Raw genomic sequence first — 55,647 nt, forward strand, 5'->3', positions numbered from 1 at the left:
TCGAACAGCATGGCGAGCGTCTGGTTCGGCAGGAGCGCGTGGGGTTCGCCCTCTCGGTGGGCCGCCTTGAGGTCCGCGGCGGTCGAGAACACGTCGGCGAGGTCGTCGTCCGCGAGGTCGTCTACGTCGAGGACGTGGCTGACTGGCGATTCGGCGGTCGGGGTCGTCGTGGATTCGGTCGCGTAGTTGCTCATGGTTCGGCGAGGTCCTCGGAGACGGCGTTCAGGACCGCGATGGAGCGGTCGAACTCTCCGAGGTCGAGGTGTTCGTTCGGCGCGTGGTCGAGGTCTGAGTCGCCGGGACCGTAGGTCGCCATCGGGCAGTCCCACGCTCCGGCGTAGAGGTTCATGTCGCTGGTTCCGGTTTTGCGGAGGAGTCGAGGGTCGCCCCCGACTCGTCGAATCGCGGCCCGGAACGCTCGCGCCACCTCGCTTCGGGGCGTCTCCATCACGGGCGGAATCGGCTCCCGCCAGTCGATGGCCCCCTCGTCCAGTTCGGCTTCGACCGTCTCCCGAATCTGCGCCGCCGTCGCGCCCGGCGGAATCCGGAACTGCACCTCGGCGCTGGCTTCCACCGAGAGACCGTCGGCCGCAGTGCCGCCAGCGAACTCGACCGGCTTGGCGGTGACCTGCTCGAAGACGGGAGTCTCGTCTTCCCCGTCCTCGGCGTCCCCGCGTTCTTCACCGTCTACGGTCTCGCCGCTTCCCTCGGCGAACGCGTCCTCGACCGACCGCCACCAGTCCATCGCCGCCTGTATCGCGTTGGGGTCGGGCCGGGAGGTGTGGGCCGAGTCCGTCTCGACCGCGTACTCCCCGGCCAGAAACCCCCGGTAGCCGAGCGTCACGCCGTCCCAACCCGAGGGTTCGCCGTTGACCACGGCGTCGGGGGAGTCGCGGTCCTCGACGAGGTGGCGCGCGCCCCGCGAGTCGGTCTCCTCGCCGACCACGCCGACGAAACTGACGCCCGTCTCGACCGCCGCCGCGGCCATCGCCGCGAGGGGACCCGTGGCGTCCACGCTCCCGCGGCCCCACAGCGTCTCCGTGCCGTCGCCGGATTCGGTGCGGACCGGAATATCGCCGGGCACCGTGTCGATGTGCGAAGTCAGCAGGACCGAGTCGTCGGCGGGCGCGCGGACGTTGCCGACCTCGTCCAGCCAGACCTCCCGGCCGCGCTCCTCGAAGAACGCCGCGAGGCGCTCGGCGCACTCCCGTTCCTCGCCCGAGGGTGAGGGGATGGACACGAGGTCCGCGAGGAGTTCGCGGGCCGCCTCGTCGCTCACGCCCGCGTCGGCGCTCGCGCTCACGGCGACACCTCCGCGAGGACGCTCTCCAGCGCCGCGACCACTTCGTCGGCGTGGCTCTCGTCGACGGTTAGTGGCGGGAGCAGGCGCACCACGGTCCGGCCCGCGGGGAGCGCCAGAATCCCGTGGTCCATCGCCAGATGCTTCAGCAGGCGGTTCGCGCCGCGCTTCACCTCCGCGCCGAGGAGGAGTCCCTCGCCGCGGACCGTGCGAATCGGTAGCTCGGAACCCCCCAGTTTCGACTGGAGATGGTTTCCGACCTCTGCGGCGTTCGCTGCGAGGTCCTCCTCGGCGACGACCGAGAGGGTGGCCTCCGCGGCCGCGCTGACCACTGGACCGCCCGAGAACGTCGAACCGTGCGGTCCGGCGTTCTCGGCTATCCAGTCGGCGCAGAGCGTCGCGCCGACCGGGAGACCGCCGCCGAGTCCCTTCGCCGAGGTGAGCACGTCGGGCACGACGCCGCGCTTTTCGCAGGCCCAGAGCGCGCCGGTCCGGCCCAGTCCGGTCTGAATCTCGTCCAGAATCAGGGCCGACCCGGTCTCCTCGGTCACCTCGCGGGCGGCCTGCAGGTAGCCCTCGGGCGCGGGGTTCACGCCGCCCTCGCCCTGAATCGGTTCCAGCAGGACCGCGGCCGTCTCCTCGTCCACGGCCTCCGCGAGGGCTTCCTCGTCGCCGTAGGGGACGAACTCGAAGTCCCCGGCGAGCGGTTCGAATGGCGTCTTGTACTTGGGTTTCCACGTCGCCGCGAGCGACCCCATCGTCCGGCCGTGGAAGCCGCGCTGGGCCGCGACGATTTTGGAGTCGCCGGTGGCGCTGCGGGCGAACTTGATGGCGGCCTCGTTTGCCTCGGTACCGGAGTTACAGAGCCAGACGTTCTCCAAGTCGCCGGGCGCGACCGCCGCCAGTTTGTCGTAGAGGCCGTCGCGGGCCGAGTTGGGATAGCTGGCCTGCACGAACGTCAGTTTCTCGACCTGCTCCTGCACCGCCGAGACGACCTCGGGGTGGCAGTGGCCGACCGCGGCGACGCCGTAACTCGCGCCGAAGTCGAGGTACTCGTTCCCCGACTCGTCGTAGAGGTGGACGCCGTCGCCCGACTCGATGCGAATCGGCTTCTCGGAGTAGACGAATCCGCCAGTCATCTGACCGCCTCCGATTCGAGTTCCACCATCATCTGACCGCCTCCGGTTGGAAATCGGTCCCGTGGCCGGTCCGGGCCGCGGTGATGGGGTCGCGGTTGTTCGCGTCCGCGACCGTCACCGAGGCCGCGCCGCCTTCGAGGGCTTCGACCGCCGCCATGACCTTCTTCGTCATGAACCCCTCCGCGGCGTCCTTGGCCGCGTCGAGTTCCGCGGGCGTCCCGACCGACTCGACCAGCGAGTCGGGGTCGTCGGGGTCCTCGTAGACCCCGGCCACGTCGGTCAGCACGACCAACTCGCCGCCTAGCGCGCCCGCAATCGCGGCGGCCGCGCGGTCGGCGTCGGCGTTGACCGGTGTGAACTCGGCGGCGCTCGTACCGCTCCCGCCGCCATGTGACTCCTCTGCGAGCATCGGTACCGTGACGACCGGGACGTAGCGTCCGGCCAGCAGGGTCGAGAGCAGGTCGTCGTTGACCGCCTCGATTTTGCCGGAGTGGTCACCGCGCTTTATCTTCTTGCGGCCGTCTTCGAGGACCTTGACCGCCGACTTGCGCGGGCCGGTCAGCAATTTTCCGTCCGCGCCCGAGAGACCGACCGCGTTCACGCCCTCGTTCTGGAGCGCCGCCACGAGGTCGGTGTTGAGTTTGCCCGGAAGCACCATCTCGAAGACCTCCATGGTCTTCTCGTCGGTGAAGCGACCGACGACCCCGCCGGGCGTCTCGACGTACTCCGGTTCCTCGCCCATCTGCTCCAGCGTGTCGTCTACCGCCGTGGAACCGCCGTGGACGACTACCACGTCCTCGCCGTTGGCGACGAGGTGCGCGACGTCCGCCAGCGCGCCTTCGGGGTCCACGGCGCGCGCGCCGCCGATTTTGACGACGACGGGCGGATTCTGCTCGTCCCCGCCGACCGTCCCGCCGTCGGTCCGCAGTCCGTCGTCGCCGAGGTCGTTGTCGATTAGCTCCTCGTGTGCCGCTTCGAGGTCCGATTCCGTGTAGTCGTCCGTCATGGGCTTCCCACCGGGTGGAGTCCCTGAAAGTCGAGTCCCGCGGTCTCTTCGAGACCGAGCGCGAGGTTGGCGGCGTGGACCGCCTGCCCGGCCGTGCCTTTCACCAGATTGTCGATGGCGCTGAACACGACGACGCGCTCGTTGGCGGGGTCCAACTCGAAGCCGACTTCGGCGTAGTTGGTCCCCGCGACGGCCTTGGGTTCGGGGTAGCGATAGACGCCCGACCCGCCGGACTGGAGGCGGACGAACGGTTCCTCGTCGTAGGCCTCGCGGAAGGCCGACCAGAGGTCGCCTTTCGAGACGGGCTGGTCCGGAAAGACGTGGCAGGTCGCGGCCGCGCCGCGGACCATGTCCACGGCGTGGGCCGAGAAGGACATGTCGGTGCCCAGTTCCTGCTCGATTTCGGCCTCGTGGCGGTGGCCGGTCGGCGCGTAGGGCCGGACGACACCCGAGCGCTCGGCGTGACTTCCGGCCTCGCTCGACGTCGCGCCGCCCTCTGAGGACCCGACCTTTACGTCGGCGACTATCTGCTCGTCCGCGCCACCGTCGAGAATCCCGGCCTCGAACAGCGGATAGAGGCCGAGAATCGTCGCGGTGGCGTTACAGCCGCCAGCGGCGATTAGGTCCGCGCCGGGCAACTCCTCGCGGTGGAGTTCCGGCAGGGCGTACACCGCCTCCTCCAGATACTCGGGCGCGTCGTGGCCGTCGTACCACTCGTCGTACTGCTCGGCGGTGTTCAGCCTGAAGTCGGCGCTCAGGTCCACCACGGTGTCGGCCGCGTCGTAGAACACGTCTATCTGGGCCATCGAGACGCCGTGGGGCGTCGCGGCGAACAGCACGTCCACCGAGTCGAGGTCGGCGGGGTCGGAGAACCGGAGGTCGGTCCCCCGGAGGTTCGGGTGGACCGACCCGACCGACTTGCCCGCGTACTCGCGGCTGGTCGCGCCCGCGAGGTCGAAGTTCGGGTGACCCGAGAGGATGCGGAGGAGTTCGCCGCCCGCGAACCCGCTCGCGCCGACGACGGTGGCGGTGAGACTCTCGCCGGTCGTGTCCTCCTCGCCTATCGCGGTCGTCGCTTCGTCGTCTGCCGCGGTACTCTCCTCGTCGTCGCCCGCCGTGGCCGTCCCGTTCGTGATGGGCATCAGGCGACCACCTCGTGTTTCGCGGCGGCCTTCGCTTCCAGCCAATCGACCACTTCGGCGGGCACGTCCACGTCGGCGGTGTCGTTCAGCGACTTGAACTCGACGGTGTGGTTGACCTCGTGGACGGTGTAGTTGGTCCCGTCGCCACCGACTTCCATCAGGTCCACGCCCAGCAAACCGCCGCCGACCGCGTCGCTGGCCTGCTGGACCAGCTTCTTCGCTTCGGCGTCGAGTTCGAACGCCTCGGTCTCGGCACCCTTCGCGGCGTTCGTGAGCCAGTGGTCCGACGAGCGCACCATCGCGGCGACGGGTTCGCCGTCCGTCGCGAGGACGCGAACGTCGCGGCCGGGCTTGTCCACGAACTCCTGCACGTAGAACACCTTGTGTTCGTAGTGGCCGAGCGTGGCCTTGTGTTCGAGAATCGCCTCCGCGGCGCTCCGGGAGTCGATTTTGGCCATCAGGCGACCCCACGACCCGACGACGGGCTTGAGGACGCAGGGGTAGCCGAACTCCTCGATGCTCTCCATCGCCGACTCCTTGGTGAACGCCACGTCGGTCGCGGGCGTGGGGACGCCGGCGCCGGCGAGCGCGAGGCTGTTCTGCACCTTGTCGGCGCAGGTGCGGGCGGTCTCCGCGGAGTTGACCACGGGCACGCCGTACGCCTCGCAGAACTTCGTGGCGTAGAGGCTCCTGCTCGTGGCGAGACACCGGTCCACCACGACGTCGAGGTCCGCGAAGATTTCGGGGGCCTCGTCCAGTCCGAACTGGAGGTCGCGCACGTCTATCTTGACCACGTCGTGGCCGCGCTCGCGGAGTTCCGACAGCAGCAGCTTCTCGTCTTTCCGAATCCGGGAGTAGAGTAGTCCAACCTGCAACTTACTCCCCCCAGTCCTCTTCGAGCTCCGGGGCTCGGTCGAGGACTGGCGGGTTTCGCTCGACGACTTCCAGTTCGGCACCGCAGGTCGTGCAATCGACTATCTCTCCCACTTCGGCGTCGTCGTGCAGGGTCACGTCGGCCCCGCACTGTACGCATTCGGTCATAGCAGTTCTTCCTAAATCGCTATTCCACTTAAAACCATCGAACGTGTCAAAAAATTATCGTAGAACAGACGGGGCTCTAAGGGCGTAATGAGGCAATTTCCGCGTCAAACCGAAGTCGTCGCCGAGCTTCGAGAGTATATAAATGCGGTCCCGGAAGGGACCGGCGGTCGGTCAGACATATCGACTCACCTCCGTCCGGAGTTTCTCGTCGGCGTCGGCCAGCGCCGCGCGCTCGTCGGCGAGCGCCGCCTCGTCCGCGGCGATGGTCTCCTCGGCCGCGGTCAGGCCCGCGGCGACCGCCTCGGGGGCGGGGCCGCCGGGCGAATCGCGGGACGCCGCGCTCGCTGCGGGGTCCAGCGCGGCCTCGACCGCCTCGCGCTCGACGTAGGCGTCGAGCGACTCGCCCAGCACGTCCTCGGCCGCCGCGTCGAGCGCGGCGTAGTCGGCCCCCTCTTCGGAAGCCTCGGCGACCATCTCGTGGGCCTTCCGGAAGGGGACCCCGGCCATCGCCAGCAGGTCGGCGACGCCGGTCGCGGTCGAGAATCCTTCCCCGGCCGCCTCGGCGAGCGCCGCCTCGTCCCACGCCGCGGTCGCCGCGGCCCCGGCCGCCACCGCGACCGCCTCGGTCACGGCGTCCGTGGCCTCCCACGCGTGGGGCGTGGCGTTCTGGAGGTCGCGGTTGTACGCGCGGGGCAGGCCCTTCAGGGTCGTGAGAAGCCCGTTCAGGCCCGCCGCGGCGTCGCCCGCGGTCGCCCGCACGAGTTCGAGCGTGTCGGGGTTCTTCTTCTGGGGCATGATGGAGGACGTCGAGGAGTAGTCGTCCGAGAGTTCGACGAGGCCCTTGTTCGAGAACACGACGAGGTCCTCGGCGAGTCCCGAGACGGTCGTCGCGAGGTTCGAGAGCGCGGCGACGACCTCCACGAGGAAGTCGCGGGTCGAGACCGCGTCCATCGAGTTGGCGACGAGACCGTCGAAGCCGAGCAACTCGGCGGTGCGCTCGCGGTCCACGTCGAACGGCGTGCCCGCGAACGCCGCCGCGCCGAGGGGCGACCGGTTCACCCGAGCGTATGCGTCGAACAGTCTCGCGGTGTCGCGCGCGACCGCCTGCTCGTAGGAGAGCAGGTAGTGGCCGACGGTGGTCGGCTGTGCGGGCTGGAGGTGGGTGTAACCGGGCATCACGGTCTCGGCGTGTTCCTCGGCGACCTCCGCCAGCGACTTCTGGAGGCCGAGGGTCGCCTCGACGGCGTCCAGTACGTCCTCGCGCAGGCGGTAGCGGATGCAGGTCGCCACCTCGTCGTTGCGCGACCGGGCGGTGTGCATCTTCCCGCCCACGTCGCCCGCGCGCCCGACGACGGCCGTCTCGATGGCGGCGTGAACGTCCTCGCCGTCGGGCAGGGCGTCGAAGCCCGCCGACTCCACCTCGTCCAGCGCCGAGAGGATGGCGGCGGCCTCGCCGTCGTCCACGACGCCCTGCTCGGCGAGCATCACGACGTGGGCGCGGTCCACCGCGAGGTCGGCCGCGAAGATGCGCTCGTCGTCGTCCATCGAGGAGAGGAACCCGCGGGCGGGGCCGCCGCTGAAGCGGTCGCGGCGCACCACGTCGCTCGCGGCTTCGCCGCTCGCGTATTCCGAGGCGCGTTGCGCCTCGCGTTCGCTCTCCTCGGTCATTCTACTGCTCCTCCGTCTCCTCGGTCTCGTCGCCTGAGCCGTCGGTCAGCAGTTCCGCCTTCTTGGCCTCGGCGTCCTTCGCCACCGCGTTGGCCAGTCTCGACTGGAAGCCGTGGTACTTCGCCACGCCGGTCGCGTCGGCCTGCGCGATGCCGTCCACCGACTCGGTGTTGAACGAGGCGGCCGACTCGGAGTAGACCGCGTAGTCGCTCTCGCGGGCCACCGGACGGGCCTGTCCGCCCTCGAACTTGACGGTGACGGTGCCCGTGACCTTCTCCTGCGTCGTGTCCACGAAGCCGTCGAGGGCGTCCACGAGCGGCGCGGATAGGAGACCTTCGTAGGCCTTCTCGGCCCACTGCTGGTCCACCTGCTTCTTGAAGGCGCGCTCCTCCTCCGTGAGGACGAGTCCTTCGAGCGCCTCGTGGGCGTTGAGCAGGGTCGTCGCGGCGGGATGCTCGTAGTTCTCGCGGACCTTCAGGCCGAGCATGCGGTCTTCCATCATGTCGGTGCGGCCGACGCCGTAACTCCCGGCGAGGTCGTTGAGGTACTCGATTAGCTGGACGGCGGGCATCTCTTCCCCGTCTTCAACCGGCGGTTGAAGGCTCGTCGAGGTTCCCTCGACGGTGTCGATGGCGACCGGGTAGCCGTCCTCGAAGGCGATTTCGATGGTCTCGAACTCGCCGTCCTCGGTCGTCTGCTGGCCGGGCGCGTCGGTCCACTCGTAGATGTCCTCCGGCGGGACGTAGCCGGGGTCTTCGAGGTCCGCGCCCTCGACCGAGCGACTCCAGAGGTTGGTGTCGATGGACCAGTCGCCCTCGTTACCGCCCTCGACGGGGAGGCCCTTCTCGTCGGCGTACTCCATCTCCCACTCGCGTGTCAGGCCGAGTTCGCGGACGGGCGCGATGACCTCCAAGTCCGAGTCGCGCCAGACCGCCTCGAAGCGCAGTTGGTCGTTTCCTTTGCCGGTACAGCCGTGGGCGACGGCGTCGCAGTCGTTCTCCACGGCCACGTCGAGGATGGCCTCGGCGATGACGGGGCGCGCCAGCGCGGTGCCGAGCGGGTAGCCCTGATACGTCGCGTTGGCCTTCACTGCGTCGAGGCACTGGTCGGCGAACGCGTCTTTCGCGTCCACGACGTAGTGGTCGAGGTCGAGCGCGTCGGCGGTCTCCTCGGCCTCGTCGAACTCCTCGGCGGGTTGGCCGACGTCTACCGTGACGCCGATTACTTCGTCGTAGTCGTACTCCTCTTCGAGCAGCGGGACGCATACTGTGGTGTCGAGTCCGCCCGAGAAGGCGAGCGCGACGGTGTTGTTATCTGTCATGTTGGGTGTAGTGTGTTGTCGTGTGTCTTATTCGGAACGTGGTTCGCTGACGATACGGGTGACGTCGGCGGCAAACTCGGAACAATCGTGGGATGAGGATAAGGTGGGGTCTAAAGGGACCCCGGTCGTCGTCGCGGCGCGAGAACGAGGGTGGACACGCGGCTCTGGGCGGGTGCGAACGAACCCGAGCCGTGAGTCCCTGTCATCGTCATCTCCTTCGGGTCCGAGGGGTTTAAACTCTATCGGCGCGGCAAGGATTACAGTCAATGGGGCGACACCTACTCGCCGAACGGAACCAGTCGCGAGTCCGTCAGAACCGGACTTCGAATCGCGCACCGCCGGAGTCGCTCTCGGCGACCGAGACGGTCCACCCGTGGGCCTCCGCGATACGCCGAACGATTGCGAGTCCCAGTCCGGTCCCGCCGTCGTCGGTCGAGAAGCCGTGTTCGAACACCGACTCGCACTGGTCTTCGGGGATGCCCGACCCGTCGTCGGCGACGTAGAACCCGTCTTCACCGTCGAGCGGACCGACCCGAACGGTCACTGTTCGGCCGCCGTGTTCTATCGAGTTGCGGAAGAAGTTCTCGAGCAACTGCTGGAGGCGGTCGCGGTCGGACTCGACCACTACGTCGTCTTCCACCCGGCAGGTGGCGTCGTCGGTATCGACGTTCTTCCACGCGTCGGCCGCCACTGCCGACAGGTCGTGGTCGGTCACGTCGTCCAGCGCGTCACCCTGCTCGGCCAACGTCAGCAGGTTCTGAATCAACTGCTCCATCCGTTCGAGAGCGCTCTCGACCTGCTCGAAGTCCTCCTCGGCACCGGTCTCCTCGGCCATGTTGAGGTAGATTCTGGCAACGTTCAGCGGGTTGCGAAGGTCGTGGCTGACCACGCTGGCGAACTCTTCGAGTCGGTCGTTCTGCTCGCGGAGCGCGCGCTCGTCGGCCATCTGCTCGTACTCGTAGCGCAACCACTGGGAGATGAGTTCGACGTATATCTTCTCGTTCTCGGAGAACGACCGGTCTCTGGGGTTTCGGTCGGCGAAACAGAGCGTTCCGTAGAAGTCGTCGCTTACGAACATCTTCGCGCCGACGTAACAGCCCAGACCGTAGGTCTCGTACGTCGGGTCGTCGAGCCATTCCTCCGACTCGGCGTCCTCCACGCTCAGCAGTCCCTCGTCGTCGATGGTCCTCCGGCAGTAGGTCTCGGCCAGCGGCGCGGTCTCGTCGGATTGGAGCAGTTCGTGAGACCCCACCGCATCGACGATTTCGAAGGTGTCGTCCTCGATGCGCGAGACGAACCCCACGTCCACGTCGAGGCGCTCTCGGCCGAGTTCCAGTAGCCGTCGTCGCTTCTGTTCGTAGGAGAGTTCCGTGTTCGACGCGGTTCGGTAGAGTTTCCGTAGGTACGTCTCGTTCTCCCTGAGTTCGGTCGCGATGCGGGCGTAGTCGTCGTCGGTCGTCTCCTGTGTGACGAGCGTCCCGACGAGTCCGCCAGAGGTCCGGCGCACCACGGCGTTCTCGACGCGGGTGACCAGCAGCGCCGACTGGTCGCGGTCGGACCGTCGTTCGAGGTAGTCGGTCGCGCCGCGCGCGAGCGCCTCCTCGGCGCTGTCGTCTCCCTCTCCCGCGACGAACACGTACGGGAGGTCGGGCCAGCGGTCTCGGACGGCGTCGAGTAGTTCGAATCCGGCGGCCACGTCGCCCACGACGCAGTCGAACTCATCGGTCTCCAGACAATCGAGTGCGCTCTCTCGGTCCGCGGCGACAGTCACGGTGAACGCTTCCTCGCGGCGGACGCTTCGCGCGAACGCCTCGGTCCCCGGTCTGTCGCCGACGAAGAGAACCCGAATCGCTTCTCCGGAGAACTCCATTCGTCGCAACGATGGGTCCCGAGTTCAATAAGTGTAGGCCCTCGAAAATTCCTCGCCGAACGACCACCGAGGGCGGTCCGCTCGCGCTGGAACGTCCGCCGTCCCCGAGTCGCTCTCGCGGCCGTTCGGACTCGGCGCGTCGTAACTACGCGGGTTCGACTCGACGACGAACAGTGAGCGTACTGTACGCTGCGGCGGCGAACACGACGACTGCGAGTACGGCGGCGATTGCTCGGTGTTCCGAAGCCGTCAGGACCGTCAGCGCGGGCAGTCCGCCGACGAACAGGAGGAGGGCGTACGGGACGTATCTCCGGTCGAGAGACGTCGAGAGCAGGACCAGCGACCCGATAATCCACAGCTGCGGTCCCAGAGCGAATCCGACGAGTCAGGCCGGGAAGAGCAAGAGACCGATGGCCGTGGCGATACCTTCTCGCCCCGTACCGATGCTCGCGGCCGAGACGATAGTCGCTCCGACGAGGACGCCGACGAGTGTCACCGTAGAGAGTTGCCGTGACCCGACCGGGGAGCCAACCACGTAGACTCCCAGCGCGATTGCGACGGCGACTGCCGAAAGCACAGGGAGCAGTCGAAGAAGTTCCCGATTACCAGATGTGGACACGATTAATGTTTCGTAGTGACAAGTTAACGCGTTGGCGTGGTCCAGACCGCGTACCACGTACCGCTCTGTGCGGTCCCGAAGCGAAGATGGTCGTTCCTCGGTGCCACAACGTACAATCGCTCACGCGTTCGTGCAACGCGCGTCTCTCGGAACGCCGACCGTCGCTGGCGGCCCACCTTCCATGGCACGCCCACCGAACCGTCATCCTCTTGGCTCGCGCGAACCGACGCTCCGACAGTGTACAGCCTCAACGTCGCGGTTCCCGGCGAAGTCGAGCGACTCGTCGAGGACCTCCGGCCCGCGCTCCTCGACTTCGACGCGATTCGAGAGCGCCACACCCTCCTCTGCAAGCGCCTCGGCGACTCGCCGCCGGGAGGAGTCGCACGTCTGCGCGAGCAGGTCCGCACGGCGCTCGGGGACGCGCCGGCTTTCGAGGTCCGCGTCACCGGTCTCGACTACTTCGCCTACCCGCCCCTCGGCGAGGGACCGGTCGTCTACCTCGCGGTCGAGAGTCCCGGTCTCCGGCGGATTCACCGCAGACTGCTCGACGAGTTCTCCGCGATAGCGGAGTTCGAGGGCGACGACTACGTGCCCCACGTCACGCTAGCCCGCGGCGGCGACGTGGAGACCGCGCGTCGATTCGTGGAGCGCGACATCGAACCCGTGACGTGGACTGTGAATCGACTCGCCCTCTGGGACGCGACCTACGAGGAGGAGGTCGCCACGTTCTCGCTGCCCGCCTGAGTCAACAGTCGTCGCCCGCCGGGTCGTCGCGCCCGGCGTCGTTCGGCTGTCGCTTCGTCGTCGCCGTTCGGTTTCCGGGTCATTTTCGCGAGTTTCACGGCGTCGGCGGGTCGCCGGTCCACGCCTGTTTGTCACTGTAGAAGTTCAGCATCGCGAATTTCAGCTTCTCGGCCTGCACGTCCAGCATCTCGCCGCGCTCCTCGGGCGGGAACGTATCGCGGACACTGTACTTGCCCATCTCGCGCTGTCCCGCTTCGGTGTAACGCTTGTCCACCAGCACGCGGACGCCGAAGTCGTCGGGCGACCGGATGACTCGCCCCAGCGCTTGGCGCGTCTTGCGAATCGTCGGAATCTCGACGGCGTACTCCCACCCGGAGTCCCGGCCCGAGCGGTCCGCGAACGTCCGGTCGTACGCCTCTTGGACCGCCTCCATCCGGTCGTTCAGGTGCGGGTAGGGCACGCCGACCACGACCACGGTCCGGGCCTCGTCGCCGTCGAAACTCACCCCTTCCGCGAGGGTGCCCCAGAGCGACGTGAACAGCGCGGCGTCGTCGTCGGCGACGAACCGCTGGCGCAGGTCCTCCACCGACGTCCCGGGTTCGTCCATGTAGAGGGTCGCGTCGCCGCCGAACTCCCGTCCGAGTCGGTCGTAGTACCGCTCGGCCTCGGCGTAACTCGGGAAGAACAGTAGGGTGTTGCCCGCAGTGAACTCCACCGCGTCCCGGAGGACGCCAGCGATGGCCTCTTGGGTGTCTAGGTCGTCTCGCTCGCTGGAGAAGAGCGCGGGCGTCTCGACCGCGAACGTCCGGCGGTTCTCCTCGGGGAACTGGAGACCGTAGGCGATTTCGGCGGGGTCCTCCAGCCCCAAAACGTCCGAAATCACGTCGAACGGCCGGAGCGTCGCGCTCATCAGCACCGTGGCGTACACCTCGTCGAAGAGTTCCTCGGTGACTTCCCGCGGGATGCAGGTGTAGAGTTCCGCGCGGCCGTACACCTCCTCGGTCGCCTCGTCGCGCCGGACCGACACCACGGGGTACTGGCCCAGTTCCGCGCTCTCGTCCATGAACGACTGGACGAACCTCGCGGCCTGCAGGGTCTGGCACTCCTGTCGTGTGGTGGACTCGCCGTTCTTGTACGCCTCCTCGTACTCCTCGTCCAACTCCTTGCCGAGGTGAACGGCGAGTTCGAGTTCCGTGTCGATTCCCTTGCCGGTGTACTGCTGGAGGAAGTTGAGTGTCAGGTCGTCGCGCTTGCCCTCGTTCGCGATGGAGAGGTCCTCCCAGTTGTCGCCGACCTGCTCGCGGTCGCCGAATCCCAAGTTGTCCTCGTAGGTCTCTTCGAGCGCCGCCCGGAACGCCGAGATGACGTTGTAGGCGGGTTCGGCCCGGGCGTCGTCGGAGTCCTGCAGTTCGTCGAGCGCGGAGTCGAGGGTGTTCTCGGTCAGCGTCCGAGTGGCGTGCTCGCGGGCGGTGTCCTCGACGTTGTGAGCCTCGTCGAAGATTGTGATGACGTCCTCGGGGTCCCGGTCTAACCACCGGAAGAACTGCTCGCGTATCATGGGGTCGAGCAGGTGGTGGTAGTTGCAGACCACCAAATCCACGCCCTCCATCCCGTCCTTCAGGAGTTCGTAGCCGCAGAGTTGCTGCTCCTCGGCGTAGTCGTAGATGTCGTCGGGCGTGCGCACGTCGTCGTAGAGCCACGAGTAGAACTCGTCGTTGTCGCCGACGAGGTTGTTGTAGTAGTACTCGCAGGTGTTGTTCTCCTCGAGACTCTCGACGCGCTCTTGGACCTGTTCCAACTCGTCCATGACCGCGCTCCGGGCCTCGGCGGCGCGCTCGTCGCCCTCCTGACTCGCTTCCAGCAACTCCTCTTGGCGGTCCTCCAGTTCCGCGAGGTCGCTCTCGGCGTCCACGACCTCGTAGGTGTTGTCCCGCAGGACCTGACACTCCTCGAACCCCACGTCGATGTGACACATCGACCCCTTCCCCCGGAAGACCACCGCACGGATGGGTTCCTCTCGGGTGATGGCTCGCGCGTCGGCGACGAACTGGCGCATCTGCTGGTGGACGTTGGTCGTGATGACGACCGTCTTGTCCTCCTCGCGGGCGTACTCCAGCGCGGGGACGAGCGACGACAGCGTCTTGCCCGTCCCGCAGGCCCCCTCAAACAGCACGTCCTGCCCGCGGGTGAAGGTGTTGTAGATGCGGTCCATCGCCTCCCGCTGGTTCTCGTACGGCTCTTCGTAGGGGAAAAAGCGCATGTACCCGTTCGTCTCTGCCACGGGAGTGGGTTTGCTCGGCTTGAGGTTTAAACTCTCGCTTGCGAGTGGAAGTGTCGGATTAGCGGAACGCACTCGGCGTCTTCAAGTTATCACTCGCCGGCCCGGGACCTGATGAACTGAACGAACAGGTAGACGGGCATCCCGTAAAGTACCAGTATCGACGTGCCTGCCGCGAGTGTTCGGAATGCGCCAGAGGTCGTCGGGGAGGTGAGTTCGAGGGTAATCAGAGCGAGGAAGTACACGACGAGGGCGAGTAACCTATCCGTCCGGTTCATACGGCGACATCTAAGTGAAACTAGGTGAACCTGTCGCGTTCTGCCGACAGAATCGTTGCTAGCCGAGTAGAAGCCGTTCGATATCCCTTCGGAATTGCCAGTGCGGAACTACCCCGCTTCCTCCTTCCTGCTCCGCCACCGCGTTTCCGGTTCGATGTACACCTTCGAGACGCTCCCGTTCTGCTCCATCAGCGCGTCCTCCAAGTCGGTAATCTTCTGGTCCATCTCGGCCGTGGCGATGCCCTTGTCGAAGGCGATGTCGGCGGTGAGAATCGCGTCCTCCGGGCCGAAGACCACGGTCCGGAAGTCAACGATGTTTACCACGCCGTCCCATCCCTCGATGATATCCCGCAGTTCCCGCTCCTCGGACTTCGGCAGACTCTCGCCGAGCAGGAGGCGTTTGTTCTCCCACGCGAGCGCCACCGCGAACCCCATCAGGAGGAGACCGATGAGCAGCGCCGCCACCGCGTCGTAAATCGGGTTCCCGGTGATTCTAGAGAGGTAGATTCCGAAGAGTGCGATGGCCGCACCGGACAGCGCGATGGTGTCCTCGGTGAACGCGGTCAGCGTCGTCACGTTGGTGGTCTTCTTGAACGCCTCGGTCAGTCCGCTCCAGTTGTGCTGCTCGATGTCCTTCTTCATGCCGGCCCACGCCTTCTTCAGCGCCCAGCCTTCGAACAGAATCGCGGCGATAAGCACACCGTAGTTGACCCAGACGCCAGGGAACGTGTATCCGAGCAGTGTGGCCGCGCCCTGCTCGGGCACGTGGGGGTGCATGATGGCGTCGTACCCGTGCTTGGCCGACTCCCACCCGGCGATGCCGAACAGCAGGACACTCACCAGAAAGCTGTAGAAGAACTGCGCCTTCCCGTAGCCGAACGGGTGTTCGCGACTCGCCTCCTTGTTGCTGTATCGGATGCCGATAAGCAGGAACACCTGATTGCCGGTGTCCGAGATGGAGTGGTACGTCTCCGAGAGCATCGCCGCGCTCCCGGTCAACAGGAATCCGAGGAACTTCAGCACGGCTATCGCCCCGTTGGCGATGAGCGCGGCGATGACGACAGACTTGCTTTCCGCCATTGGCGTAGCCTTCTCGCTCGGCGGACAAGAAAGTGATTGCAAGCAGAGACGGAAACGCTCACGAGTGGGGCGCTCCTACGACGAGCCATGATAACCGTCGTCTCGGACACCCACAGTCGGTCCGGCCACGAACTGGCGGGGCGCACGGAGGAAGCGGTCGAGGAAGCAGACGTCGTCGTCCACGCCGGGGACTTTCTGAACGGGGCGGCACTCGACGCGTTCGAAGCAGTCAGCGACCGCCTCTACGGCGTGTACGGCAACAACGCCACGCCCGACGTACGCGACCGTCTCCCGCCCGAACGCACCTTCGAGGTCGAGGGCGTCCGGTTCGTCCTGACGCACGGCGACGACCGCGGCGCGACCGGACTCTCGCTGCTGGGTCGCCAGCAGGCCGCCGACGTGGTCGTGTTCGGCCACTCCCACCGCCACGCGGTCAGCGAGGGCGAGGACGTGTTACTTCTCAACCCCGGCAGTCACGCTCGACCTCGCGGCGGCGTCCCGACCCACGCGGAACTCCGGCCGACGGACGGCGACGCGGAGACCGACGCCAGACTCTCGGGCGAGATTCGCCACCGCGACGGGTCGGTCGTCGAGTCGTTCGAGATAGAGTGAGGTGCGCTATCCCCTCCATCTCCGACGTCGCGCTGGTCCTGGGTCTGTTCGCACTCGTCTGCGGCGGAACGTTCGGTACGTACGGATGGCGGCGCTGAGGACGCGGCGCGTACGGGTGGCGTCGGCGCTGACGCTGGCAGGCACTCGAACTCTGAAATCGATGACCGCCCCGCAGTGAGAGGCACAGGAGGGAGGGCGGCGGCGTATGGACACAGGGTGCGGGGAGTTCGGCGATGGTGGAGGGCCGAAGCGGGGCGGTACACTACTGCCTACGGTCCCGTATATCAAATACTTCCCGTAAGCTCAAAAAGCCGTTTTAGTTATCCCCGACAGTGCGTATTCATCGCTGTTGGCGACTCACTCGCTGCGATTCGTGTAGTACCACCACGCGAACCCCAGCGCGATGACGAGCGCACCGCCGGCGAAGAAGACGAGACCCGGCGGCACGGCGTTGGCCGCGGCGTCGGCGGTCTGTTGGGCCGCGTCGGTCGATTGGACCGTCATCCCGCCGCCGGTTTCCGTGGCGGTGTCCCCGCCGGAGACACCGAAGAGCGTCCCGACCCCGTCGCCGAACGCCTGTTGGACCGCGACGCTCAGGAGACCGAGCGCGCCGAACGCGCCGAGCAGGCGCGAGAGGGCGGCTTTCAGTCCGGTCGTCTTCTCCTCGTTCCCGGCGAACACGACGAGCGGTTGGTCGGCGGGCGCGTACACCTTCATCTCGCGTCCCTTCTCGGAGTACACCGTGTCTACGACCTGTATCACGTCGGCGTCCTCCAGTTTGCCGAGGTGGTACTGGGTGTTCTGGAGCGACGTGTCGATGGTGTCGGCGAGCGCGGAAGGCGTCGCGGGGTCGTCGTGGAGGGCCGCCAGCAGTTCGCGGGCCGTCTCCGAGGAGAGCGCCCCGAGAAGGTCGTCGGCGTCGTCGCTATCGACGCCGATGACCCTCGGTTCGGCGGACTGCGGGGCGGTCGCGTCAGAGGTGGAGGGCAGGAGGTCAGCCATAGGTCCCCGTTGCCACCCCTATCCCATCAACTTTGCCACCGTTCGGAGCGGCGAGCGTCGAAACGAATTTGGTTAGTCAACCGAATTGAACGCACATGGACTTCGTCTACAACAACCCCATGGTGGTCGGCTTCGTGGTGCTGCTGCTCGGGTTCGTCTTCTTCATGTACCTGTTCATCCGCCGAACCGTCACTGGGTTCCAAGAAGGCGTCCAAAACGGCCGACGGTAGTCGGACCGCGTTCCGCCGACCTTACCCTTCGACTACGTCGCCGATGCGGTCAGCGGCATCCGCGATATCGTCGCGGTCCACGTCCCAGTGAGTGCAGAAGCGCGCGACGTGCGTGTCGAACTGCGTCCCGAGGACGCCCGCGTCCTCGCAGGCGTCGAGGAACTCGTCGGCGGTCAGGCCGGCTGCCTCGGTGTTCACGAGGACGATGTTCGTCTCCGGGTCCTGCACCGACAGGCCCTCGACTCCGGCGAGTCGCTCGGCCAGCAGTCGGGCGTTATCGTGGTCCTCCGAGAGGCGCTCGACGTTTTCGAGCGCAAGTAGCCCCGGCGCGGCCACGATTCCGGCCTGACGCATCCCGCCGCCGAACAGTTTCCGGTTGCGCCGCGCGCGTTCGACGAACTCCTCGCTCCCGGCCAGCATCGACCCGACCGGTGCGCCGAGTCCCTTCGAGAGACAGAACATCACCGAATCGACGTTCTCGGTCACGCGCTCGACAGGCACGTCGTGAGCCACGGCCGCGTTGCAGACCCGCGCGCCGTCGAGGTGGACCGGGACGCCGAGTTCGCGAGCGGTCTCCGCCGCGGCGTCGATTTTCTCCGGCGTGACGGCGACGCCGCCCTTGCTGTTGTGCGTATTTTCGAGTGTGAGCAGTCCGGTTCCCGGTCGGTGGAGGTCCTCCTCGACGTACTCCTCGCGGACCTGCTCGGGGGTCGGAACGCCGCGTTCGCCGCCGTCGAGCGTCCGAACCTGCAGGGTCGATAGCTGGGCCATCCCGCCGAGTTCCCACTTGACGACGTGGCTCTCGCGCTCGGTCAGCACCTCCTGTCCGCGCTCGGTGTGGGTCCGGACCGCGACCTGATTGCCCATCGTGCCGGTCGGGACGTAGAGGGCGTCCTCCATGCCCACGAGGTCGGCGGCTTCCGCCTCCAACTGGTTGACGGTCGGGTCCTCGCCGTACACGTCGTCGCCCACGTCGGCGTCTCGGGCGGCGTCGCGCATCGCCTCGTCCGGTGTCGTCACGGTGTCGCTCCGCAGGTCTATCATGCCCGTCCCTTGCTCGCGGCGGGTCAAATACCTCGCGGTGGCGTGTCAGTTCTGCCGCTGGTGTGACAGTGGAGGTGCAGTGTGATTGCGTGTCAGTCGCGGGTGCAGTGCGGCGATTCAGACCGTGGACCGAAAGCGGTTTCCCGGTCTCGTCAACATTTGCCTTTATGGACCCCCGAGTCAGAGAGCACGCCGAAATCGTCGTGGACCATTCTACCGAAATCGAGACCGGTGACAACGTCGTCGTCAGCGCTTCCTCGGCAGCGGAAGACCTGACGCTCGCGCTCTGTGAGACCATCGGCGAACGGGGTGGACTTCCGTTCCACGTCTCGTTCCGCAACGACCGGACGCGCGCGGCGTTCCTCGGAGGCGTCTCGCCCGAGGACGTCGATACGCCCGACCACGAACTCGCGCTGGCGGAGGCCGCCGACGTGTGGATTCACGTCCGCGCCCACGACAACGTCGCCGAGATGAGCGCGGTGGAGAGCGACACCATGGCGGCCTACCGGAAGGCCCAACTCCCCGTCCGCGAGGAGATTCTCGACACGACGTGGGTCCTCACCCAGTACCCCGCGCCCGCCGACGCCCAGAACGCCGAGATGAGTACCGAGGAGTACGAGGAGTTCGTCTGGTCGGCCATCGGCAAGGACTGGGCGGCCCAGAAGGCCCATCAGGAGGAGATGGTGGAAATCCTCGACGCGGGCGAGGAGGTCCGCATCGTCTCGGGCGACACCACCGACCTCACCATGAGCATCGAGGGGATGACCACCATCAACGACCACGCGAAGAACAACCTCCCCGGCGGCGAGGTGTTCACCGCGCCGGTCGCCGACTCCGTGGAAGGCGAAGTGCTGTTCGACAAGCCGCTCATCCACGAGGGTCACGAGGTCGAGGACGGCTACCTCCGATTCGAGGGCGGCGAGGTCGTCGAGTACAGCGCCAGCAAGAACGAGGACGTGCTGGGGCAGGTCCTCGACACCGACGAGGGTGCCCGCAGACTCGGGGAACTCGGCATCGGGATGAACCGCGACATCGACCGGTTCACCTACAACATGCTGTTCGACGAGAAGATGGGCGACACCATCCACCTCGCGGTCGGCCGCGCGTACGACGAGTGCCTGCCCGAGGGCGAGACGGGCAACGAGAGCGCGGTCCACGTGGACATGATTGTGGACATGAGCGAGGACTCCTACATCGAAGTAGACGGCGAAGTCGTCCAGCGAAACGGCACGTTCCGATTCGAGGACGGGTTCGAGGAGAGCGAGGCCTGAGCGGAGCGAAGGCCTCGAACCGAAGCGGGGAGCGAAGCGACCCGCGGAGGAGTAGGGTGGTCTTTTTTCATCGACGTTTTTCCAGGAGAGTCGCCGGAGGCGACTCGACGAGGAAAAAGGTCGGACGCGGACGTTCCGATTCGAGGACGGGTTCGAGGGCTGAGCGTTCACCTTCTTCGCGAACGAGTCCGCTGTCACCGGAGGCATCTCTTAAAAGCACGAACGACGCCGCGAGCGTAGCGAGGATTACCGAAGGGATGTAGTCGCCTCGAACGCCACCGTGACGACGGAGAATCTCCGTACGGCTTCGTGAATATATGCCATATATGATGACATTATTTCAATTTACTCTGACCATTATCCCAACTGTGACTCGGTTTTCGTGCGTCTCGGCCGTAAGATTTCTCTACTTAGCTTACATTGCAATTTAAGTGTTTGGGCCATAGACTCACACCTCGTGACAAAGGTATCGTGTCCCGACTGTGGTCGCAGTATCGCTATGCACGAACTCGAAACCCGAACCGTTGCCCAGCGCAACGACTTCCAGACCAACTACAGATGCCCGTTCTGCCGGTCTGACATAAACGACGTAGGCGACTTATTCTGAATAGCGGGCTAGTTCGTTCCTCCTTCGACTCGACGCGGTCTCTCGTTGAAGTTGGCTCACTCACGGTCGAGAGACGAGAGTACCGCGAGTGTGCTCTGCCAACCTGTTCCTTCGAGAGCGAGGCCGCGACGAGTAGTCCGTCCGGTCGCCGCCGCTGGGTAACGAACGACGTAGTCACTCCGTCGATACAGCGGTGTCAGTCTGCGTGTTCCGTCCGGCCGGTGCCGATTCCTATCGCACTCCGAGCGTTCGAGACGCTTCGCTGGAGGAGTTCGCGGACACTTTCGCGACGTTTGACGAACAACCCGACGCCGAAGACGATGTAGACCGCGGTATAGACGTAGAGGATAGCGATACTAATCGTCGATGCAGTTGCTTCAGCGTAGGTCTGAATCACGTAGAACTCCGCGAGAACCTGCGTAGCGAACAGGACGAGCAACACGATGGCCTCGCGAGTGCTAATCTCGAGGTTCGTCAGGATAGCGATGGCGAAGAGGCTCTGGGCGGCGGTAATCCAGATTTCCGCCGCCTGCTTCGAGTCGAACGAGAGCGTCCCGATAGCCCCCGCGGAGATGGAGTAGACGATGGCGAGTGTCCCGATGAGCAACGTCCACTGATTGAGCTTCGAAGAGATGAGCGCGTTGAATCCGGCGGTCGAACGCGCCTTGTTCACCAGATAGGCGACGACGATGAGTTCGGGACTCTCCGAGGCGAGCGGTGCGAGCCACTGAATCATGAAGAACTCGGGGATGCCGTACTGGAGACCCAACTGCTCCAGTCCCTCGGCGAACGGGTGGACGGCAGTGAAGATTATCGCCCCCGAGAACGCGAACCCGAAGAGGATGAACGCAATCCGCGGTACCTTCGAGTACTTCTGGAAGTAGGCGGGGACGCCGATGTGTTCTTCGGACGGTTCGACGTCACCGCGGATGACGACGAGGATATACAGCACGAACAGTCCGACGAGAAAGAGCGTATCGAGCGGCCCGATACCGCCGCTGAGCGGGATGAAAAACGCGTACGCCGTCGCGACGAGCAGGAACGCGATTTCGGTCGCGATTTTCGGGTCGAGCGTGACCGCGTCCGTGAGGAATCCCGACCGGTACTCGACCGCCGGGTCGTCGGTGCGCTTCGCGCGGTAAATCGTGAACAGTGCGATGCCCGACCACCCGAGACCGATGAGAATCCGGTTCGCGCCGGTCATGTTGGCCACCGCGAGGTTGGCGGCTTCACTGGAGCCAGCACCGGCCTCCCACGCGTAGAGCGCGTCGACGGCGTACTCGGGGGCCACGGCCAGCACCGCCAGCACCGCGATGGCGAACGCCTGTGGGACGTCCTTCTCGGCGGTTTCGGCCGCCCACGCGAGCAGGAACGCCGCGCCCACGATTGCGAGACCACCGACGAGGACGGCCATTCCGGGCGTGATGTTCTCGCCCGGGTGCACGGTTCCGTACCCACCGGACGAGACGAACGTCGCTATCCACGGTACTGTCAAAGCTAAGGCGACGGCGACTGCGACGAGTGGGTGGCGAAACCGGTCCAGCACTAGTTCTTCAATGGTGAGTCGGACACCTACCTCTTATGCCCGTCGTCTCTCCGGGGGCGAGTGTCGTCCGTAGATGCTTCTCCTGAAGCCGTCCAGTAGTCTCCGCACCCGGCGGTATCCCAACTATCCTCGTTCGGAGAAAGGGGCACGATGGGATTTGAACCGGAGCCAGACGTGCTCACTTCGTTGTGCGCGACTGGCAGGGTTCAAATCCCCTTTCGCGCCGGTTCACTCGTCATTTCGCTCCTCGTTGCACGGGCACGATGGGATTTGAACCCACGACCGTCGGATGTCTTCTCCGACCGGAGTGACCGACCGGAATAGAAGTCCGACGCTCTTTCCAGACTGAGCTACGTGCCCTCGTCGCTTTGTTCAGGCGGCCTCGGCAAAAGACCTTAGGATTTTACTCCCTGAATCGTTTCGGCTCCCGCGGCCGCTGAGAGAACTGCGTCGTAACTCCGTCTTCGGGTGAGCACTGAGGACGTGCGGTCCTCCGCTGAACATAGCGTTTATACCCAACTCCGCACTATCGATACCCAATGAGAGTAATCGGAACCGTCGGCTTGCCGGGGAGCGGCAAGGGCGAGGCCGCCACCGTCGCCGAGGAACTCGCCATTCCCGTCGTGACGATGGGCGACGTGATTCGCCGGGAGTGCCGCGACCGGGGACTCGACCCGGCCGAACACCACGGCGAAATCGCCAGCGCGCTCCGGGAAGAGAACGGTCCCGACGCCATCGCCCAGCGGTCGCTCCCCGTCGTCGAGGAGGCGCTCGAAGAGAGCGACACCGTCCTCGTGGACGGCATCCGAGCGGGCGTGGAAGTCAAGCGCTTCGAGGAGGCGTTCGGCGACGCGTTCACGCTGGTCAGCATCGAAGCGCCGTTCGAGGTCCGGGCGGAACGCGTCCAATCGAGAGGTCGAGACGCCACCGACGCCGAAACCCTGCGGGAGCGCGACGAGCGCGAGCGCGGATTCGGCATGGACGAGGCCATCGCCCGCGCCGACGCCGCGATAGACAACACAGCGACGCTGGAGGCGTTCCACGAGAAGATTCGCGTCCTGATGACCGAGGGCGTCGAGGGACTCGAACGCGAACGCGCACAGGAGGCCTGATTCTACCAATGATATACAGCATCGACGTGCAGATTACCGCACCCGTCGCCGACACCGAAATCGCGGACCGAGTCGCCACGGCCATCACCAACATCTTCCCCGGTGCCGAAACCGAGGAGCGCCACGGCGAAATCACGGCAGAGACCCACTCGCTCGACCACTTCTCGGAACTGCTCCACCGTCAGGAGATACTCGACACCGCTCGCGGCGAGTTCTTCGGGAGTCGCCGGGGGAACACCCTCGCGTTCGACCTGAAGAAACAGGCCGCCTTCGAGGGCGTCGTCAACTTCGCGGTCGGTAACCCCGACGAACTCGGCGACATCCACGTTCGAGTTCGCGTCGAGGAACCGAGCGTCGAGGAGTTCGTTGACCACGTAGCTCCGCCGACGGAGGAGGGGAAACCTGTCACGCAGGACGACTTCGAGTAGAACAATCTACTAGGTGACGTTCTTCGGGTTTTACTTTTCGAAGCTATCGCAGGACGCAGCGCTTCTGTGACCGCCTCGTCGGTGGCTACTCGATTGGTGCGGCGAGAACCATACCGAGACTATTTCGACTATTACTGTTTGGTTCAAAATACTTATTCCATACAAGTTTTAACTTCTGTCAATGACTAAATCCAAACACATCATAAAAGATACCTCTGTAGATGGGGCGGTTCAGTTCGGGAACCCGATAATCGACGACTCCCCGGAGGTCCCCGTATGAGCCGAGACCGTTTCTCTGCAGTCTTCCTCACGATTCTGCTGGTCGTCTCGGCGACGACTGCGGCCGTTCCGGCGTCGGCGTTCGCCCCGAACGACGTGCGAACGCCGCGTCGGACGCGGCCGGAAACGCCGCAGGCAACGACGAGACGACGACACTGCCGACAACCACGACACGGAAAACGACGACTGCGACCGCCGGAAACGACGAAACGACGACGCTCGCGACGACGAAACGGTCCGAGCGGTCGTCTCGGAAGTCGGACCCCAATATCTCCTCGTCGCTACTCGAACGCGTGGACTCGTCGGAGAACGGTCCGAGTGCCGACAGCGTCGGCGACACCGAGTTCGTGCAGGTCGTCGTTCGGGCCGCGTCTGGACGGAGTGACGAGGCCGCCCGACTGGTGGGAACCCACGGCGGCGACGTGCGGACTCGTCACGAGAATCTCGTGCAGGCACGCGTACCCGCGAGCGCGGTGGAGGCGCTCGGGGTTTCACCAGCAGTCGAGTTCGTTCGCCGACCGCGCGAGGCGGTCGCCACCGACGTCACGAGCGAGGGCCTGAGCAACATGGACGTCGGGACCGTCCACGGGACGAACTACACCGGCGAGAACACCACTGTCGCGGTAGTGGACCTCGGTTTCGACGTGACCAACCCCGAAATCGCGGACCAAGTCGTCGATTGGCGAAATTTCAGTTCGCCGGAGAGTCCCCGAACCATGGCGAACGAGAGCGGTCTCCACGGGACCGGCACCGCCGAACTCGTGGCCGAAACCGCACCGAACGCCTCGATAATCGCGGTGAAGGTGAACTACCCTCTCGAACTCTACGACGCCATCGACTGGATAAAGAACAACACTTCGGCCGACGTGGTCTCGATGTCCGTCGGGTGGTACAACGTCGGTCCGCTCGACGGGTCCGCGGAGATGAACCGCGAAATCAGGACCTCCGTCGAGTCCGGCACTCCGTGGGTCGTCTCCGCCGGAAACGAGGCCGACGGCAATCACTGGAACGGAACGTGGTCGAACCCCGACGGCGACCAGTGGATGAACTTCCGCGACTCGGACGAGCGGATGAACGTCACCCCCGCAGGCGGTTCCGGAACGCTCAGAACGGCGATTAGCTGGAACGACTGGCCCGTCAGCCACGAAGACTACGACGCGATTCTGGTCAACGAGAGCGGGGACGTGGTCGATTTCTCGGTTACCGTCCAGAACGGCACGCAGCAACCCACGGAGTACATCTACCACTACGCGACCCAGAACGTCTATCTGAAACTTCGGAACGACGACGCCAACGAATCGGCCGACTTCGACGTCTTCTTCCGGGGGAGCGCCGACCCCGAGTACGACACGGCCGCGAGAAGTGTCACCATCCCGGCGACCGGTCCGAGGGTCATCACGGTCGGGGCCGCGTACTACGGAACGAACGAACTCGAGGACTTCTCCTCGCGCGGTCCGACCATCGACGGCCGCCGAAAGCCCGACGTGGTCGCGCCGGACGGCGTGAGTTCCACGGCGTATCCCGACGGGTTCTACGGTACCTCCGCGGCCACGCCCCACACCGCGGGCGTTGCGGCGCTGATGCTCGACGCGGACCCGACTCTCACGCCGGCCGAGGTCAAGGAGCGCCTGCGGTCGTCGGCGGTCCCCCTCCGCGGGACCGAACCGAACAACCGGACCGGCTACGGTCTGGTGGACGCCGACGGCGCGATTCGGTCGGTCGAGGAGCGGTACCCCGACCGCGTGACCTACTCGGGGTCCGTCTCCGAGACCGACGGCGACCCCGCGGTCAACGACCCCGTCCGTGCCTACGCGCTGGATTCGTCTCGGAGCCACAGTAACGCCACCGACGCCGCAGGGAACTTCTCCATCGACGCCTCGGGTGGCAACGACAGCTACGTTCTCGGCTACTATCAGGGCGACTCCGGGTCGCTGCTCGACGACGGGTCGCCGGACCTGCAGGCGCTCGACCTCGTGAACGGGTCGAGTTCGACCGACCTCGGCGACGTGACGCTTCCGCAGGCACACGTCCTGAACGTGACGGTCGTGGACGAGACCGGGACTCCCGTCCCGAACGCCGACGTGGAAGTCGCGGACTTCGTCCACGAAGGCGGCGACCACGCCTACGTCTCGCACTCGGCCGAGACCGACGCCGACGGGAAACTCGTCGTCGGCGCGGCGGCGGGCATCGAACTCTCCGGCGACGTGCGGGTGATGGCCGCCCCGCCGGACGGCAGTTCGCGGTTCGCCGGAGCGAACTACTCGGACGTCATCGACGTGCAGAGCGACACTAACGTCACGCTCACGCTGAACGGGAAGGGTGCCACGGTCTCCGGACGAGTGACCGACGCCGACGAAAACCCCTCCGCGGACGACGGTATCCTCGTCGCCAGCGACGCGACGGGGTACCTCGAGGTGGTCACGACCGACAAGACGGGGCGCTTCACCGCCACCGGCGTCGAAGAGGGCGACCCCTACTCTGTCGGCTACTTCCAGAACTGGAGTTCGGATACGGCCTTCCCCGAGGACGGAATCGCCGACATCTACACGCTAGCACGGGTGAACGTCACCGGTGACGTGGACGTTGGCACTCGTACCGTCCCGAACGCCTCGCTCCTGAACGTTCGCATCGTGGACGAGAGCGGCGACCCGGTGACCGACGCACCGTCGAGGTGGACCACAACCGTCTGGGACTGACCAGCGGTCTCGGCAACGTCTCCATCGACTCTCAGGGGTACCTAGCTCCCGGCGACGGCCGCGGCATCGAGATGACGGGTAACGTCGATATCACGGTCACGCCGCCCGACACCCCGCGCTACCTGAACCGGACGTACACGCGGAATCTGACGATGGACCGCGACCGGAACCTCACCGTGCAGTTAGAGAAGCAGGCCGTCGGGTCACCCGACATCTCGGCGTTCGACGTGTCTGCGACCGGCCAAGACGTGGACCTCAGGTTCGAGTCCAACGAGCAGTTGTCGAACGTCACGGTCGAACTCGGCGGCGACGCCGCCGGAACCCTGACGCTCGCGGACTTCTCGGAGACGAACAATTCGGGCACGTACGTCTACAGCGCCGACGTCTCGTCGGGCCGCGACGGCACCTTCCGCGCCACGCTGATTCGCGCCGAGGACGCCGACGGGGACGACGGCGCGAGCGGTCGGTCCGAATCCGTGACCGTGGACACCGAAGCACCGTCGGTGAACGTCACGGTCCGCGACGCCACCGACGGGAACGGCGTCGTGAACGACGGCGACGAGGTCCGCATCGAGGCCACGGTGGTCGAGAACGTGACGAGCGTGGCGAACGTGACCGCGGACGCGACCGGTCTCGGTGCCGGAGTCGTCGAACTCACGCGCCGCAGTCCGACGCCTACGCCGCGACGGTGACAGTCACCGGTGCGGACGACGGCACGGCGACTGTCACGGCGAACGCGACCGACGAAACCGGCAACGAGAACGCCGCCGACGGGTCGATAGAAGTGGACAACGCGGCTCCTAATATAAGTTACTTGGAAGTTAAGTCCGTATCGAACGAAGAGAACCAACTCCTCGTTCGTTTCAAACCTAATGAAGAATTGACGACTCATCGGGTGAATTTGACCGACGCTGACGGGAACGTAGTCGATACGCTCACCGAGTTCAACCTGATAAAGGAGCCAGACAATAATATCTATCGCACCAGTACTATAGTAGACAGCGATGGTACGTACCGCGCTAACCTCGTTACCGCTACCGACGCGGCAGGCAACGCCTTCGTCGGCGAGGCAACCGACAACACCACGGTGGACACGACCCCACCGGCGATTACGGACCTCGACCTGACGACCAACTCCGGGTCGCTCGACGTGTCGGTGTCCGCCGACGAACCGCTCGACGCGTCCTCCGTAGTCGCCGAAGTCACGGACGAAAGCGGCACCACGGTCGCCACGCTGAACTCATTCAACGAGAGCGACGCAACGAACGAGTACGCGGACAGCTACGACCTCCCCGACGGTGCCAACGAGACGTGGACCGTGAACGTCACGCGGGCCGAGGACGACCACGGTCTCGACGGCGCGTCGGGCCAGAACGCGTCGGTGTTCGTGGACACGGTCGCGCCGGCCGTCTCGAACTTCACCGCCACGTTCGACAACGGCACGGTCACGGTCACGTTCGACGCCGACGAGTCGCTCTCGACCGACGCGGGCGACACGGTGGTCGAGTTCTCCGACCCGGACGGTGACCCCGTAACGGAGAAGACGGTCACCGCACTCGGCGGCCGGTCCTACGAGGTCACGTACAACGTCGAGGCGGGCGTCGAAGGGAACTACACTGCGAACCTGACTTCGGTCAGGGATACGGCGGGTAACGTCGGTGCGAGCGGAGCAGCCGACACGGCGTTCGTGGACACCGGCCCTCCCGCCGTCTCGAACTTCACGGCGACTAATCCCACAGACCAGACGATTCGAGTCTCGTTCGGCGCGGACGAATCGTTGACCGACATCTCGGTCGGCGTCTCCGGCCCCGAGAACGCGACGCTGACGGAGACCGATTTCACCGCCGCCGGCGGGACGTACACCGTGACGTACGCCGTCAGCGATGACGGCGAGTACGAGGTGACGCTGGAGACCGCCGCCGATACTCACGACAACGACGGGGCCGACGGCCAGCGCAAAAACGTGACCGTCGATTCGACCGCGCCGACCGTCACGGACTACGAAGTGACCAACGCCGACGGCGACGGCGCGGTCTCGGACGGCGAACGCGTGTCGGTAGTCCTGACCGCGTCGGACGAGTTCAGTACCGTCGAGAACGTTACCGCCAACGTCTCCGAACTCGGCGCTGGCACGGTCGAACTCGCTGGTTCGGGCGCCGACGGCGTCTACCGCGGCAACTTCACGGTGGACGCGTCGAACGTTCCGGACGGAAACGCCGCGCTCTCGGTGAACCTGACGGACGTGCGGGGAAACGCCCACGAAGTATTCGTCCGGTATCTCCTGCTCGACGCCCACAACCCGAACACGACCCACACGTTCGGCGGAACGCCGAACGAAAACGGCTGGTACAACTCCTCGGTCGAGATTAACCTCACCGCCAGCGACGGAATGTCCGGCACGGCCACGACCGAGTACCGCCTCACGAGCGACGGGACGACCGACGACAACTGGACGACCTACGACGGGAACGTCACGGTCTCGGCGGACGGGTCGCACACCATCACGTACCGGAGTGTAGACCATACAGGAAACGCCGAGGAGAACCGGACCGCCGAGTTCGACGTGGACACGACGACTCCGATGACCACGTCCGGAACGAACGCCACGCCCAACGAGAACGGCTGGTACACCTCCGACGTGAACGTGACGCTCACGCCCATCGACGTGTCCAGCGGCGTGAACGCGACCTACTATCGCGTGGACGGCGACTGGAAGCAGTACGACGCCAGTACGGGCGTCCACCTGACGACCGACGGGAATCACACCGTCGAGTTCTACAGCGTGGACGAGGCAGGCAACGAGGAAGCCCACCGGACTCGGACGGTCAAAATCGACACGAAGAAGCCGACTCTCTCGGACCCGCCGGGGCTGAATCGGACCGAGGGAATCCTGCCCGAACAAGCCGTTCGAGTCGTCGTGAACGCCACCGACGGTAACGGCGTCGCCGACGTTATCGTGGACGGCAAGCGGGTCGGAAAGAACGGCGAGGGCTTCGTTCCGGTCGCACCTGCGCTCGGCGACCACACCTTCGAGGTAGTCGTCCGCGACGTCGCGGGCAACGAACTGACGGTCAGCAACGAATCGACTGCCTACAGCGTCGGCCGGACGGTCGAGATGCGCCAGACCGCCAACGACACGTTCTCGGCCGAGACGAACGACACGAACGTCGGCGCGGTGTCCATCCGGGCCGACGCGACGAACGAGACCACCGCGAGCGTCGCGGTCGGAACCGCGAAGTCGAACCCCGAACCGAACCGGACCGACCCGAAGGGGACCTCGCTGTACTTCCCGCAGATAGACACGTCGGTCTCGAACGACGACATCACGAACGCGACGGTCACGGTGACGGTAGACCGGTCGCGGGTCCGTCAGAAGTACGTCCGGCCAGACTCGGTGGCGTTCTGGGTCGAGGAGGAGAACCGAGCGACGGGTTGGGAGACGGTGGACGCCCGACGAACCGACGCCAACGAGTCCGACGGTACTTACACCTACGAAGTCGAGGCCCCGCACTTCTCGACCTACGCCGTCACGGGCGAGACTGAGTCGGCTGCTCCGAACGCGTCGCTCGGCGTCGCTACCGACTCGCCGACGCCCGGCAACGTCACCCTCACGGCGTCGTACGGCGACGGCTACTCTGGCGTCGACCCGGCGAACGTCACGTTCCGGTTCGAGGGGACCGACCGGACCGCCGAGGCGACGGTGGGCGAGTCCGCTCTCACCTACACGCGAAATCTCAGTGCAGGCACCTACAACGCCACGCTGTTCGTGACCGACAACGCGGGCAACCCGCTCGCGGAACCCGAGACGGTCTCGTTCTCGGTCGAGAAGTCCGCCGGTGGCGGTAGCGGAGGCGGTGGTGGTGGCGGAGGCGGTGGAAACGTCCCCGACCCGTCGGTGCAGGTGCGGGTGACCGACCTGACGGCGAGTAGCCTCCGGGCGAAGGTCGTCAGCGCGCGCTCGGACTCACCGGGCGACGTCTCGCCCGATGGCGGCATCTCGGCGGGCGACGTGACCGTCCGGGAACTCCGCGTCACGCCCGCGAGCGGCGACCCCGAACCCCGGTTCTTCGTGGACGCCAGCGTCACCGAGACGCCGCCGGGCGGCGCGGACGCGCCCGACGTCCCCGCGCTGGGTTACCTCCGCGTCGGCACGACGTTCATCTCCACGTCGGCGTTGGCCGAGGTCGGCGTCGAGTTCGCGGTGCCCGCCGACGTCGCGGCCGCGCCCGAGAACGTCGTGGTCTATCGTCTCGACGGCGACTCGTGGCGCGCGGTCGAAACCGAGGTCGTCGAAACCGGCGGCGGACGGTACGTCCTCCGCGCGGCCGCCTCGGACACCGGCACCTTCGCGGTCGGCGTCCGGAGCGGCGCGGTCTCGGTGACGGACGCCTCGGTCGGCGCGAGCAGCGTCGCGCCCGGCGAAACCGTGCCAGTCACCGCGACGGTGGAGAACACCGGCGACGGCGTCAGCGCCACGACTGCGAGAGTCTCGGTGGACGGCGACGTCGTCGCTCGGGAACCGGTCGAACTCTCGGCCGGTGAGTCGAAAACCGTCACCGTCGATGTGACGCTCGACTCGCCCGGGACCCACGAAATCGCGGTGAACGGCGCGTCGGCCGGGTCGGTCTCGGTCGGCGGCGAGACGACGAGTTCGGACGGCAACGACCCCGACGAGACGACCGGCGGACCCACGGACGACGGTAGCAGTGGCGACATCCCCGGATTCGGCGTCTCGACGGCACTGGTCGCGCTGGTGGCCGCGCTACTGGTCGCCCGGTACCGCCGATAGAACCGTTCGCGCGAACCATCCCTTCATCCCGGCGCACTGGTCTTCCTCCCGGAGTACTGGTCTTCATCTCGGCGCAGTGATGTCGTCACGCTTCGAGTGCGATTGCTCTGTAGGCGCGACGAGTTCGACTCACAGCGACCGGAGTTCCTCGCCGATGTCGTCCAGCGCCTCGTCGGCCGCGCTCACCGACTCGCTCGTGCTGAGGAAGCCGTGAGGTTGGTCGGGATAGTGGTCGTGGCGGACCGCGACGCCCGCGGCGTCGAGACGCTCCGCGTACGCCACGCCCTCGTCGCGGAGCGGGTCGAACCCGCAAGTGACCACCGTCGCGGGCGGGAGTCCCGACAGGTCCGGCGCGCGAAGCGGCGAGGCGTAGGGGTTCGCGCCGTCCACTTCGCTCCGGAGGTAGCGGTCCCAGAACCAGCGCATGTCGGTCTCGGTCAGGAGCGGCCCGTCGCCGTTCTCCGCGTAGGAGTCGGTGTCGAAGGCGTAGTCGGTGATTGGGTAGAGCAGGAACTGCGGGGCGACTTCCGGCAGGTCGCGCCCGGCGTCGCTCGCCGCCGACCCTCGCAGGGCCGTGACAGCGGCCAAATTCCCGCCCGCGCTCGTCCCGCCGACTGCGAGTCGTTCGGAATCGCCGCCGAAGGCGTCGGCGTTCTCGGCGACCCACCGGAGCGAGGCGACTGCGTCGTCTACCGCGGCGGGGAAGGGGTGTTCCGGTGCGAGTCGGTAATCGACAGAGACGACCACACACTCCCCACGCCGGGCGAGTCGGCGACAGACGCCGTCGATGGAGTCCAGCGTGCCGAGTACCCACCCGCCACCGTGGTAGTAGACGAGCACCGGCGCGGGGTCGCCGGTCGCGGGATTCGAACCCCGGTAGACTCGAATCGGAATCGCCGTCTCCGGACCCGGAATCTCCAAATCGCGGACGAACTCGACCTCCGGCGGGTCGCCGCCCGAGAACACCTCGTCTTCGATTCGGCGGGCGGACTCGACCGACATGGCCGACCACTCCGGGACGCCCGCGGCTTCGATTTCGTCGATTACGTCTTCGACTTCCGGGTCCAGTTCGGTTCGTAGGGGGGTGGGCATGTTCCGGAGGTTGGTCGGCGAACGGGAAAGTACTGGCCCCGTTTCGTCCGAATCAGACACTCCTCTCCGGCACCCTCCGCGTCTCTTCGTTGCCGCAACTCCAATCCCGGACAGTGGAGCGGGTCCGGCGTTATCGTGTCACGTCGAACGAGCGGTCGTGCGTCGTCGGTTCGTCGCCGAACGTCGCTCCGTCCCCGGACGCCTCCTCCGCGTCGATTTCACCCGGCGCGGAGACGAGTTGTTCGAGTCGATGCTCGAACTCCTCCTCGGCAATCTCACCTTCCGCGTAGCGCCGCTTCAGAACCGCGACCGGGTCGTCTTCCGCCGTAGAATCCCGTGAGCCCGTCGTGGAGCGTCTCGGAGCGAACAGCACTGTCGGAACTGCCGCCGCCGACAGTAGCGTGAGCACTGCACCGACACCGACCAGCAGGTTCGGTAGCGTGCCAGTCCACTTGCTCGAAATCAGCAACACGGTGTAGTAGAACAGGACGACCGAGGCGACCGCCGCTCCGCCGGACAGCAGTAGCCGCCACCGGCGGCTATCGGGAGTCAACGCGGCGAGGACCTCGGAGGGACGCGTCGCGTCTCGGGACTCGACCATACGACCGTCGTTGTCCGAGAAGTGTAAAAATACTTTCCGTTACCTGCCGTCTGGGTCTCCGTCGCGCCGTTTCCGCGTCTCGCGTCTTCCTCGGTCTTCGGCGTCCTCGCCCGTCCCGCGTACCGGGATACCAAACTACTAACTCGGCTCCACGACTCGAGTCGGTCATGGACGCCGACTTCGAACTCGGGGCGGAGTACGCCGCTCGGCGGGACGAGACCGACCCGCTGGCCCACCTCGCCGACCGATTCTACGACCCCGAGGACGAGTGGTACGTGGACGGCAACTCGCTGGGGCTGCTTTCCGAGGACGCCGAGGACGCGCTCGACCGGGCCGTCTCGGAGTGGCGCGACCTCGCCATCCGCGGGTGGACCGACGCCGACCCGCCGTGGTTCCACTACGGCGAGCGATTGGGCGACCGACTCGCGCCCCTCGTCGGCGCGAACCCCGAGGAGGTCGTCGTCGCCAACTCCACGACGGTCAACATCCACACGCTAATCGGCACCTTCTACGACCGCGCCGAGGGGTCGAACATCGTCGTGGACGAACTCGACTTCCCGACCGACCACTACGCCGTCCGCGCCCAACTCCGCCAGCGCGGGACCGACCCCGACGAGGCCCTGACCGTGGTCGAGAGCCGCGACGGTCGGACCATCGAGACCGAGGACGTCGTCGCCGCGATGGACGACGACACCGCCATCGTCTTCCTCCCGTCCGTCCTCTACCGGAGCGGCCAGTTGCTCGACGTGGAGCGAATCACGGCGGCGGCCCACGAACGGGACATCCTCGCCGGGTTCGACCTCGCCCACTCGGTCGGCGCGGTCCCTCACGACCTCTCGCAAATCGGCGTGGACTTCGCGGTGTGGTGCAGCTACAAGTACCTCAACGCCGGACCGGGCGCTATTGCGGGTCTCTACGTCAACGAGCGCCACTTCGGCGAGACGCCCGCGCTGGCCGGGTGGTGGGGCCACGAGAAGGAGACCCAGTTCGAGATGAACCCCACCTACACCCCGGCCGAGAACGCCGGAGCGTACCAAATCGGGACGGTTCCGGTTCTGTCGGCCGCCCCGCTCGCGGGGTCGCTCGACGTCTTCGCGGACGCTGGCGAGGCGGTCGAAGGCGCGACCGACGACGCGGACGCACTCCTCGGAACCGGTATCGAGGCGGTCCGCGAGAAGTCTCTGCGACTCACCGAGTACCTAATCTACCTCGTGGACGAGCGCCTGCCCGACTGCGAGGTGGGGACGCCCCGCGACCCCGAGCGCCGGGGCGGCCACGTCGCGATAGAACACCCGGAGGGCTACCGCGTCAGCGAGGCGCTGAAGGAGCGCGGCGTGGTCGTGGACTTCCGACCGCCGAACGTGGTCCGAATCTGCCCCTCGCCGCTGTACACCGGCTACGAAGACGTCTGGCAAGTCGTCGAGCAGTTGCGGCAGGTCGTCGAGGACGAGGAGTACGAGCGGTTCGAGGAGCGCGGCGGCGGCGTGACGTGAACGCTACTCGGTGACCTCGAACTCGACGCAGAGCGCGTCGAACTCGTCGCCGACGCCCCAGTAGAGGAATCGGTAGGTGCCCGCTCGGAGCGGTTCGCAGGCGGCGTGCCTGTCGCCCTCGACGGAGAGTCCGCTTTGCGAAAGTCGTCGCCGCCAAACGAACCCCGTGCCCGGTGGGTGATTTATCCCGAGGTCTTCGTACGCCGCCGACGCCGCGAACAGCACGGACCGCCACCCGTCGGGGGTCCGGCGCTGGATACTGTACTTCTCCTCGATGCCGGTCATCTGCTCCTCTTCGCTCCGATTGGTGAGTCGGACGGTCAGGCAGTCCCCGAGAGCGACCGTCGCCGGTTCGGCGGTCAACTCGAACCCCGCACCGGTCCCGAGTCGAACGTCGCCTTCGGTGTACGCTCCGACGCGCTCGAAATCGCCGCCGCAGGTCGGGGCGGGGGCGTCCTTCGGCGGACAGTCGGTCGTGGTCGTGAGCGTCCGGTCGGGACTCCCCTGCTCGCCTCCGAGACATCCGGCTGTCGGGAGACCGATTGAGGCGCTGGCGACGACTCGAAGGGCGGTTCGACGGCGCATGGTCGGGGCTGTTCTCCGTTGGGATAAACCTCTTGTGTCGGCGACACGACCACGGCCGCTCGCGGCGGTCCGGCTACGCGGGCACCCACGTGGTGACCGTCGCGTTCGGGCGAGTCGTCCCCTGCGGACAGACGAAGGTCGCCTCGCTGCGCCCGCCTGCGGGGACGTACGACAGCGATGTCGACGGCTGAGGCTGGTCGCACCCCACCTCGACCGTGGCCGAAATCAGTCCCGTGTCGCCCCGGTTCACCAGTTTCGCCCGCACCAGAACGCTCCCGTTCGAGAGCGTCTCCGTCTCCACGACGTGCGCCTCCGGGGGGACGTGGCTCGGCGGTTGCACGGCGTGCCACGCGACGTAGCCGAACACCAACACCGTGACCAAGACGCTGACTCCGGTCAGTACCTTCTCCGCGGTCGAGGGGGCCGGTCGCTGCTCGTCGCCGCCCTGCTCTCCGCCACTCTGCTCGTCGCCGTCCTGTTTTCCGCCACTCTGCTCTCCGCCACTCTGCTCGTCGTCGCTGTCCGTGCCCCCCTCGCTCATTGTATCACTACCTCCGCGGCGCTCGCCCCGATGGACGAAACGAACGAGATGATAACTATCAACTGGACCATCACGGACGGCGGTGCGTCCCTGAAGTGGCCGAACGCGGCGAGCAGGCCGGTGCCGACCACCATCGAGACGGCGTAGACGACGAACGCCTGCCCGACCTGCCAGACCTTCGCGCGTTGCTGGAGGCGACTCCCCTCACCTTGGAATCCGAGTTCGTAGAGCATGAGGTACGAGACGAGAAGCGACAGCAGGACCAGCACCGCGGTGTGTTCCCACTCCATGTACGCGGCGATTAGCTCCATCTCCTGAGTCGGCGAGATGCCGCCGGCGATGAACACCGCGCCGACGCTGTAAATCGCGACCGTCGTGGTCACCGACCGCCTCGTCGCCTGTTTGTCGCCCTGCAGTACCTCGTTGGCGAGTGCGGCCCCGAATCCCAGCGGAACGACCTCGATGAGTCCGAGGCGAGCGATTACAATCAAAGAGTCGCCGAGTTCGATGACACCGAAGACGAACAAAACGATGTACGTGGCGGTGAAACTCTGGAGGACTAGCTCGGCGAAGTCGGTCACGGTCGTCCGAATCGCGTTCTTCGTTCCCCCGTCTCCTTGAGCGTCCCTCCGGAAACTGACTCTCCGCGTGATGGCGAGAATGACTCCCAGTCCGACGACCGCGTAGACGAGCAGGTGGGGCGTCGGGAGAACTCTTCCCCACCACCACGTTTCCATCGTGTACAGGAACGTGGTGCCGACGACCAACAGCGCCCCGACGATGGCCCGACCCTGCTCGCGCAGTTCGTCCGCGGGACTCTGCGTCCCTCTCTGACTCATCGTTACCTACTGTCACTGTGAAGGGGGTTCAACGCTCCGGCCGACTCGCCGCCTCAGACCAACACCTGCACGACGACGAACAGCACCACCACGCCGAGCACGTCACAGACGTTGGTCACGACCGGAATCACCACGTCGTCGGGGTCGAGCTTGAACCGGTAGGCGGCGTAGGTGGCGACCAGCGTGACGACGACGGCGAGGACGGCCAGCGAGAGTCCCGAAACCAGCGAGACGGCGACCACGGTCCCGACGAACAACTGCGCGCCGCCGGTGACGAACGCCAGCGCCCACCCGCCCACGCCGACCACCGGGAAGACGGTCGCCGCGAGCGCGACGGTCGCCACCGCGTTACCTGCGAGTTCGTCGTCACCGGGGTCGAACGACAGCGTCCCGAGGTGGAACGCCGTCGAGAGGCGCGCCGCGAGGATGCTCCCGAGGTTGCCCGCGGTGCCTATCATCGCCGGAACGAGGACGAGCAGCGAGGGGTACCGCAGGAGTTGGGCCTCGAACGTGTCGAGGACGAGTCCGCTCCCCACTTCGACGACCGCCAGCACCACGAGCAGCGGGAGCATCGCGCGGGTGATGCCGCGGACCGACCACGTCGCCCGCATCTACCCCCCTCCGAGCGCGAGTACCAGTCGGACCGCCGCCAGCAGCGCGGCCATCCCGAACACGTCGCCGGTCGTCGTGACCACCGGTCCCACGAGGGTGTCGGGGTTGAGACCGCGTCGGTACCCGGCGAACACGGCCGCGACGACGACGATAGTCAGCGCGATACCGGACAGCACGCCCGCGACCAGCGCCACGCCCGCGAGCGTGGCGAGCGACGCGCTCGGCCGGGCTAACGAGACGAGGACGGCGTATGTGACCACCGCCGCGAACACGCTGATGACGACGCCGTTCAGCATCGCGGCCGACACCGCGGTGTACACCCGGCGGTCGTCGGGCACGGGGTTCGCGTCGATGAGTCCCTGATGGAGTGCGGTCGAGAGCTTCGCGCCCATCGCGCCGTACACGTTACCTCGGGTCGCCAACAGCGCGGGCACCAGAACGAGGAGTCCCGACACTTCCCGGAGGTCGCCCCGCATCCCACCTAGCACGAGTCCCGCGAACAGGCCGCCGACCGCACTGACCGCCAGTACGGGGAGGGCTTCGCGGTACGCCCGTTCGGCCACGTCGCGGACTGCCATCTACCGGTACCTCACGTCCCCCGGTCAAAAAAGCGGCGTGTCGGTCGTTCTCAGTCGAGTTCGACGCGGCGCTTCACGAGGTATGGCACCGCAGCGAAGAGACCGAACACGATTACCGCGATAGCCCACAGTTCCTCGTTGGGGTCCCAGTCGGTCGTCTCCTCGACGTACTCGGCGTCGAAGTAGACCGCGAAGGGGAGGAACGTCCATCCGACGAACAGCACCATCCCGGCAGTCGCCTCCGAGAGACCGCTGAGGGCGACCGCGACCGGAATCGCGGCGAGACTGGCGAAGATGCCCTTGTACCACCGCTCGGACCCCTCGCCGGACGTCGGTCCCGAGAGCGTGACGCGCCGGTCCAGCAGATACGCGATGGCGACCGAGTAGTTGAGGAGCGGCACGGCACCGCCGACGGTCCACAGCGCGGTCTTGACCGACCGCCCCGTGGCGTCTTCGAGTCGCTTCCCGTCGAGGTAGATTCCGGCCGGGATTCCGACCAACGAGACCATCAACAGCAGTCCGGCGAACATCTCGCTGAGTACCCCGACGGGTATCGCCAGCAGACCGGCCCCGAGCGCTCCGGCGAGCAGGTTGCGCGACCGGTCCAGCGACTCGTCGCCCGCGGCCAACTTCGCGCCCCGCATCGCCGCGGTCCGCTCGGCGTCGATTCCGTGCCAGCCGTTCTCGGAGTCGAGCGCGACCCGGTCGCCGTAGACGTTGGCGAACTCGTCGCGTTCCCGGCCGAGCGCGCCGAGTAACCTCCCGACGTGGTCGCTCTCCTCGTCCTCGCCCGGCCACTCCAGATACGTCGCGACCGTCTCTCCGTCGGGCGTCTCCACGTTCAGTTGGAGCGCCTGTCGGGTCCGAATCGCCACGGGGTAGTCGTCGGGGACCTCGCTCGCCGGAATCTTCGCCGCCTCGGAGATGTTGCCCTCCTCGTAGGTCTCCGAGGCCCGTCGCCCGGCGCTGAGTTCCCGTTCGAGTTCGAGGAACTCGTCCACCTGCGCGTCCGGGTCGCCGTGTTGGCTCATACCTCACGTCTTACAAGTCATCGAAGTTAACGGTGCGGGTTCCCGGACACGACCGCGGTCGCGGCGAACGATTCGGTCCGCGGAGAATAGCCGTGCGACCGAGGGGCAGTCTGGCGGTTCAGTCGCCGAACGGCCCCATTCCGCCCATACCGCCGCCACCGCCGCCGCCACCGCCCTGCATCTTCTTCATCATGCGCTCCATGTTCCCTTGGCCCATTCCTTGGAACTGCTTGAGGGTCTGGGACATCATCTTGTGCTGTTCGAGGAGTTCGCGCACGCGCTCCTCGTCCTTCCCGCTCCCCTTCGCGATGCGCTCGACCTGACTCGCGCCGATGGCGCGGGGGTTCTCCAGTTCCGCCTCGGTCATCGAGTCCATGATGACCTCGAACGACCGCATCCGGTCTTGGGTCACGTCCATAGCGTCGTCCGGGAGTTCGTCCATCAGACCGCCGCCACCGCCCATACCGGGAATCATGTCCATCACTTGGTCGAGCGGTCCCATGTTGTTCATCGCCTGCATCTGGCGGCGCATGTCCTTCAGGGTGAACTCGCCCTTCAGCATGTCCTCGGGGTCCCAGTCCTCTTCCTCCTCCTGCGTCTCCTGCATCGCGCGCTCGACGCGCTCGGTGAGTTGCTTCAGGTCGCCCATCCCGAGCAGGCGCGAGATGAACCCGGAGGGTTCGAACCGCTCGATGTTCTTGACCTCCTCGCCGGTACCGAGGAACGCGATGGACGAGTCGGTCTCGTTGACGGCGGTCAGCGCACCGCCACCCTTCGCGGTCCCGTCGAGTTTCGTGACGATGACGCCCTCGATACCGATGGAGTCGTCGAACTGGCTGGCTTGGTCCTTCGCGCCCTGTCCGATGGCGGCGTCGAGGACGAGTAGGTTCCGGTCGGGGTCCACCGCGCGCTCGATATCCTCTATCTCGTCGATGAGGTCGTCTTCGAGCGCGTGGCGACCCGCGGTGTCCACGATGTGGACGTCGGCGTCGCTCGTGGCTTCGAGACCGTCGCGGGCGATTTTCACCGGGTCCTCCTCGTCAGGGTCGCCGTAGAAGTCCACTTCCGCGCGCCCGGCCATCTCCTTGGCTTGGTCGTACGCGCCGGGGCGGAAGGTGTCGGTCTGGACGATAGCGGGCCGAAGCCCCTTCTTCGAGAACCACCACGCCATCTTGGCCGCGGTGGTCGTCTTCCCCGACCCCTGTAGACCGGCGAGCAGGATGGTCTGCTCTTCGAGCGGAATCTCGGTGCTGTCGCCCACGAGAGACACCATCTCCTCGTAGACGATGCTGAGGACGTGGTCGCGCGCCGAGGTTCCGGCCGGCGACTCCTCCTCCAGCGCGCGCTCCTTGATGGAGTCCGAGAGGTCCATCACGAGGCTGACTTCGACGTCGGCCTGCAGGAGCGACCGCTGAATCTCCTTGACGATTTCCTCCACGTCCTCCTCGGTCACGCGGGACTGCCCGCTGAGTTTACCGAGAGAGTCGCGGAGGGAGTTTCCGAGGTCGTCGAGTACCATTGTTACCGTAGATAGACCGCGTGGGCGTTAAAGGCTTTTTCTACCGCTATAGGTTAGGTGGCAGCTATCGAGTTGAGGACGCCCTCGTCGAGAATCCGACCAAGGCAGAGACCCCTCCCCTATTCGGGGTTATCGGGGTCGCTGTCTGCCGACACAGTCAGGCCCCATGGCCTGACCTTCAGGTCTACGCTTTCCCAACGCTTCGGTACGAGCCGAAGACTGAGAATACCGACGATAATCAGCACGACCAGAAGTAGAGATATCCACATCATGTTTTCTCACGCGCGGTGCTAGGACACCGCGCGAAAAGCACTTACTACGCTCTCATCTTAAATATTACAAAATAATTCGGTGACGGTTCCGGTGGCGTTCTTACCAAAACGCATAAGTCACATACCGAGTAAGAATAGAATGTAGCCGAAGACTGAGACGGATTCAGTCGTCGCAACCAGAAGACTATCCACATCACGGTTGCGCGGTGCTAGGACACCGCGCAGGATTCTCTCTGCATAATTACGGCCAGTTGTTACTTTTTCAACGCCTTACGCTCTCTCTGTTCATACTGACGTGAATTCACCTTCGACAGCAGTTTCTGTCTCATCTAGCCGATACGCTTATAATGTCTCCTCAAAAAGCTCACTTGCATAACTTCAATGCATGGCACGCGATTTAAACAAGGCACGCGATAACTCGGTGGGAACGACCCGCGAACGCACCGACGTGGCAGGCGAAACGAGCGGCGGCACGGCCGGTCTGGCGAGCGAACTGGCGGCCGACGCGTACAACATCGTCGCCGCGCTCGGCCTTCTGTTGACGGCCTACTGGCTCCTCTTTCGGAATCTCCCGGTCGAACTGTTCACGCTCGGTCTCGTGACGACCGCGCTCATCGCGGCGAACGTCGTGGTCGCGTTGCGATACCGCGACTAAACGGGTCGATTTCGAACTTGGCGCGAAAAATGAGGTCCCCGAACTACTCGTCTTCGCCGAGGAGTCGCCCGACGAGTTCCTCGGGGTCGAACTGCTCGATGTCGTCGTACCCCTGTCCCGTACCGAGGAAGAGGATGGGTTTGCCCGTGACGTGGGCGATGGAGATGGCCGCGCCGCCCTGCGAGTCGGCGTCGGCTTTGGTCAGTATCGCGCCGTCGATTTCGGCGGCGTCGTTGAACTGCTTGGCGCGTTGGACCGCGTCCTGTCCGGCCACGGCCTCGTCCACGAAGAGGGTCATGTCCGGACCGACCACGCGTCCGATTTTCTCCAATTGGTCCATCAGTCCCTCGTCGGTGTGGAGGCGACCCGCGGTGTCGCCCAGCACGACGTCGATGTCGTTCGAGTTGGCGTACTCGACCGCGTCGTAGATGACCGCCGCGGGGTCGCCGCCCTGCTCGTGGGTGATTATCTTCTTGTCGAGGTTCTCGGCGTGTTCCTCTATCTGCTCGTTGGCCCCGGCGCGGTACGTGTCGCCGTTGGCGATGACCGTAGAGAGACCGCGGTCCTCGAAGTACTTCGAGAGTTTGGCGATGGTCGTGGTCTTGCCGACGCCGTTGACGCCCGTGAAGATGATGGTGACGGGCTTGTCGGCCTCGGCGATTCGCTGGTCGAAGTCGAACTGCCCGACCGAGATGACCTTCAGCAGCGAGTCGTGGAGCGCTTCCTCGACCACGTCGGCGGTCTCGCTGTTGAACGACCGCGTCGCGCCCACGAGGTCTTCCCGGATGTTCTCCAGAATCTCGTTGGCGACGCTCAGTTCCACGTCGCTCTCCAGCAGCGCCATCTCCAACTCCCAGAGGGGGTCCTCGACGTCCTGTTCCTCGATGACGATTTCGCCCTTGGCGAACGACTTGGCCTTCTGTGCGAACCCGCGACCGGAACCGGAGTCCTCGGACTCGGTCTCCGCGGTCGCGTCCGAGGAGTCCGACTCCGTTTGCGTTCCGGCGTCCGCCTCGGCCGCGGCCTCCGCTTTCGCCTCGGCCTCGGCTTCTGCCTCAGCTTCCGCTTCGGCTTCTTCGGCCTTCTCCTCGGTCGTCTCCTCGACGTCCTTCCGGAAACTCCCGAGTTTGTCCTTCAGGCTATCGAACATCGCCGATTACTCGTCCTCGTCTTCCTGCTGGCCCTGCATCTGCTGCATCTGCTGCTGCATCTGCTGTTGCTGGAGTTGCTGGGCCTTCTGCTCCAGTTCCGAACTCTCCTCCTCGATTCGGCTGACCTCGTCCTCGAACTCCGAGATGCGCTCGTCGAGGACGTCCTGCTTGTTCTCGAGGGTCTCGACCGCGTCTTCTTCCTCGCGCTCGGCCGCGAAGCCGCCGCCCAGTTCCACGACGATTTCGTCGAGGTCCTGCACTTCCGCGTGGACGTGTGCGCCGCCGCCGATGGGGACCTGCACGACCGACCCGGTGTCGAGCGCGTCGATGGTCTCGATGGCCTCGTCGATGTCGCTCTTCTCCTCGCGGAGGTCCTCGATTTCGGCCTCGATTTCCTCTTGCTGCTCTTCGAGTTCCTGCAGCTGCTGGGAGAGTTCCTGCAGTTCGGGGTTGCCGCCGCCGCCCATCATTGTGCCTCGACCTCCTCGACCTCGACCTGCGTCCGCTTCAGACCGTGGCGACCGCCGAAGTTGGCGTAGGTGTGCTCCTCGGCGACGTCCTCGTTCGTAGCGTCGACGCTCGTTTCGAACTCCTGCCAGCCGTCTCTGGCTTGGAACTTACCGCGAACAGTAAACTCACTCATGGACGTATCTGGGATACGCGGAGGGAAGAATCTTCCTACTCGGGGACAGCCGACCCGAACCCGGTCCGGGAGTTTCGCGACACTCTGGCGGGCGCGGTGGGCGACGCGGCACTCACCGTTCGGACTCGCCCTCGACCGGCCGGTCGCTCTCCGGTTCGCTCTGCCGTTCGGTGGCTCACTCGCGTTGGAGTTCGTCGAACAGGTCCGCGACGCGCTCCTCGATTTCGTCGCGAATCGCCCGCACCGCGTCGAGGTCCCGTCCGTCTGGGTCGTCGAGTCCCCAGTCGCGGTTCTCGCCCGACCACGTCGCGGGACACACATCGTTCGCCGAACAGCCCATCGTGACGACGTAATCGCACTCCTGCAACTCCTCGTGAGTCACTTCCCGCGGCGTCCAGTCGGAGAGGTCCATTCCGCGCTCGCGCATGACCTCGACCACTTCCTCGTGGACGTGGTCGGCGGGGTCGGTGCCGCCCGTGACGATTGCCACGTCCTCGGCCCCGCGCTCCTCGCGTTCCCGCTCGGCGAACGCCGTCGCCATCTGGCTCCGCCCGGCGTTCTGGACGCAGACGAAGGCGACTCGGGTCTCGTCGCTCATCGCCCTACCTCCGCGGTCGCCATCTGACTCCGTCCGGCGTCCCCGCGAGCGAATCGAGCGGGGGCTCGAAGCGGCTCTGCCGCTTCGGTGTTCTGGACGCAGACGAAGGCGAGTCGGGTCTCGTCGTTCATCGCTCCGCCTCCGCGGTCGCCGTCTGCAATCGAGCGTTCACGTCGCTCTGACGGTTGTCCTCACTCTCTTCGGAAACGCGTCGCCGGAGACGGTCGGCTTCGGGCATCGTTCGACCGATTGAGCGAGCATTCAGATAACTGTTCCGCGTCCGCGCTCGGTCCGTTTCACCGTCGGCACTCACACGTTCGGTGAACTCGCGTCCTCGCCGAACTCACACCGATGGCGAACTCGCTATCGATTCGGAAACCGGCGATTCGTCTCGAAAACGTAGCGTCTTCCCAGAAATACGGAACCATTCCCGTCCGCGAGACCGCTGACCAGACCGACCGAAACGATTAGGCCTCGAACGCTCGGAGCGCGTCGAGGCGGCCCTCGGCGCTCCCGTCGGCGAGCGCGTCGCGGGCCAGTTCGACGCCCGCTCCGACCGAATCGGCGTCGCCGCCCGCGTAGATGCGGAAGCCGGCGTTGAGCGCGACGGCGTCGGCGACCGGACCGTCGCGTTCGCCCGACAGCACGCGCTCGGTGATGCGGGCGGAGTCGGCCGGGAGGTCGTCCACTTCGAGGTCGTCGCGCTCGAACTCGACGCCGAGCGCGGCCGTCTCGACCGTGTCGTCCCGAATTTCGCCGTCGCTTCGCTCGGCATCCCACACGGCGAACCGGGTCGTCCCCGGGCGCACGTCGTCGTACCCTTCCATTCCCTGCGCCATCACGACTCGCTCGTTGGGGAGTTCGCGGCTCTCGCGGACGGTCCCGGCGATTCGCTCGGCGTACGAGAGGTGGTAGAAACTCCCGAAGTGGACGCTCGCGTTCGCGGGGTTCGCCAGCGTCTCGACCGTGTTGATGGAGGTCCGAACGCCGATGGACTTCCGGGCTGGCCGACGCTCGTGGACGAGCGGATTGAACCGCGACTGGGCGTAGAAGCCGAACCCGACGTCGTCCACCATCGCGGCGCTCCGTTCGGGGTCGAGGTCGGTGGGGACGCCCAACTCGTCCAGAACGTCGCCGTAGGTCGTGCCGTACTTGGCGGGGAGCGAGGGACCGCTGTGGGCGACCACGGGCGTTCCCGCCGCGGCCGCGACCAGTCCCGAGGCGACGCCCAGCACGGCCGTCTTCTGCTTGCCGTCGTAGTTGCCACCGCAGTCCACCGGGTCGGCGTCGGGTTCCGCCACTACGACCGACCGCTCGCGCATGGCGTCCACGAACCCGGCCAGTTCCTCGGGCGTGCTCTCCTTCCAGCGGTTCGCCAGCAGGAACGCCCCGAGCGTCTCCGGGTCGGCGTCCCCGACGAGGACGCGGGCGAACGCCTCTCTGGCCTGCTCGTAGGTCATGTCGTCGGCGGTCTTCGGGCCGGAGCCACAGACCTCGGTCAGGAGTCGGAGGAGCGTCCACTCGCCCTCGACTTCCGCGCCGCCGCCGGTCGATGCTCGGTCGCTGCTCACTGCTGGTTCACCTCGATTTCGTCCTCGACTCGACCGACGCCGACCGCCGGTCCGAGTTCGCTCGCGCTCCCGCCCAGACAGTTCTCGACCGTCTCGCGGACGTTCACCACGTCGCCGACGACGGTGACCGCGGGCGGTTCGATATCGGCGTTCCGTGCGCGCTCGACGATGGTGTCGAGCGACCCCGTCACGGTCCGCTCGGACGGGAGCGTCGCGCGCTCGACCATCGCGACCGGCGTGTCCGCGCCGACCCCGTGCGATTCGAGCGCCGCGACGTTGTCCGGCAGTCGCCCCACGCCCATCAGGACGACGAGCGTGCCGCCCGCCGAGACGATGTTTGCGAGCGCCTCCCAGTCTATCGCGCTGTCGGGTTTCGTGGGGTCCTCGTGGCCCGTGACGACGGCGAGCGCGGAGGCGTGGTCGCGGTGGGTCGCCGGGATGCCTCCGGCGCTCGGTCCCGCGATGGCGCTGGTCACGCCGGGCACGAACTCGAAGGGGACGCCGTGGCGCGCGAGGTATTCGGCCTCCTCGCCGCCGCGGCCGAACAGGGTCGGGTCGCCGCCCTTGAGTCGCACCACGTCGCGGCCCGCCCGCGCCTCGCGGACCAGCATGTCGTTGATTTCGGCCTGCGGCGTCCGGTCGCCGCCGGGTCGCTTCCCGACGTTCTCGACGGTCGTGCAGTCTGGAATCGATTCGACGAGGTCGTCGCCCACGAGGTTGTCGTGGAAGACGACGTCGGCCTCGTCGAGCAGTCGCCGGGCCTTCACGGTCAGCAGTTCGGGGTCGCCCGGTCCCGCTCCGACGAGGGAGACGGTGCCGGTGGTCGCGTTTCTGTTCGGGTGGCTCATGGTTGTGGTCTGGTCTGGTCGGCGTCTCGCGCCCGCCGGTAGCGAACTCGGTAGACGTTCGCGGGGTCGGTCATGTCGCCCCGCGGGACGGACGCGTCGCTCTCGGTCGGGTGTTCTGCTGTCGATTCGGACTCGTGGTGGTGGAACTCGCGGGCCGCGGCGACGAAGAACGAACACGGCTCCCGGCAGGGAATCGCGTCGCCCTCGGAACCGACGTCACCGCAGGACGATTCGTCGGCGTCCGGCGCGTCGCCCTCGGCGTCGCCCGCGTCCCACTCCCGGCGCTTCTCGCAGTTCTCGCAGCACGCCGCGACCGTGCCCGCCACTTCCTCCGGCGAGCAGTCCGCGACGGACTCGTAGATGCCGGTCTGTCGGTCGGCGACGGCGCGGAACGGGACCGGGTCGAGGTCGCCCGCGCGCTCGGCGGCCCAGTGTTCGACGCTCGCCGGGTAGACGGTCGAGACCGCACGCAGCAGTCCCTCGCGGTCGAGACCGGTGAGGACCCACCCCGCGGGGAGCGTCGATTCGCCCGCGAACGGGCGATACCGGCCGTCGTCGGCGTACCGGACCAGTTCCGGCAGTTCGCCGACGGACTGCTCGTCGAGGTCGGCGGTGGCCGCCTCGCGGTCGCTGCGGTGGCGCAGGTCGTACTCGCCCGCGCCGGTCGCGGTGACGGCGAGTTCGCCCCAGACGCGGGTCCCGTCGCCGGACGCGTCGGACGCGCTCTCGACCCACGAGACGAACTCGTTCCCGGCCGCCTCGCGGACCGGGCGCTCCGGACCCGCGGCGGCGGAGTCGAGGTCCGCGCCCGCCTCCGCGGCGCGCTCCAGCACCACGTCCAAGACGAGGGGGTCGGTACCCACCGCCGAGGCGTACCAGATGCGCCGACCCTCGACGGTTCCCGGGACGGGGTAGCCCGACCTCGGGTCGTCGGTGAGGCCCAGTAGCTCGGGAATCTCGTCCTGCGTGTGGAATCCGTCGGCGACGAACAGCGGGACGACGGCCACCTCGTCGGCCGAGAACTCGTCCAGAACGTCTTCGACGTAGGGGGCCTCGTCCATGAACAGCGCGTCGACTTCGGCGAACTCGCTGCGCTCGCGGAGCGCCTCGACGTGGTCGTAGACGGCGTCCGCGCTGTTCGGGTTGCGCTCGGTGCCGTGACCGATGACGGCGAGCGCGGCGTCTTCGGGGTCCGCACTCCCGTGGGCGTCGCCCTCGCCCTCCAGCATCCGCCGGGCGCGGGCCGCGATGACGTCGGTCATGTCGGGGTGGGTGCCGACCGGGTCGGCGTACCGGACGGTCGGCCCGTCGTCGCCCCTGTCGTCCTCGCCGAGACCGAACTCCCGGGGGAGGACCTGCTCCACGAAGTAGCCCTCGCTGACGAACAGCGGAACGACGATGGCCTCGTCGGCGTCGATGGTGTGCAGGACGTCCCGGAACGACGGGGCCTCCTTCCAGTACGCCGGGCGGACCTCGGCGAAGTTCCCGCGCTCGCGTGCGGCCTCGACCGCGACGCGAACCGGGGTCGCGGAGTCCGGATTGCGGTGAGAGCCGTGGCCCGCGACGACGAGCGCCTGTTCAGTCATCGGTGTTCTCGGTCGGTTCTGACTCCTCGGTCTGGTCGTCGGCCTGTGCCTCTTCGACTCTCTCGGCGTACTTTTCGAGGTCCGCGGCCAGCGCCCGGGCCTGCTCCGGCGAGAGGTCCGCGCGGTCCGCGTGGGTCGGCAGCGCGTCGAGACTCGTGTTGTCGAGTTCGAACTGGAGTTCGCGCGGTCGGGGTCGTTGCGCGGCGCGGTCACGTTCAGCGTGGCGTACGCCGACTCCTCGAAGTCGTGGCCCTCGGCGCGGGCCTCCACGAGGTCCAGCGTCGTGTACGCGTTGACTTTCAGTACGCGGTCTGCCATTGTCAGTCGTCGCTCGTGATGGGGTTCCCCCGCGCGTCGGTCGGCGCGGGCGAGTCGTCCATCGCGTCGTCCTCGGCGTAGGGGTACCACGTCATCTTCGTGTTGTGCATGTAGGGGTCCTCGTAGTCGGTCTCCTCGGGGTCGGCGAGCGCCTGCACCTCGTCCTCGTCGCGCTGCCGGATGAAGTCCCGGAAGCTCTCGCCGTCCTCGCGCTCGGCCTCGTAGACCTCCAGCAGGTTCCGGATGTAGCCCGGAATCTCGTCGGCGGGCACGCGCATCTCGACCCAGTCGGCGAACTCGGGGTTCTCGCCGAGACCGCCGCCGAGACCAACGTCGAACGCTTCGACGGGTTCGCCGTCCTTGCGGGCCTTCATCCCGCGGAGCGAGATGTCGGCAATCTGGGGCTGGGCGCAGGAGGCGGTGCAGCCAGAGAGGTGGATGTGGAAGTCCTCGACGCCCTCGGGCACCGGCACGTTCTCCTTGAGCCAGCGGGCGTACCGGACCATCCGGTTCTTCGTCTCGACGATGGACAGCGAGCAGTACTCGGTGCCGGTACACGCGATGGACCCCCGGAGGAACGGATGGGGGTCGGGCGAGTACTCGTCGAGCAGCGGTTCGTCGAGGAAGGCGTCGAGTTCCTCGGCGGGGATGTCGCCCACGATGAGGTTCTGGCGCTGGGTGACGCCAATCATCTCGGAGCCGTAGGAGTCCGCGAGGTCGGCGAGTTCGATGACCTCCTCGGCGCTCATCCGGCCGACCAGCACCGAGAGACCGACGAAGTGGTCGCCGTCGTTCTGGTCGTGGACGCCGACGTAGTCGCCCGGCGCGTCGGACCGTCCGGCGTTGTAGTCGTACTGGTCGCGCAGGTTCTCCCCGGCGGTCGGGAGTTCGTAGTCCACGTACTCGTCCTGCAGGACCGAGCGGACCTTCTCCGGCCCCCACTCGTCCACGAGGAACTTCATGCGAGCGCTGAAGCGGTCCTCGCGGTCGCCGTAGTCGCGGAACAGTCCCGAGAGGCCCGCCGCGACCTCGGCCGCGTTCTCCGGGCGGCAGAACACGTCGATGTCCCGGGCGAACCGGGGTTCCTTCCGGGCGAGACCGCCGCCGACTCGGACGTTGAACCCATCGACCTCTTCGCCGTCGATGGTCTTGACCGCGGGTTCGAAGGCGAGGTCGTTGATGTCGCCCTGTCCCGCCCCGCGGGTGTCGCCGGTGACCGCGACCTTCCACTTGCGGGGGAGGTTCTCGTACAGGTCGTTGCCCTTGAACTCGTCGTGGAGGTTCTGGACGACGGGCCACACGTCGAGGTGTTCGTCGGCGTCGCGTCCGGCCACGGGGGACCCGACGATGTTCCGCCACGAGTCGCCGCAGGCCTGAATAGTAGAGAGACCGACAGACTCCAGTTTCTCGAAGATGTCCGGGATGTCTTCGACCTTTATCCAGTGGAGCTGGATGGACTGGCGCGTCGTGAAGTCGGCGTAGGCGTCGCCGAACTCGGGATTCTCGACCGGGCCGGTCGCGTACTCCCGCGCCACCTCGCCGACGACGCGGAGCTGTTCGGGCGTGAGTCGGCCCATCGGGACGCCGATGCGCATCATGAAGTACGACTCTTGCCCCTTCCGCTGGTGGTAGAGACCCCACCACTTGAACCGCTCGAACCACGCGTCGTGTTCGTCGTCGGGGATGGCGTCCCACCCCTCTTCGGCGAATCGCTCGAGGTGGTCGCGTATCTCCACTCCGTATATCTCGTCCTTCCAGGTCTCGACTTTACTCGGCATGGACAGCAAAACGCAGTCTACCAATAAAGCGCCAGTTCCCCCGTCAAGCTTCCCCGATGCTCCGAACAACCGGCGGGAATTGCGGCTTCCGGTGACGGCCGTCTCGGGCCACGTCTCCCCCGTTCCTGTCTCCGACCGTCCGTCACACCCGCGACTCGCCTACTCCGGGTTCGCCAGCCGCGTCCGTCGCTCCGGAACGTGGACGCTCGACGGGACGACCTGCCTGAACTCGCCGGTCTCGCGGTTCACCCGCCCCAGCGTCAGCCAGTCGGTGACGCCGCTGGCTCCGCAGACGACGCACTGCCCGGCGATGCGCCCCTCGATGTCGGGCCAATCGACGCCGACCTCCACGAACCCCTCCGCGAGGAAATCCGCCTGCTCGCACCCGCAGAAGTCGTGGCGCGCGAGGAGCCACAGTTGGCTCACCGGGACCGACCGCGAGTCGTTGACGCTGAGCCAAGCCCCGTCGTCTAACTGGTGGACGGATACGACCATACGACCGTGGAGTACCAGCCGGGGGGTAAGGGTGTCGCCGCCCGCGACGCTTGCCGACTGTCACGTGATTCGCTGACGTCGAAGTACCGTCGAAACCCACGACGTTGGCCCGCCGCCGTCGCTCCGTGACCGTCTCGGCCGACCGAGCGCCGTCGTCGGTACCGGATAGAACCGCCTCTGTATCCGAGCATCGGTAGCGATTACGGACGAGCACGGCCTTATCTACGTCGTCTGCGTACACCGTATCAATGACCGCCGAGGAAACACTCGACGAGCCGCCCGCGAGCGACGAATCGACAGACGAGCGGAGTCACTTGGAAGACGTCGAAGACGGGGCGGGGTGCACCGAAATCTGGGAACACCTGAGCGAACGTCGCGAAGACGAGACCGACGAGGAGTAGGTCGGTGGTTCGGAGCAGTACGACCCGCAGTATTCTCTCCGCCCGTCAACCTCGGAGCGCGGCGTCCAGCGGTACGCACGCTCTCCGTTCTGCATACCCTCGGCTAAGAGGACGAGTTCGCGGTCAGTGAAAAGTTACAGCTTCATAGCGACACGGCACTACCGAGACGAAGAAGGGGCGGTGACGCCCGCCGGACGGTCGAGTCCCGCTACTCGATGTATCCGAGCGCTTGGTCGATGCGACCGAGTTCCGGCCCGGTCGTCTCCTGTCCGACGACGTAGCCGTGTTCGTTGGCGAGCAGTCCCGACCCGACCAGGGGAGCGCCGTAGTTGATGGTGCCGATGTCCGCGGGCACGTCCAGCACTTCCTCCAGTCGGTCGAGTTGGTCGTCGGTCGCCTTCGGGTGACAGAGGACGCCTTCGTTGGTGGCGACGGCGGCGGTGCCGACCGTCCGCACGTCCGCGAGGTCGCCTCGCTCCACGTCCACTTCCAGCGCCTCCTCGACGGCCCGCATCGCGTCGCGCGAGAGGTCCGGGTGGACGTAGGCCCCTTTGTCGTTGGCGAGGACGACGTTCCCCGCGGCGTTTATCTTGCCCGGTAGTTCGGTCACGTCGAGTTCCGTGATTTCGGCGATTCGGTCGCGCTCGCGGTCGGTGACGCGACTGCTGACCAGCAGTCCGTTCTCGTTGCCGACCGCCAGCGCGCCGACGGTCGAAGAGCCGCCGACCGTGGTCTCGACGGCTTCGACGTCGAGTTCGTCGCTCACGTCGGCGATTACGTCGTCCTCCAAGTCCGGACGGACCAGCAGGTGCTCGTCGGTCGCACGAGCGAAGACCCCGACGTAAGACGACCCGACGAAGGCGGCGCGGAGCAAAGCTCTACTCGGCGTGTTCCGCTTCGACGATGGTCTCGCCCTCTTCCTCGAATCGGGCGGCGCGGACGCGAAGCTTGCTCGGCGGCTTCTTGCGGCCGCGCGACCAGACTTCCTCGTTGATGGAGGGGTCGAGACGCACTTCGTCGTCCTCGACCTTGAAGTGCTGCGAGAGGTGGTCGCGGACGAGCGACATCGCCTTGTCGGCGCGTTCGTGCTTCGGTGCGGCCTTGGCGTCGCGGAGCGGCACCGTGATGACGCGCTCCTCGAAGTCGTTCGCGCTCATTATTCGTCGGTGTCCTGACGCCGCCAGTTACGGCGCTTCGGGTTCTGCATCGTCTCGCGGTCGGTCTTCATGATGACCCACGCCGGAACGCGACTGTTCTGACGGTCGAGCTTGGACAGACGCTTTTTCTTCGCTTTCGATTTCTTGCTCATGGTACCACGTTCTTCCCCGCCGTAGCTTAAAATCTTGTTCCTTTGGGGTCGCTCGCCCGCGTCAGGTCTGCACCGAATCCTCGCCCGTCGAGAGCGCGGTCTCGAACCGCTCGCTCGTTCGGACGTTCGCGAGATATCGCGGTTCGTCCGGGTCTTCGGGGCGGTCCCGCAACTGCGACTGCCACCACCCGACGTCGCGCCACTCCCCGCGCTTGAAACCGACCGATTCGTAGACGCCCACTCGCTCGAAGCCGAACGACTCGTGGAGCGCGACGCTCGCGGGGTTCGGAAGTGCGATACCCGCGTAGGCGTTACAGAACCCCTGCAAACGAAGGATTTCGAACAGCGACTCGTAGAGGCCTCGACCGACGCCCCGCCGTCGGTGGTCCGCCGCGACGTACACCGACACGTCCACCGACCAACGGTAGGCCCCGCGCTCGCGGTGGCGACCCGCGTAAGCGTAGCCCGCGATTTCGTCGTCGATTTCACAGACCAGCCACGGAAACTCGGGGAACGCGTCGGCGACGCGGTCGGCCATCTCCGCGGCGCTCGGCGGGTCGTCCTCGAAGGAGATGGCGGTGTTCCGAACTATCGGGGCGTACACGGACCGAATCGCGGGCGCGTCCCCCTCGTCGGCGAGTCGAATCATTCTAGCGCGAACGACTCCACCGTCGAGTACTCCGGACCCTCGTCGGTCAGCACGCTCTCGGTCAACCGAACCTCGGTGACTTCGGTGGTCCCGACGGTCGGGTCCAACTCCTCGACGTTCTCCTGTACCAGTTCCTTGCCGCCGGCGTGTTCCATCCGCGCGAGGGTGACGTGGGGCGTGAAGTCGTGGTCCTCGGGGTCGAACCCGAGCCTCGTCACCTCCCGCTCGATGGTCTCGTGGAGGTCGGTCATCTGCTCGCTCCCCTCGCCCACCCCGAGCCAGAGGACCTTGATGTAGCCGATGTCCGGAAAGACGCCGACACCCTCGTAGGTCGTCTCGAAGGGTTCGACTCCGGACTTCTCGATAGCCCGTCGGACGGCGTTCTTCACCCGCGGGAGTTCGCCCTGATTCACGTCGCCGAGGAACTTGAGCGTGACGTGGGCCTGCTCGGGGTCGGTGAAGTTCAGGCCGGTCGCGTCCGCGAACTGGGCTTGGACCTGCTCGACCTCCGCGGCGAAGTCGTCGGGCAAGTCGATGCTCACGAAGAGTCTCATTCGGTTCGAGTTTCGTCGGTGGCGTGCTTGAAGGTGGGTGGTCGTGAGGACGGACGGCCGAGAAGTGAATCGGTCTCGGTGGTCTCCCGCGGAACCGAACCGAAACCGTGGACCCAGAGCGTATTCCCGCCCGATTCCTATGGCGTAGTCCTTAACACCGCTGAACGCCAAACACCGAGACATGACTGACCCCGAGGACCACGACTTCTCCGAGGACGAGCGGTTCGACGACCCCTACGAGGGGTTCGACCTCGACCCGCCCGAGTTGGACGTGGACCCCGACAAGGTGGACCCGGTGGACTCCCGCGTCGTCGCCGACCTGCTCGACCAGCAGAACGTCGGCGATAACGTGGACGTGGAGGAACTCATCGACGTGGGCCTGAACTACATGCGAATCAACCGCTTCGAACAGGCCGCCGACACCTTCGAGCGCGCCGCCCAGTTCGCCCCAGACGACAGTAAACTCGAACAGGAAGCGTGGACGAACAAGGGCGCGGCCCACGCCGAACTAGAAGAGTGGGACGCCGCCATCGGCGACTATCGGGAGGCCATCCGCATCGACGAGGACAGCGAACACGCCGCCACCGCCGAGACGAATCTGGCCTACGCCCTCTGGGAGTCCGGCCGGAGCGAACAGGCGCTCGAACACGCCGAGAAGGCGGTCGAAATCGACGAGCGGTTCGCCGAGGCGTGGTTCAACCGCGGGTTCTTCCTGCTCGAACGCGGTCTCGCCGAGGACGCCCTGACCAGCCTCGAAAACGCCATCCGACTCGGCCTGCGCAACTCCCAGATACTGGACGAGAAGGCCCGCGCTCTCGAAGAACTCGGTCAGTACGACGAGGCCGAGGAAATCGCGGAGGAGGCCGAAGAACTCCGCGAACAGGCCGAACAGGAACTCATCGACGAACAGGAGGAACAGCGACGACAGCAATGATACTCAACGAGCGCGAGACCGACGAGGGGTTGCTCGTCTCGGTCTGTGACGACGACGTTCTCGGCGAGACGTTCGAGGACGACGGCGTCTCGCTGACGGTCACCGAAGAGTTCTACGGCGGCGACGAGGCCGACGAACAGACCGTCGTGGACAGTCTCGCCCGCGCCTCGGTCGCCAACCTCGTCGGGACCGAAGCGGTCGAACTCGCGATTCGTGAGGGGTTCGTGGACGAGGCGAACGTCCTCGACGTGGAGACGACCCGTCACGCCCAGTTTCTCCGGATGTAGCTACTCCTCGGCGGCGCTCTCGGTTTCGCCGCCGGTCTCTTCGTCGTCGTCACTTCCGTCGCCGTCGCCGAGCATCGGGAGGTTGACGACCATCATCGACAGCACAGAGATTCCCGTCACCCCCGCCCCGACGGACGCCAGTCCGGTGTCGAACGCGATGGCCGCCACCGCGTGGAACGCGCCGACGAACGCGAGACCCAGCAGGAGCAGGTTCGCGCCGAGTCGTCGTTTGGAGACCATACGGTGGCATCGGGTCGCAGGGTCTTAATCCCGTCCCCGAGTCGCCTTCTCCTTGCTCTTCACTTCTCCTTCGCCTTCGGTTTCGTCGCCCGAACGTGCCGGTCGCGGCGAAACCGGTTCCGGTTACGAACCGTCGCCGGGACCGAAGGAATGTTCTTGCTAGAAACCGTATCTCCGCACAATGGGACTGCAACAATCGGACGCGCTCGACGTGGCCCGAATCCGGGAGGACTTCCCTATCCTGCAACGGGAGTTCGACGGCCAGCAGGTCGTCTACCTCGACAACGGCGCGACGAGTCAGAAGCCGAATCAGGTCATCGACGCCATCGCCGACTACTACCGCAACTACAACGCCAACGTCCACCGCGGCATCCACCAGTTGAGCCAAGAAGCCTCCATCGCCTACGAGGAGGCCCACGACACGGTGGCCGAGTTCGTCGGCGCGGACGGCCGCGAGGAGATGATTTTCACGAAGAACACCACCGAGGCCGAGAATCTCGTGGCCTACGCGTGGGGCCTCAACGAACTCGGGCCGGGCGACGAAATCGTCCTGACCGAGATGGAACACCACGCCTCGCTGGTGACGTGGCAACAAATCGGCGAGAAGACCGGCGCGGACGTGAAGTACATCCCCGTGACCGAAGACGGCTACCTCGACATGGACGCCGCCGCCGAACTGATTACCGACGACACCGAGATGGTCAGCGTCCTCCACGTCTCGAACACGCTCGGGACCGTCAACCCCGTCTCGGAACTGGCCGACCTCGCCCACGACCACGACTCGTACATCTTCGTGGACGGCGCGCAGTCGGTGCCTAACCGTCCGGTGGACGTGAAGGACATCGACGCCGACTTCTACGCCTTCTCGGCCCACAAGATGGTCGGCCCGACCGGCGTCGGCGGTCTCTACGGCAAGCGCGAAATCCTCGAGGCGATGGAACCGTTCCAGTACGGCGGCGACATGATAAAGAAAGTCACCTTCGACGAGGCCAAGTGGAACGACCTGCCGTGGAAGTTCGAGGCCGGGACGCCCGTCATCGCGCAGGGCATCGGCTTCGCCGAAGCGGTCGAGTACCTCGAAGACGTGGGCATGGACGCGATTCGCCGCCACGAGGAGACGCTGGCGGAGTACGCCCTCGACCGGATGGCCGAGTTCGACGACATCGAAATCTACGGTCCGACCGACCCGACCGACCGCGGCGGACTCGTCGCGTTCAACCTCGACGGGGTCCACGCCCACGACCTCGCCTCCATCATGAACGACCACGCGGTCGCCATCCGGGCGGGCGACCACTGCACCCAACCGCTCCACGACAAACTCGGCGTCGCGGCCTCCGCGCGGGCGTCGTTCTACCTCTACAACAC

General features: G+C 66.2%; 57 protein-coding genes, 1 tRNA gene and 1 pseudogene (2 of these 59 only partly in view). 15 read left to right on the plus strand and 44 right to left on the minus strand.

Features of this window, described 5'->3' with window-relative positions:
- The 11 genes from argF to FXF75_RS00345 all read right to left on the minus strand — a co-directional run.
- On the minus strand, nt 1-194 hold the 5' end (the start) of the coding sequence (gene argF, locus FXF75_RS00295) for an ornithine carbamoyltransferase (RefSeq protein WP_163519588.1). The gene continues 766 nt to the left of window position 1, outside the view; only the first 194 of its 960 coding nucleotides appear in the window; its start codon is at nt 192-194; the stop codon falls past the left edge of the window.
- Entirely contained in the window at nt 191-1,303 is a 1,113-nt protein-coding gene (locus FXF75_RS00300; RefSeq protein ID WP_163519589.1) for a [LysW]-lysine hydrolase, read from the minus strand. Before FXF75_RS00300 ends, argF begins: the two co-directional genes overlap by 4 nt.
- On the minus strand, nt 1,300-2,439 hold the full coding sequence (locus FXF75_RS22330; RefSeq protein ID WP_163519590.1) for an aspartate aminotransferase family protein: 1,140 nt from the start codon (nt 2,437-2,439) through the stop codon (nt 1,300-1,302). The genes FXF75_RS00300 and FXF75_RS22330 overlap by 4 nt, the downstream gene beginning before the upstream one ends.
- A gap of 28 nt (nt 2,440-2,467) precedes the next feature.
- On the minus strand, nt 2,468-3,445 hold the full coding sequence (locus FXF75_RS00310; protein WP_163519591.1) for an acetylglutamate/acetylaminoadipate kinase: 978 nt from the start codon (nt 3,443-3,445) through the stop codon (nt 2,468-2,470).
- On the minus strand, nt 3,442-4,581 hold the full coding sequence (argC, locus tag FXF75_RS00315; RefSeq protein ID WP_375335521.1) for an N-acetyl-gamma-glutamyl-phosphate reductase: 1,140 nt from the start codon (nt 4,579-4,581) through the stop codon (nt 3,442-3,444). Before argC ends, FXF75_RS00310 begins: the two co-directional genes overlap by 4 nt.
- A 5-nt stretch (nt 4,582-4,586) precedes the next feature.
- On the minus strand, nt 4,587-5,462 hold the full coding sequence (lysX, locus tag FXF75_RS00320) for a lysine biosynthesis protein LysX (RefSeq protein WP_163519593.1): 876 nt from the start codon (nt 5,460-5,462) through the stop codon (nt 4,587-4,589).
- A gap of 1 nt (nt 5,463) precedes the next feature.
- The gene (lysW, locus tag FXF75_RS00325) at nt 5,464-5,628 is read right to left on the minus strand and encodes a lysine biosynthesis protein LysW (RefSeq protein WP_135823492.1); all 165 of its coding nucleotides are present in this window, start codon (nt 5,626-5,628) and stop codon (nt 5,464-5,466) included.
- A 171-nt stretch (nt 5,629-5,799) separates the two neighbouring features.
- Nucleotides 5,800-7,296: an argininosuccinate lyase gene (gene argH, locus FXF75_RS00330; RefSeq protein ID WP_163519594.1), complete on the minus strand. Its 1,497-nt coding sequence runs from the start codon at nt 7,294-7,296 to the stop codon at nt 5,800-5,802.
- Nucleotide 7,297: 1 nt separating this feature from the next.
- Nucleotides 7,298-8,617: an argininosuccinate synthase gene (locus tag FXF75_RS00335; RefSeq protein WP_163519595.1), complete on the minus strand. Its 1,320-nt coding sequence runs from the start codon at nt 8,615-8,617 to the stop codon at nt 7,298-7,300.
- 310 nt (nt 8,618-8,927) lie between these two features.
- Entirely contained in the window at nt 8,928-10,487 is a 1,560-nt protein-coding gene (locus FXF75_RS00340; RefSeq protein WP_163519596.1) for a GAF domain-containing sensor histidine kinase, read from the minus strand.
- Nucleotides 10,488-10,872: 385 nt separating this feature from the next.
- On the minus strand, nt 10,873-11,064 hold the full coding sequence (locus FXF75_RS00345; protein WP_163519597.1) for a hypothetical protein: 192 nt from the start codon (nt 11,062-11,064) through the stop codon (nt 10,873-10,875).
- Nucleotides 11,065-11,343: 279 nt separating this feature from the next.
- Between FXF75_RS00345 and FXF75_RS00350 the strand changes: the two genes are divergently transcribed.
- Complete coding sequence (locus FXF75_RS00350; protein WP_163519598.1) at nt 11,344-11,850, plus strand: 2'-5' RNA ligase family protein; 507 nt, start codon at nt 11,344-11,346, stop codon at nt 11,848-11,850.
- A 94-nt stretch (nt 11,851-11,944) separates the two neighbouring features.
- On the opposite strand, the gene FXF75_RS00355 is transcribed toward FXF75_RS00350, so the two are convergent.
- From FXF75_RS00355 to FXF75_RS00365, 3 genes are all read right to left on the minus strand, one after another.
- The gene (locus FXF75_RS00355) at nt 11,945-14,131 is read right to left on the minus strand and encodes an ATP-dependent DNA helicase (protein ID WP_163519599.1); all 2,187 of its coding nucleotides are present in this window, start codon (nt 14,129-14,131) and stop codon (nt 11,945-11,947) included.
- 89 nt (nt 14,132-14,220) lie between these two features.
- Nucleotides 14,221-14,406 carry a hypothetical protein gene (locus FXF75_RS00360; protein WP_163519600.1) on the minus strand — a complete coding sequence of 62 codons (186 nt, stop codon included), beginning with the start codon at nt 14,404-14,406 and terminating at the stop codon, nt 14,221-14,223.
- Between the two features lie 108 nt (nt 14,407-14,514).
- Entirely contained in the window at nt 14,515-15,486 is a 972-nt protein-coding gene (locus tag FXF75_RS00365; RefSeq protein ID WP_163519601.1) for a cation diffusion facilitator family transporter, read from the minus strand.
- A gap of 87 nt (nt 15,487-15,573) precedes the next feature.
- On the opposite strand from FXF75_RS00365, the gene FXF75_RS00370 reads away from it, so the two are divergent.
- Nucleotides 15,574-16,098, plus strand: a complete 525-nt coding sequence (locus FXF75_RS00370) for a metallophosphoesterase (RefSeq protein ID WP_163519602.1) — start codon at nt 15,574-15,576, stop codon at nt 16,096-16,098.
- Between the two features lie 357 nt (nt 16,099-16,455).
- Here FXF75_RS00370 and FXF75_RS00375 read toward each other — a convergent pair whose 3' ends face one another.
- Nucleotides 16,456-17,100: a helix-turn-helix domain-containing protein gene (locus tag FXF75_RS00375; RefSeq protein ID WP_163519603.1), complete on the minus strand. Its 645-nt coding sequence runs from the start codon at nt 17,098-17,100 to the stop codon at nt 16,456-16,458.
- 95 nt (nt 17,101-17,195) lie between these two features.
- Here FXF75_RS00375 and FXF75_RS22965 point away from each other — a divergent pair, with 95 nt between their 5' ends.
- Nucleotides 17,196-17,330: a hypothetical protein gene (locus FXF75_RS22965; RefSeq protein ID WP_275897368.1), complete on the plus strand. Its 135-nt coding sequence runs from the start codon at nt 17,196-17,198 to the stop codon at nt 17,328-17,330.
- Nucleotides 17,331-17,351: 21 nt separating this feature from the next.
- On the opposite strand, the gene FXF75_RS00380 is transcribed toward FXF75_RS22965, so the two are convergent.
- Nucleotides 17,352-18,374 carry a low specificity L-threonine aldolase gene (locus tag FXF75_RS00380; RefSeq protein WP_163519604.1) on the minus strand — a complete coding sequence of 341 codons (1,023 nt, stop codon included), beginning with the start codon at nt 18,372-18,374 and terminating at the stop codon, nt 17,352-17,354.
- Nucleotides 18,375-18,541: 167 nt separating this feature from the next.
- Here FXF75_RS00380 and FXF75_RS00385 point away from each other — a divergent pair, with 167 nt between their 5' ends.
- Nucleotides 18,542-19,645: an aminopeptidase gene (locus FXF75_RS00385; RefSeq protein ID WP_163519605.1), complete on the plus strand. Its 1,104-nt coding sequence runs from the start codon at nt 18,542-18,544 to the stop codon at nt 19,643-19,645.
- A gap of 803 nt (nt 19,646-20,448) precedes the next feature.
- Here the strand turns inward: FXF75_RS00385 and FXF75_RS00390 are convergent.
- Complete coding sequence (locus FXF75_RS00390) at nt 20,449-21,798, minus strand: sodium:calcium antiporter (protein ID WP_163519606.1); 1,350 nt, start codon at nt 21,796-21,798, stop codon at nt 20,449-20,451.
- A gap of 255 nt (nt 21,799-22,053) precedes the next feature.
- Nucleotides 22,054-22,158: transfer RNA gene (locus FXF75_RS00395), tRNA-Arg, on the minus strand.
- Nucleotides 22,159-22,337: 179 nt separating this feature from the next.
- Between FXF75_RS00395 and FXF75_RS00400 the strand changes: the two genes are divergently transcribed.
- The 5 genes from FXF75_RS00400 (at nt 22,338) to FXF75_RS00420 (ending at nt 31,102) form a co-directional block, all read left to right on the plus strand.
- Nucleotides 22,338-22,910, plus strand: a complete 573-nt coding sequence (locus FXF75_RS00400; RefSeq protein ID WP_163519607.1) for an AAA family ATPase — start codon at nt 22,338-22,340, stop codon at nt 22,908-22,910.
- Between the two features lie 8 nt (nt 22,911-22,918).
- Nucleotides 22,919-23,338 carry an RNA-binding domain-containing protein gene (locus tag FXF75_RS00405; RefSeq protein ID WP_163519608.1) on the plus strand — a complete coding sequence of 140 codons (420 nt, stop codon included), beginning with the start codon at nt 22,919-22,921 and terminating at the stop codon, nt 23,336-23,338.
- Between the two features lie 572 nt (nt 23,339-23,910).
- Complete coding sequence (locus FXF75_RS22970) at nt 23,911-26,313, plus strand: S8 family serine peptidase (RefSeq protein WP_163519609.1); 2,403 nt, start codon at nt 23,911-23,913, stop codon at nt 26,311-26,313.
- The gene (locus FXF75_RS00415; RefSeq protein ID WP_163519610.1) at nt 26,289-27,005 is read left to right on the plus strand and encodes a hypothetical protein; all 717 of its coding nucleotides are present in this window, start codon (nt 26,289-26,291) and stop codon (nt 27,003-27,005) included. The genes FXF75_RS22970 and FXF75_RS00415 overlap by 25 nt, the downstream gene beginning before the upstream one ends.
- Before the next feature lie 209 nt (nt 27,006-27,214).
- On the plus strand, nt 27,215-31,102 hold the full coding sequence (locus FXF75_RS00420) for an OmpL47-type beta-barrel domain-containing protein (RefSeq protein ID WP_163519611.1): 3,888 nt from the start codon (nt 27,215-27,217) through the stop codon (nt 31,100-31,102).
- Nucleotides 31,103-31,231: 129 nt separating this feature from the next.
- On the opposite strand, the gene FXF75_RS00425 is transcribed toward FXF75_RS00420, so the two are convergent.
- Nucleotides 31,232-32,194 carry an alpha/beta hydrolase gene (locus tag FXF75_RS00425; RefSeq protein WP_163519612.1) on the minus strand — a complete coding sequence of 321 codons (963 nt, stop codon included), beginning with the start codon at nt 32,192-32,194 and terminating at the stop codon, nt 31,232-31,234.
- Nucleotides 32,195-32,324: 130 nt separating this feature from the next.
- Nucleotides 32,325-32,795, minus strand: coding sequence for an SHOCT domain-containing protein (locus FXF75_RS00430; protein ID WP_163519613.1), 471 nt, complete (start codon nt 32,793-32,795; stop codon nt 32,325-32,327).
- A 167-nt stretch (nt 32,796-32,962) separates the two neighbouring features.
- Here FXF75_RS00430 and kynU point away from each other — a divergent pair, with 167 nt between their 5' ends.
- A complete protein-coding gene (gene kynU / locus FXF75_RS00435) occupies nt 32,963-34,288 on the plus strand; it encodes a kynureninase (RefSeq protein ID WP_163519614.1) in 1,326 nt (441 codons plus the stop codon).
- A 3-nt stretch (nt 34,289-34,291) separates the two neighbouring features.
- Here the strand turns inward: kynU and FXF75_RS00440 are convergent, their stop codons facing one another.
- The 7 genes from FXF75_RS00440 to FXF75_RS00470 form a co-directional block, all read right to left on the minus strand.
- Complete coding sequence (locus FXF75_RS00440) at nt 34,292-34,873, minus strand: hypothetical protein (protein WP_163519615.1); 582 nt, start codon at nt 34,871-34,873, stop codon at nt 34,292-34,294.
- A gap of 73 nt (nt 34,874-34,946) precedes the next feature.
- The gene (locus FXF75_RS00445) at nt 34,947-35,414 is read right to left on the minus strand and encodes a hypothetical protein (protein WP_163519616.1); all 468 of its coding nucleotides are present in this window, start codon (nt 35,412-35,414) and stop codon (nt 34,947-34,949) included.
- A complete protein-coding gene (locus FXF75_RS00450) occupies nt 35,411-36,253 on the minus strand; it encodes a DUF2391 family protein (protein ID WP_163519617.1) in 843 nt (280 codons plus the stop codon). Before FXF75_RS00450 ends, FXF75_RS00445 begins: the two co-directional genes overlap by 4 nt.
- 53 nt (nt 36,254-36,306) lie before the next feature.
- On the minus strand, nt 36,307-36,864 hold the full coding sequence (locus tag FXF75_RS00455) for a magnesium transporter (RefSeq protein WP_163519618.1): 558 nt from the start codon (nt 36,862-36,864) through the stop codon (nt 36,307-36,309).
- Nucleotides 36,865-37,443 (minus strand): magnesium transporter, encoded by a 579-nt coding sequence (locus FXF75_RS00460; RefSeq protein WP_163519619.1) that lies wholly within the window; start codon nt 37,441-37,443, stop codon nt 36,865-36,867.
- 50 nt (nt 37,444-37,493) lie between these two features.
- The gene (locus FXF75_RS00465) at nt 37,494-38,474 is read right to left on the minus strand and encodes a hypothetical protein (protein ID WP_163519620.1); all 981 of its coding nucleotides are present in this window, start codon (nt 38,472-38,474) and stop codon (nt 37,494-37,496) included.
- 118 nt (nt 38,475-38,592) lie between these two features.
- Nucleotides 38,593-39,993 carry a signal recognition particle protein Srp54 gene (locus tag FXF75_RS00470; protein WP_163519621.1) on the minus strand — a complete coding sequence of 467 codons (1,401 nt, stop codon included), beginning with the start codon at nt 39,991-39,993 and terminating at the stop codon, nt 38,593-38,595.
- A 657-nt stretch (nt 39,994-40,650) separates the two neighbouring features.
- Here FXF75_RS00470 and FXF75_RS00475 point away from each other — a divergent pair.
- Nucleotides 40,651-40,920: a hypothetical protein gene (locus FXF75_RS00475; protein WP_163519622.1), complete on the plus strand. Its 270-nt coding sequence runs from the start codon at nt 40,651-40,653 to the stop codon at nt 40,918-40,920.
- 43 nt (nt 40,921-40,963) lie between these two features.
- Here the strand turns inward: FXF75_RS00475 and ftsY are convergent, their stop codons facing one another.
- The 11 genes and pseudogenes from ftsY to FXF75_RS00525 all read right to left on the minus strand — a co-directional run bounded on the left by ftsY (nt 40,964) and on the right by FXF75_RS00525 (nt 49,908).
- Entirely contained in the window at nt 40,964-42,070 is a 1,107-nt protein-coding gene (gene ftsY / locus FXF75_RS00480; protein ID WP_163519623.1) for a signal recognition particle-docking protein FtsY, read from the minus strand.
- 6 nt (nt 42,071-42,076) lie between these two features.
- Complete coding sequence (pfdA, locus tag FXF75_RS00485) at nt 42,077-42,538, minus strand: prefoldin subunit alpha (RefSeq protein WP_163521024.1); 462 nt, start codon at nt 42,536-42,538, stop codon at nt 42,077-42,079.
- Nucleotides 42,538-42,714: a 50S ribosomal protein L18Ae gene (gene rpl18a / locus FXF75_RS00490; RefSeq protein ID WP_163519624.1), complete on the minus strand. Its 177-nt coding sequence runs from the start codon at nt 42,712-42,714 to the stop codon at nt 42,538-42,540. The genes pfdA and rpl18a overlap by 1 nt, the downstream gene beginning before the upstream one ends.
- Nucleotides 42,715-42,889: 175 nt before the next feature.
- Entirely contained in the window at nt 42,890-43,312 is a 423-nt protein-coding gene (locus FXF75_RS00495) for a low molecular weight phosphatase family protein (protein ID WP_163519625.1), read from the minus strand.
- The gene (locus FXF75_RS22975; RefSeq protein WP_275897370.1) at nt 43,309-43,443 is read right to left on the minus strand and encodes a hypothetical protein; all 135 of its coding nucleotides are present in this window, start codon (nt 43,441-43,443) and stop codon (nt 43,309-43,311) included. Before FXF75_RS22975 ends, FXF75_RS00495 begins: the two co-directional genes overlap by 4 nt.
- 336 nt (nt 43,444-43,779) lie before the next feature.
- Nucleotides 43,780-44,883, minus strand: a complete 1,104-nt coding sequence (locus tag FXF75_RS00500) for an anthranilate phosphoribosyltransferase (protein ID WP_309221730.1) — start codon at nt 44,881-44,883, stop codon at nt 43,780-43,782.
- Nucleotides 44,880-45,731, minus strand: a complete 852-nt coding sequence (gene cobA, locus FXF75_RS00505) for a uroporphyrinogen-III C-methyltransferase (RefSeq protein WP_163519626.1) — start codon at nt 45,729-45,731, stop codon at nt 44,880-44,882. Before cobA ends, FXF75_RS00500 begins: the two co-directional genes overlap by 4 nt.
- Entirely contained in the window at nt 45,728-47,317 is a 1,590-nt protein-coding gene (locus FXF75_RS00510; RefSeq protein WP_163519627.1) for a CbiX/SirB N-terminal domain-containing protein, read from the minus strand. The genes cobA and FXF75_RS00510 overlap by 4 nt, the downstream gene beginning before the upstream one ends.
- A pseudogene (locus FXF75_RS00515) lies at nt 47,310-47,635 on the minus strand (DUF6360 family protein). Before FXF75_RS00515 ends, FXF75_RS00510 begins: the two are co-directional and overlap by 8 nt.
- 2 nt (nt 47,636-47,637) lie before the next feature.
- Nucleotides 47,638-49,413 (minus strand): nitrite/sulfite reductase, encoded by a 1,776-nt coding sequence (locus FXF75_RS00520; RefSeq protein ID WP_163519628.1) that lies wholly within the window; start codon nt 49,411-49,413, stop codon nt 47,638-47,640.
- 159 nt (nt 49,414-49,572) lie between these two features.
- Nucleotides 49,573-49,908 carry a hypothetical protein gene (locus FXF75_RS00525; RefSeq protein WP_163519629.1) on the minus strand — a complete coding sequence of 112 codons (336 nt, stop codon included), beginning with the start codon at nt 49,906-49,908 and terminating at the stop codon, nt 49,573-49,575.
- 248 nt (nt 49,909-50,156) lie between these two features.
- Between FXF75_RS00525 and FXF75_RS00530 the strand changes: the two genes are divergently transcribed.
- Entirely contained in the window at nt 50,157-50,309 is a 153-nt protein-coding gene (locus FXF75_RS00530) for a hypothetical protein (protein ID WP_163519526.1), read from the plus strand.
- A gap of 208 nt (nt 50,310-50,517) precedes the next feature.
- Here FXF75_RS00530 and FXF75_RS00535 read toward each other — a convergent pair whose 3' ends face one another.
- The 5 genes from FXF75_RS00535 to thpR form a co-directional block, all read right to left on the minus strand.
- Nucleotides 50,518-51,183, minus strand: coding sequence for a translation initiation factor IF-6 (locus tag FXF75_RS00535; protein WP_163519630.1), 666 nt, complete (start codon nt 51,181-51,183; stop codon nt 50,518-50,520).
- A gap of 4 nt (nt 51,184-51,187) precedes the next feature.
- Complete coding sequence (locus tag FXF75_RS00540) at nt 51,188-51,466, minus strand: 50S ribosomal protein L31e (RefSeq protein ID WP_163519631.1); 279 nt, start codon at nt 51,464-51,466, stop codon at nt 51,188-51,190.
- Nucleotides 51,466-51,618, minus strand: a complete 153-nt coding sequence (locus FXF75_RS00545) for a 50S ribosomal protein L39e (protein ID WP_163519632.1) — start codon at nt 51,616-51,618, stop codon at nt 51,466-51,468. Before FXF75_RS00545 ends, FXF75_RS00540 begins: the two co-directional genes overlap by 1 nt.
- 61 nt (nt 51,619-51,679) lie before the next feature.
- On the minus strand, nt 51,680-52,267 hold the full coding sequence (locus FXF75_RS00550) for an arsinothricin resistance N-acetyltransferase ArsN1 family B (protein ID WP_163519633.1): 588 nt from the start codon (nt 52,265-52,267) through the stop codon (nt 51,680-51,682).
- Nucleotides 52,264-52,821, minus strand: a complete 558-nt coding sequence (gene thpR / locus FXF75_RS00555) for an RNA 2',3'-cyclic phosphodiesterase (protein ID WP_163519634.1) — start codon at nt 52,819-52,821, stop codon at nt 52,264-52,266. The genes FXF75_RS00550 and thpR overlap by 4 nt, the downstream gene beginning before the upstream one ends.
- Nucleotides 52,822-53,002: 181 nt before the next feature.
- Between thpR and FXF75_RS00560 the strand changes: the two genes are divergently transcribed.
- Both FXF75_RS00560 and FXF75_RS00565 read left to right on the plus strand, forming a co-directional pair.
- Entirely contained in the window at nt 53,003-53,755 is a 753-nt protein-coding gene (locus FXF75_RS00560; protein ID WP_163519635.1) for a tetratricopeptide repeat protein, read from the plus strand.
- Nucleotides 53,752-54,042, plus strand: a complete 291-nt coding sequence (locus FXF75_RS00565; protein ID WP_163519636.1) for a DUF424 domain-containing protein — start codon at nt 53,752-53,754, stop codon at nt 54,040-54,042. Before FXF75_RS00560 ends, FXF75_RS00565 begins: the two co-directional genes overlap by 4 nt.
- Here the strand turns inward: FXF75_RS00565 and FXF75_RS00570 are convergent, their stop codons facing one another.
- Complete coding sequence (locus FXF75_RS00570; RefSeq protein WP_163519527.1) at nt 54,043-54,282, minus strand: hypothetical protein; 240 nt, start codon at nt 54,280-54,282, stop codon at nt 54,043-54,045.
- A 187-nt stretch (nt 54,283-54,469) separates the two neighbouring features.
- Between FXF75_RS00570 and FXF75_RS00575 the strand changes: the two genes are divergently transcribed.
- Nucleotides 54,470-55,647, plus strand: the 5' portion of a protein-coding gene (locus FXF75_RS00575; RefSeq protein ID WP_375335522.1) for an aminotransferase class V-fold PLP-dependent enzyme. 61 nt of this gene lie beyond the right edge of the window; only the first 1,178 of its 1,239 coding nucleotides appear in the window; the start codon lies at nt 54,470-54,472; the stop codon falls past the right edge of the window.

It is taken from the genome of Halorussus sp. MSC15.2 (assembly GCF_010747475.1).
Classification (GTDB): domain Archaea; phylum Halobacteriota; class Halobacteria; order Halobacteriales; family Haladaptataceae; genus Halorussus.

Excerpts from the sequence above, each read along its gene's own strand:
- FXF75_RS22330 (WP_163519590.1), bottom strand. The coding sequence starts at position 2,439 with ATGACTGGCGGATTCGTCTACTCCGAGAAGCCGATTCGCATCGAGTCG.
- FXF75_RS00310 (WP_163519591.1), bottom strand. The coding sequence starts at position 3,445 with ATGACGGACGACTACACGGAATCGGACCTCGAAGCGGCACACGAGGAG.
- lysW (WP_135823492.1), bottom strand. The coding sequence starts at position 5,628 with ATGACCGAATGCGTACAGTGCGGGGCCGACGTGACCCTGCACGACGAC.
- argH (WP_163519594.1), bottom strand. The coding sequence starts at position 7,296 with ATGACCGAGGAGAGCGAACGCGAGGCGCAACGCGCCTCGGAATACGCG.
- FXF75_RS00335 (WP_163519595.1), bottom strand. The coding sequence starts at position 8,617 with ATGACAGATAACAACACCGTCGCGCTCGCCTTCTCGGGCGGACTCGAC.
- FXF75_RS00340 (WP_163519596.1), bottom strand. The coding sequence starts at position 10,487 with ATGGAGTTCTCCGGAGAAGCGATTCGGGTTCTCTTCGTCGGCGACAGA.
- FXF75_RS00360 (WP_163519600.1), bottom strand. The coding sequence starts at position 14,406 with ATGAACCGGACGGATAGGTTACTCGCCCTCGTCGTGTACTTCCTCGCT.
- FXF75_RS00365 (WP_163519601.1), bottom strand. The coding sequence starts at position 15,486 with ATGGCGGAAAGCAAGTCTGTCGTCATCGCCGCGCTCATCGCCAACGGG.
- FXF75_RS00370 (WP_163519602.1), top strand. The coding sequence starts at position 15,574 with ATGATAACCGTCGTCTCGGACACCCACAGTCGGTCCGGCCACGAACTG.
- FXF75_RS00375 (WP_163519603.1), bottom strand. The coding sequence starts at position 17,100 with ATGGCTGACCTCCTGCCCTCCACCTCTGACGCGACCGCCCCGCAGTCC.
- FXF75_RS22965 (WP_275897368.1), top strand. The coding sequence starts at position 17,196 with ATGGACTTCGTCTACAACAACCCCATGGTGGTCGGCTTCGTGGTGCTG.
- FXF75_RS00380 (WP_163519604.1), bottom strand. The coding sequence starts at position 18,374 with ATGATAGACCTGCGGAGCGACACCGTGACGACACCGGACGAGGCGATG.
- FXF75_RS00385 (WP_163519605.1), top strand. The coding sequence starts at position 18,542 with ATGGACCCCCGAGTCAGAGAGCACGCCGAAATCGTCGTGGACCATTCT.
- FXF75_RS00400 (WP_163519607.1), top strand. The coding sequence starts at position 22,338 with ATGAGAGTAATCGGAACCGTCGGCTTGCCGGGGAGCGGCAAGGGCGAG.
- FXF75_RS00405 (WP_163519608.1), top strand. The coding sequence starts at position 22,919 with ATGATATACAGCATCGACGTGCAGATTACCGCACCCGTCGCCGACACC.
- FXF75_RS00425 (WP_163519612.1), bottom strand. The coding sequence starts at position 32,194 with ATGCCCACCCCCCTACGAACCGAACTGGACCCGGAAGTCGAAGACGTA.
- FXF75_RS00430 (WP_163519613.1), bottom strand. The coding sequence starts at position 32,795 with ATGGTCGAGTCCCGAGACGCGACGCGTCCCTCCGAGGTCCTCGCCGCG.
- kynU (WP_163519614.1), top strand. The coding sequence starts at position 32,963 with ATGGACGCCGACTTCGAACTCGGGGCGGAGTACGCCGCTCGGCGGGAC.
- FXF75_RS00440 (WP_163519615.1), bottom strand. The coding sequence starts at position 34,873 with ATGCGCCGTCGAACCGCCCTTCGAGTCGTCGCCAGCGCCTCAATCGGT.
- FXF75_RS00445 (WP_163519616.1), bottom strand. The coding sequence starts at position 35,414 with ATGAGCGAGGGGGGCACGGACAGCGACGACGAGCAGAGTGGCGGAGAG.
- FXF75_RS00450 (WP_163519617.1), bottom strand. The coding sequence starts at position 36,253 with ATGAGTCAGAGAGGGACGCAGAGTCCCGCGGACGAACTGCGCGAGCAG.
- FXF75_RS00455 (WP_163519618.1), bottom strand. The coding sequence starts at position 36,864 with ATGCGGGCGACGTGGTCGGTCCGCGGCATCACCCGCGCGATGCTCCCG.
- FXF75_RS00460 (WP_163519619.1), bottom strand. The coding sequence starts at position 37,443 with ATGGCAGTCCGCGACGTGGCCGAACGGGCGTACCGCGAAGCCCTCCCC.
- FXF75_RS00465 (WP_163519620.1), bottom strand. The coding sequence starts at position 38,474 with ATGAGCCAACACGGCGACCCGGACGCGCAGGTGGACGAGTTCCTCGAA.
- FXF75_RS00470 (WP_163519621.1), bottom strand. The coding sequence starts at position 39,993 with ATGGTACTCGACGACCTCGGAAACTCCCTCCGCGACTCTCTCGGTAAA.
- FXF75_RS00475 (WP_163519622.1), top strand. The coding sequence starts at position 40,651 with ATGGCACGCGATTTAAACAAGGCACGCGATAACTCGGTGGGAACGACC.
- ftsY (WP_163519623.1), bottom strand. The coding sequence starts at position 42,070 with ATGTTCGATAGCCTGAAGGACAAACTCGGGAGTTTCCGGAAGGACGTC.
- pfdA (WP_163521024.1), bottom strand. The coding sequence starts at position 42,538 with ATGGGCGGCGGCGGCAACCCCGAACTGCAGGAACTCTCCCAGCAGCTG.
- rpl18a (WP_163519624.1), bottom strand. The coding sequence starts at position 42,714 with ATGAGTGAGTTTACTGTTCGCGGTAAGTTCCAAGCCAGAGACGGCTGG.
- FXF75_RS00495 (WP_163519625.1), bottom strand. The coding sequence starts at position 43,312 with ATGAGCGACGAGACCCGAGTCGCCTTCGTCTGCGTCCAGAACGCCGGG.
- FXF75_RS22975 (WP_275897370.1), bottom strand. The coding sequence starts at position 43,443 with ATGAACGACGAGACCCGACTCGCCTTCGTCTGCGTCCAGAACACCGAA.
- cobA (WP_163519626.1), bottom strand. The coding sequence starts at position 45,731 with ATGAGCCACCCGAACAGAAACGCGACCACCGGCACCGTCTCCCTCGTC.
- FXF75_RS00510 (WP_163519627.1), bottom strand. The coding sequence starts at position 47,317 with ATGACTGAACAGGCGCTCGTCGTCGCGGGCCACGGCTCTCACCGCAAT.
- FXF75_RS00520 (WP_163519628.1), bottom strand. The coding sequence starts at position 49,413 with ATGCCGAGTAAAGTCGAGACCTGGAAGGACGAGATATACGGAGTGGAG.
- FXF75_RS00525 (WP_163519629.1), bottom strand. The coding sequence starts at position 49,908 with ATGGTCGTATCCGTCCACCAGTTAGACGACGGGGCTTGGCTCAGCGTC.
- FXF75_RS00530 (WP_163519526.1), top strand. The coding sequence starts at position 50,157 with ATGACCGCCGAGGAAACACTCGACGAGCCGCCCGCGAGCGACGAATCG.
- FXF75_RS00540 (WP_163519631.1), bottom strand. The coding sequence starts at position 51,466 with ATGAGCGCGAACGACTTCGAGGAGCGCGTCATCACGGTGCCGCTCCGC.
- FXF75_RS00545 (WP_163519632.1), bottom strand. The coding sequence starts at position 51,618 with ATGAGCAAGAAATCGAAAGCGAAGAAAAAGCGTCTGTCCAAGCTCGAC.
- FXF75_RS00550 (WP_163519633.1), bottom strand. The coding sequence starts at position 52,267 with ATGATTCGACTCGCCGACGAGGGGGACGCGCCCGCGATTCGGTCCGTG.
- thpR (WP_163519634.1), bottom strand. The coding sequence starts at position 52,821 with ATGAGACTCTTCGTGAGCATCGACTTGCCCGACGACTTCGCCGCGGAG.
- FXF75_RS00560 (WP_163519635.1), top strand. The coding sequence starts at position 53,003 with ATGACTGACCCCGAGGACCACGACTTCTCCGAGGACGAGCGGTTCGAC.
- FXF75_RS00565 (WP_163519636.1), top strand. The coding sequence starts at position 53,752 with ATGATACTCAACGAGCGCGAGACCGACGAGGGGTTGCTCGTCTCGGTC.
- FXF75_RS00570 (WP_163519527.1), bottom strand. The coding sequence starts at position 54,282 with ATGGTCTCCAAACGACGACTCGGCGCGAACCTGCTCCTGCTGGGTCTC.